Source organism: Acidobacteriota bacterium (genome assembly GCA_028875575.1).
Taxonomy (GTDB): domain Bacteria; phylum Acidobacteriota; class Terriglobia; order Versatilivoradales; family Versatilivoraceae; genus Versatilivorator.
Map to the genome: position 1 here is coordinate 1 of JAPPDF010000039.1, position 51,964 is coordinate 51,964.

Consider the following 51,964-nt stretch of genomic DNA (forward strand, 5'->3'; position numbering starts at 1 on the left):
TATCACTCCCCCCTTGAGGGGGAGTCGGCGAGGCAAACGCGGCGTCCCTTCGACCGTGCCGCAGCCTGCAGCCGAGCCGGAGGGGGGCCAACGCGGCGCCCCGAAAGCCCCGCCCGCAGTCGAACCGGTGGGGGGGACGGAATCGGCGAGATCGCAGGATAGGAGATCCAGCCCGCCGTCGAGTCGGTGGGGAGCCCCAGTCTCCGAGGTTCGTAACAGGCCCCTGTTTCACTCTGTATGATCCGTCCCGTCGTCGGGGACGGGGGGGGCGCTATCCACCAAGGACAAAAAGAAATCCATGAAGGGGCGCGAAGGACGACGAAGGACCACCAAGGGGTTGGAGGAGGCTATAGAGGGATCTGTCACGGCGCGCTACGGGGAGAAGTTTCCCGACCGCGAACCATCCCGGTCACCCCCATGCTATCATCGGGCCGTTGTGAGTCGACGGGGGGCCGTGCGGCCATGGACAAGATTCTGCTGAGAGACATTCGACTGCAGATGAAAGTAGGAACCACCCGGGAAGAACGCGGTCGGGCCCAACCCTGCCGGGCCGACCTGACCCTGTGGAGGTCCCTGGAGAAAGCCCGGGACGGACGGTTGGACCAGACAGTCGACTATAGCGCGGTCTATGCCCAGGTCGAGAAGTTGTGCGAAAGCCGAACCTTTACCCTGCTGGAGGAAGCGGCTCTGCAGATCTGCCGAGAGGTGCTGAAGGACTTCCCGGTCAGGAAGGTCAGGGTTCGAATCGGCAAGACCAGTCCCTTCAGCGAGAAACTGGGTTTCGTCGGAGTCCAGGTGGAGCGGCGCCGGTCCTGGCTGTCCTGAATTCCGACCATTCCGGTTACGGGAGCTTTGCATGAAGGCGGTGATCCTGGCGGGCGGCGAAGGAACCCGGCTCAGGCCGTTGACCCTCCAGGTGCCCAAGCCGGTGGTTCCCATCGCCAACGTCCCTTTTCTGGGATATCAGCTCGACTTGCTGCGCCGCCACGGCGTCAGCGAGGCCATCCTGAGCCTGGGCTATCGGCCCGACAAGATCGAAGCGGAATTGGGAGACGGCAGCCGTTTCGGGATTCGGCTACGCTACGTGGTCGAGCAGTCTCCCCTGGGTACCGGCGGGGCCTTCAAAAACGCGGAGCCATTCCTGGACGGTACCGCTGTCGTTTTTAACGGGGACATTCTCTGCGACTTCGATCTGACGGAGATCCTTCGGTCCCACCGCCGGCGCGCGGCAACGGCCACCTTGACCCTGACCCGAGTCGACAACCCTTCCGCCTACGGATTGGTGGAAACCGGGCAAGATGGCCGAGTGGCGCGCTTCCTGGAGAAGCCCGGCCGCGACCAGGTCACCTGCGACACCATCAATGCCGGGCTCTATGTGCTGGAACCGGAAGTCCTGAAGACGATTCGGGCCGGCGTGAACACCTCCTTCGAAAGGGAGGTGTTTCCAGGTCTGCTGGCCGGCGGACTGCCGGTCTATGCCTATATTTCTCCGGGTTACTGGATTGACATAGGAACCCCACAAAAGTACCTGCAGGCTCACCGGGACATTTTTCAGGGGCGGTTTGTGTCGCCTGTATCCGGTTTCCGGTTCGACCCGGCGGAACCCCCTGAGCCCGAGGATTGCGTTGGCCTCGTGCGGAATTCGGTGGTCGCCGATTCGGTCCGCCTCGGGGACCAATCCCGGGTCCTCGGCTCGGCCATCGATCGAGACTGCCGGGTCGGAGAAGGGGCAGTCGTCGACGGTTCAGTGCTCTGGAAGGGGGTGCAGGTGGGAGAAGGGGCCCAATTGCGGGGGTGCATCCTGGGCAACGGCTGCCGCATCGGCCCCCACGCCGTGGTAGGGGAAGGGGTGGTCCTGGGAGACGATGCCCGCCTCTCGGCCAACAGCCGGCTCCCGTCTCCTTGAGGGAGATCTCCGGGCCGGCAGTCGGCTACCGCTTTTTCTCGGCCGGCTCGGCTTGAGTTGGAGTGACCGGGGTGGGCGCTTCGATGGGTATTTGTTCGACCACCCGAATCCCGTAACCCTCCAGTCCGACGATGCGGCGAGGGTGGTTGGTCAGCAGCCGAATTTGCTTGAGGTCCAGCCGGGAGAGAATCTGGGCGCCCGTGCCGTAGTCCCGCTGGGCTCGACGCCAACTGTAGACATCCGCCTCGGTGGAGGTCATGCCGTGGTAGGCGATGCGATGGCAGCCGTCCTCCTTCTTGAGCTGAAATCCCCTTCCGGTCTGGTGCAGGTAGAGCAGCACGCCGCTGCCGGCCTGGGCAATGGCCTGCATGCAGCGTTCGATCTGGGAACGGCAGTCGCACCGGATCGAATGAAAGACATCCCCCGTCAGGCAGTGGGAGTGAACCCTGACCAGCACCGGTTCCTCCGAACGAATGGTGCCGAACACCAGGGCCACGTGGGTCTCCTGCTCGATCTCGCTCTCGAAGGCCAGCATCCGGAAGGTGCCGAACTCGGTGGGCAGGTCGGCCTCGGCCACCAGCTTCACGAATGACTCGGTCCGCAGCCGGTATTTGATCAGATCGGCCACCGTAATCATCTTCAGCCCGTGTTCCGTGGCAAACCGGTGCAGTTCTCCGACCCGGGACATGCTGCCGTCGTCGTTCATGATCTCGCAGATGACGCCTGCCGGTCTCAAGCCGGCGATGCGTGCCAGGTCGACGGCCGCCTCGGTCTGACCGGCTCGAATCAGCACACCTCCTCGGCGGGCCCGCAGGGGGAACACGTGACCGGGCTTGACCAGGTCGCCGGGCCGGGTTTCGGGGTGGATGGCCGTCAGAATCGTCTGGGAGCGGTCAGCCGCCGAGATTCCCGTGGAGACTTTCCCTCTGGCCTCGATCGAAACGCAAAAGGCGGTGCCGTAGCGGGAGTTGTTCTCGTTCACCATCAGCGGAACCTGCAGCTCGTCCAGGCGTTCTCCCGTCAGGGAGAGACAGATCAGGCCCCGCCCGAACTTGGCCATGAAGTTGATGGCTTCCGGTGTCACCTTCTCGGCGGCGATGGTCAGGTCGCCTTCGTTTTCCCGATCCTCGTCGTCGACCACGATGAGCATCTTCCCCGACCTGATGTCCTCGATGGCCTCTTCAATGGTCGAAAAAAAGCTTTCCAATGGATTCCTCGGCAGGTCCCGGATGGAAGGGTTTTCTCGGGAACCGTCTATCGATACCCCTGGTCCCGGAGGTGCTGAACGGAAAGGCCGTCCTGGCTGCCGTCGTGTGTCCGGTGGCTCAGCGAGGCCTCCACGTACTTGGCCAGAATGTCGCACTCCAGATTCACCCGATCTCCGGGTTTTCGCTGGGATAGGTTGGTGTGTTCCAGCGTGTGGGGGATGATGGCCACTTCAAAGAAGCCTTTCCCCAGACCGGAGACCGTCAGGCTGATGCCGTCGACGGAGATGGACCCTTTCTCCACCACGTAGGCTCTCATCTCCGCGGGAAGCGAGAAGCGGAACAGGGCGAAGGCTTGCTGCTTTTCGATCCTGACCACTTGAGCGACGGCGTCCACGTGGCCCTGGACGAAGTGCCCCCCCAATCGCGCCGTGGGCAACAGGGGCAACTCCAGGTTGATGGAGTCCCCCGAGCGCAGATTGCCCAGGTTGGACCGCTCCAGCGTTTCCCGGGACAGGTCCGCCTGAAACCCCTTGCCGTCCCGGCCGGTCACGGTCAGACAGGCGCCGTTGACGGCCACGCTGTCGCCGGGCCGGAGTTCCGTGCTCAGAGCGGGGGCAAGCGCTTCCAGGCGGGCCGCGTCTCCGAGCCGCCTCAGCGACTTCACGCGACCGACGTCCTGGATGATTCCGGTAAACATCCCACCCCCGGCTCAATGCGGCTACTCCGAGGCGGCGCCCGAGCGCTGCGGGTACGCCTCGATCATGAGGTCGGGACCGATCCGTTCGACTCTGGAGAAGGCCAGCGGGGGCGCCTTGTCCAGCCCCGGGAAGCCGGCGCCTCCGAACATGGCGACTGCCTTTCCGCCCAGGATCCTGGGAGCCAGAAAGCAGACCAGCTTGTCGACGACCCGGCTGCGCAGGGCTTCGAAGTTGATCGTGGCTCCCCCCTCCATCAGGAGACCGACGACCTGGCGCCGCCCCAACTCCTCCAGGACCGGACCAAAGGCGATTCGGCCGCCGGTTCCCGCTGTCGGAATGACCTCGATCCCTGCTTGCTCCAGCTTGTGCCGCCGCTCAGGCTTGGGCCGCCGGCCGCAAAAAACGATTATATCACCCTGGTCCCGGCTGCTTGCCAGGCGGCTGTCGAGCGGGAGCCGCAGTCGAGAGTCGAGGACCACGCGCAGCAGGGGCCGGGTCCGCGGCTGCCCGCTGCGGTCGGTCAGGTAGGGGTCGTCCTGGAGCGCGGTTCCGATGCCGACCAGGATGGCGTCCGCCTCGAGGCGCATGCGGTGCACTCGTTGGCGAGACTCCAGACTGGTGATCCACTGGGGAGGGCCGTCGTCGGCGGCGATTCTGCCGTCCAGTGTGGCTCCAACCTTGGCGGTCACGAACGGTTTTCGGCTGGAAATGTACTTGGCGAAGGCTTCGTTGAGCCTGCGCGCCTCCTCCTCCCGGACCCCGGAAGTCACCTGGAGGCCGGCCGAGGTCAACCATTCAATGCCCTTGCCGGCCACCAGGGGATTGGGGTCTCTCATGCCCACCACCACCCGGGCGATGCCCGAGTCCACGATGGCCCGGCAGCAGGGCCCGGTGCGGCCCTGGTGGCAGCAGGGTTCCAGATTGACGTATAGGGTGGCTCCGCGAGCCTGGTCGCCGGCCTGCTCCAGGGCCCGGACCTCGGCGTGCTTGCGTTGGCCGTATCGATGAACGCCCTGGCCGACGACGCGGCCGTCCCGAACCAGGACCGCACCCACCATGGGATTGGGACTGGCAAGTCCCCTTCCCCGCAGGGCCAGCTCCAAAGCCTGTCCCATGTAGTAGTGGTCACGTTCGGACATGGTGGCGTGTCGCGGTCCGGCCGGCGTCAGCCGGCGCCGGATGAGCGGGTCGGGTTTGCAGCCGGAACGGTCCCGCGGGAATCCCCTGCGGCGGCCCGCGCCGGTGAGCGGTCGATAGACGGCCCCGGGCCGGCCCCTACGCCTCTCCGTCGAATAGGGAGGCGATGAAGTGCTCGGCTGAAAAGGGGACCAGGTCTTCGATCCGCTCGCCCACTCCCACGTAGCGGATGGGGATCCCGAGATCCCGCGCGATGCCGATGACGACGCCTCCCTTGGCTGTCCCGTCGAGCTTGGTCAATACGATCCCGCTGACACCGGTGGAGCGGGTGAACTCCCGGGCCTGCATCACCCCGTTCTGACCGGTGGTGGCATCCACCACCAGCAGAATCTGTTGGGGCGCTCCGGGAACTTCCCGTGCGGCAATCCGCTTCATTTTCTCCAGCTCGGCCATGAGGTTGTTCTTGGTGTGAAGTCGCCCTGCCGTATCCACGATCAGGATGTTCGCCTGCCTGGCCTTGGCGGCACGAATGGCGTCAAAGAGCACCGCGGCCGGATCGGAACCCGACTGCTGGCGGATGACCTGGGCTCCGGCCCGCTTCCCCCATGCTTCCAGTTGCTCCACCGCCGCCGCCCGAAAGGTGTCGGCGGCGCACACCAGCACCCTCCGCCCTTCCCGGACCCAAAGGCCCGCCAGCTTGCCGGCGGTGGTGGTCTTGCCCACGCCGTTGACCCCGACCACCAACAGCACCTGGAGGCCGGAAGAGGCGGGGCCGTCACCTGGGGCGGAACTGGCCTGCAAGATATCGAGGAGCTCCGATCGGATACAGGATTTGAGCTGGCCCGCGTCGTTGATGCGGTTCCGCTCTACCCGGTCCCTGACCCTGTCGAGGACCACTGTGGTGGTATCGATCCCGACATCGGCCCCCACCAGGATTTCCTCGATTTCCTCAAGCAGTTCCGGGTCTATCGCCTTCCGGCCCTGCAGCACCTCTTCCATGCGGGCCACCAGGTTCCTGCGGGTCGACGACACTGCCGCCTTGAACCTGCCCAGAAGACCGTCCCGGGGTTGCCGATCGTCGCGGGCGCCGCCCGGATTGCCCATGCCTGCCTCCACCGAACTCGTTTCTCCGGGCGCTAATCTTAACACAGGGAAAATGGGCGTCAGGAAGGCGGCAGTCAGCCCTGCTGGACTCGGAGGCCGGGAGACTGCGGCGGCCTATCGCTTTTCGCAGGCGACGCTCTTGGGAGGGGTTCGGGAGCAGGCGATGGAGTCGGTCATTCCCGAGGAGAGCTGGGCGCAGGCGGTGTCGAGGGCCGTTCGCAGAGCCTCGGCCTCGGTGGCTCCAACGGCCTTGCGACAGTCGGTCCTCCCTCTGAACTCCATGCAGACCTCGCAACTGTACTGGTCCAGCGCCATGGAGGAATAGACGATATACCCCAGTACGGCCAGCAGGGAGACGGCAATGAGGATCCGGGTGCCTTTAGACATGGAGGCAAGATTATACGTTAGTCGCAGCGCCCTCGGCCACCCCGCGACGGTTGCGAAGGGCGGGTGTTTTCCGCAACGGTCGCAAAAGATTGATCCACGAAGGAACACGAAGGACGACGAAGGGCCACGAAGAAAGACCAAATCGGCACCAGTTTCAGAGACCTCAGGAACCATTGCCGGGCGGTGCCGTCGTTGGCCCCCGAGAAGATCCGGCACAGGGTAACGACGGGCCGGTTTTCTCCAGAAAATCCTGTTTCCGGCCATTTCACGGCCCCGGCAAGCAACGCGGGTTAACGACGAAGAGCAGATCCGTCCCAAGGCATTCAGTCGTTCTTGGTGTGTCTTCGTCGTCCTTCGTGTGACTTTGTGGATCACTCTTTTTTGTCCCTCCGTGGAAAATTCCCCATGAGACAGGACCCTGCTCCCTCTATCAACATCCTTTATCGAAAACATAAATATTATAAATTTAGTTTGCTGCCGCCTTTCTTCTAGAATTTGGCGGGAGCCGTTTCTTCATCAAGGATTGTCCTCGGGCTTCAGCTCATTCCAACCGAGTTTCAGGCAGGACAAGCAAGACTTCTCGGGTCCGAATTTGGTACAATCCTTGGTTCGATGAGTCAAGATGCCCTTTCCGGCTGTCAATCAAGTTTGCTGGCTTCCCCAACTCAAGCACCTTTAGCCAACTGATTTAGCTGGAAGGCAGCACCGCGGGGCCTTTCGAGGATCCGCCGGTGCCGGCTTCGTGGGCGTTGCTGTCGCCATTTGACGGCAGGCTTGACTGAGGTTCAGAAGATTTCCATGCGTCAGGACGGACTGCCGAAAAAACAGGGGTTGTACGACCCTCGCTTTGAGCGGGACAGTTGCGGGGTGGGTTTCGTGGTCAACGTGGATGGGGACCGCAGCCACCTCATTGTCCGCCAGGGATTGGAAGTGCTTTCCAACCTGGCTCATCGTGGGGCCTGCGGTTGCGATCCGGAGACGGGAGATGGGGCCGGAGCCCTCATCCAGATTCCCCATGAATTCCTGCAACGAGACTGCCGGGCTCTTGGGCTGCAGCTCCCTCGGGCGGGGGAATACGGGGTGGGGATGGTCTTCCTGCCGCGAGAGGTGGAGGCCCGTGCCCGGCTGGAGGGGGTCCTGGAGGAAGTGATCGCGGCCGAGGGGCAAGACCTGCTGGGATGGAGGGATGTGCCCGTCGACAGCCAGGCCATCGGCAGCCTGGCTCGAGAATCGGAGCCGGTCATTCGCCAGGTCTTCATCGGCAAAAGCGCCGGCTTGAAGCGGGAAGCCGACTTTGAGCGCAAGCTGTACGTCGTGTGCAAACGGGTGGAGCGGGAGGTGGAGAGACGGGGTCTGGACCACGGCGAGAGTTTCTACATCGCCAGCCTGTCGGCCGCCACCGTGGTCTACAAGGGCCTCCTGACCGCACCCCAGATCCCGGCTTACTATCGGGATCTGGCCGATCCTGCAGTGAAGAGCGCCCTGTGTCTGGTCCACTCGCGCTTCAGCACCAACACCTTCCCTTCCTGGAAACTGGCCCATCCCTACCGCTACCTGGCCCACAACGGAGAGATCAACACGCTTTGCGGCAACCGCAACTGGATGCGGGCCCGTTCCAAGACGCTCTCCTCGGATCTCTTCGGGGAGGACCTTCCCAAGATATTCCCGTTGGTGTCCGATACGGCCAGCGACAGCGCCACCATCGACAACGCCCTGCAGTTCCTGGTCCAAGGCGGCCGTTCGCTGGCCCACTCGGTGGTGATGCTGATCCCCGAGGCCTGGAACAAGGACATTCGCATGGACCCCGACAAGCGGGGTTTCTACGAGTACCATTCCTGTCTGATGGAGCCCTGGGACGGTCCGGCTTCTATTGCCTTTACCGACGGAACCCGCATCGGCGCGGTGCTCGACCGGAACGGTCTGCGTCCTTCCCGTTATGTGGTCACCAAGGAAAACCTGGTGGTGATGGCTTCCGAAGTGGGTGTGCTGGATCTGCCCGAGGAGCGAATCCTCTACAAGGGCCGGCTCCAACCCGGCAGGATGTTTCTGGTCGACACACAGCAGGGCCGCATCATCGACGACTCCGAGCTCAAGCAGGCCCTCACCACCCGAAAGCCCTATCGGCAGTGGGTCGAAGCCAACCGGATCGAGCTTTCCCAGCTGCCGCCCGCACCGGCCGACAAGGATCTGGTGGTCGAAGATCTGCTGACCCAGCAGCAGGCCTTCGGGTATACGGTGGAAGACCTCCGATTGTTGATGGCCCCCATGGCCAGGAACGGCGAAGAAGCGGTCGGGTCCATGGGAACGGATACGCCGCTGGCGGTTCTCTCCAACAAGTCGCCGCTGCTCTACAACTACTTCAAACAACTCTTCGCCCAGGTGACCAACCCGCCCATCGATTCCATCCGGGAAGAGATGGTGATGTCGGTAGAGAGTTATATCGGCAGCGAGCAGAATCTCCTGGACGAAACCCCCCGGCACGCCCGCCTGCTCAAGTTGCAGTGCCCCGTGCTGACCGATCTCGAGCTGGGTCGAATCCGGCACGCCTCGGTCAAGGACTTCAGCGCCACGACCTTGAAGATGCATTTCCCTGAAGGAGCCGGAGGCGGCGGAATGGAGACCGCCCTGGAGGCGCTCTGCCGCCAAGCTTCCCAGGCGGTGAGCCGGGGGCACAACATCATCATTCTCTCCGATCGCGGTGTCGATGCCGAAAGGGTGCCTATCCCGGCCCTGCTGGCGACGTCGGCCGTCCACCACCACCTCATTCGGGAGGGCACCCGGACCAAGGTCGGCATCGTGGTGGAAACCGGCGAGGCTCGGGAGGTCATGCACTTTGCGCTCCTGATCGGTTTCGGGGCCGGGGCGGTGAACCCCTACCTGGCCTTCCGGACCTTGGCCGACATGGTGGCGCAAAAGCTCTTTCGTCCCGAAGTCACCGAAGAGCTTGCCTTCAAGAACTACATCAAGTCCATCAACAAGGCATTGCTCAAGATCATTGCCAAGATGGGGATTTCCACCATCCAGAGTTACCGGGGAGCTCAGATCTTCGAAGCCATCGGGCTGAATTCACGCTTGGTCGAACGCCACTTCACCGGCACCGCCTCTCGTATCGAGGGCATCGGCCTGGAGGTTCTGGGGCGAGAGGGTATCGCCCGGCACCGACAGGGTTTCCCCAAGGCACAGTCCCGGAAACACCTGCTGGACGTGGGCGGACAATATCAGTGGCGGCGCGACGGCGAGTTTCACCTGTTCAACCCGGAGTCGGTGGCCAAGCTGCAGGTGGCCACCCGTCACGGCGACTACCGCCTGTTCAAGCAGTACTCCACCTTGATCAACGACCAGAGCAGAAACATGTGCACGCTCAGGGGCCTGTTCAAGCTCAAGAAGGGCGACCCCGTTCCGCTGGATGAGGTCGAGCCTGCCTCCGAGATCGTGAAGCGGTTCGCTACCGGGGCCATGTCCTTTGGGTCCATCAGCAAGGAGGCCCACGAGAACCTGGCCATCGCCATGAACCGTATCGGGGCCAAGAGCAATACGGGCGAGGGAGGGGAGGACCCGGCCCGCTACATCCGAGATCCCAACGGGGACTGGCGCCGCAGCGCCATCAAGCAGGTGGCTTCGGGGCGCTTCGGAGTGACGGTCGAGTACCTGGTCAACTCGGAGGAGCTTCAGATCAAGATGGCCCAGGGGGCCAAGCCGGGAGAAGGGGGCCAGTTGCCTGGACACAAAGTGGACAAGGTGATCGCCCGGGTGCGCCACTCCACCCCGGGAGTTTCGCTGATATCGCCTCCGCCCCACCACGACATCTACTCCATCGAGGATCTGGCCCAGTTGATTCACGACCTCAAGAACTCCAATCCGCGGGCCAGGATTTCAGTGAAGTTGGTGGCCGAAGTGGGGGTGGGTACGGTGGCGGCGGGGGTTTCCAAGGCTCACTCCGACGTGGTGCTCATCAGCGGGCACGACGGAGGAACGGGCGCTTCTCCGCAGACCTCCATCAAGCATGCTGGCGTTCCCTGGGAGCTGGGCCTGGCGGAAACCCAGCAGACCCTGGTACTCAATGACCTGCGGGGCCGCATCGTGGTTCAGACCGATGGCCAGCTCAAGACGGGCCGGGACGTGGCGGTGGCCACCCTGCTGGGCGCCGAGGAGTTCGGCTGCGCCACGGCTCCGCTGGTGGCTTCCGGGTGCATCATGATGCGCAAGTGCCATCTCAACACCTGCCCGGTAGGCGTTGCCACCCAGGATCCGGTGTTGAGGCGCAAGTTTTCCGGCAAGCCCGAATACGTCATCAACTTCTTCACCTTCGTGGCCGAGGAACTGCGTGAAATCATGGCGGAGATGGGCTTTCGCAGGGTGGAGGACATGGTAGGCCGGTCGGATCGCCTGGACGTGACCGACGCGGTCGAGCACTGGAAGGCGATGGGGCTGGACTTCACCCGCATCTTCTACAGGCCCCAGGTTCCGGAGCGGGTCGCCACCCACAAGGTTCAGGAACAGGACCACGGTCTGGAGAAGGCGCTGGACCATCAGTTGATTGCCGATTGCCGGGAATCGCTGGAGAAAGGAACCCGGATTTCCCTCAGCTATTCCATCAGAAACTCCCAGCGCACGGTGGGCACCATGCTGAGCTCCGCTCTGGCAGAAGTCCACGGCAATTCCGGGCTTCCCGAAGATTCCATTCAGGTGGATTTTCGCGGTTCGGCCGGCCAAAGCTTCGGGGCTTTTCTGGCGGCCGGTGTCACCTTCAGGCTGGAAGGCGACGCCAACGACTACATCGGCAAAGGGTTGTCGGGCGGCAAGTTGGTTGTGTTTCCGCCCAGGGAGGCGACCTTCAAGGCCGAGGACAACATCCTCATCGGAAACGTGGTGCTCTACGGCGCCACCGGGGGCCAGGCCTACTTCCGGGGGGTGGCCGGGGAGCGATTTGCGGTGCGCAACAGTGGCGCTCGGGCGGTCGTGGAAGGAGTGGGGGACCACGGATGCGAGTACATGACCGGCGGGGTGGCCGTGGTGCTGGGCGAGACCGGACGCAACTTTGCCGCCGGCATGAGCGGAGGCATCGCCTTCGTGCTGGACGAGTCGGGACACTTCAGCCGGAACTGCAACCACAGCATGGTGGATCTTGAGCCGGTGGTGGAGCCTGCCGACCTGGAGACCCTCAAGGGGATGATCTCGCGGCACCGGCGTTTCACCGGGAGTGCGGTTGCGGACAGGGTGCTGCGGGATTGGGAGGCGTTGCTACCCAAGTTCGTGAAAGTGATGCCCGTGGACTACCGGAGAGTCCTCCGGGAGTTGGAAAAGGCCCGGGCTGCCCAAGCTGACCGCGAGCAGACCCCGGCCCTGTCGAGTTAGCTCAATCACCGGAAAGACAAATCAGGATACAGCGGTTCCAGATGGTGTTCTGTATTTCTCGGACAGGACACTAGGGTTCAGGGAGGGCCGCAGGGCTCCTTTCAGTGGCTCCGAGGCGGAGAAGCCATGGGAAAAGTGACGGGATTCATGGAAATCGGCCGGAAGATGGCCCCCCGCCGACCCGTGGACGAGCGCCTCAAGGACTGGTTCCAGGTGTACCGGGAACCTGCCGACTCCCTGGTGCAGAGCCAGGGGGCCCGCTGCATGGATTGCGGCATTCCCTTCTGCCACACCGGTTGTCCTCTGGGAAACATCATTCCGGACTGGAACGACCTGGTCTATCGAAACCGCTGGCAGGAAGCCATCCAGGTACTGCACAAGACCAACAACTTCCCCGAGTTTACCGGTTGGGTCTGCCCTGCGCCCTGCGAAGAGGCCTGTGTGCTTGGAATCAACGACAAACCGGTTACCATCAAGCAGATCGAAATCAGCATCATCGAGCATGCCTTCCGTGAAGGCTGGATCAAACCGACGCCTCCCGCCGTTCGTACCGGGAAAAAGGTGGCCGTGGTGGGTTCGGGTCCGGCCGGCCTGGCCTGCGCGGACCAGTTGAACAAGGTGGGCCACCGGGTCACCGTGCTTGAACGCGCCGACCGCATCGGGGGGCTGCTGACCTATGGAATTCCCGATTTCAAGCTGGAAAAGTGGGTGGTGCGGCGTCGCCTCGATCTGATGCGGGAAGAGGGTGTCCTCTTCAGGACCGGGGCCAACGTCGGATTCAACGTGGCGGTGGAGGATCTGAGGCGGGACTTCGACGCTCTGGTTTTGGCGGGCGGGGCCACCAAGGCCCGCGACTTGCCCGTCCCGGGCCGGGAGCTGGACGGCATCCATCTGGCCATGGATTATCTGCCGCAGCAGAACCGGCGGGTGGCTGGAGACCGGAAGATTCCAGGGAAGGGCATCACCGCCAAGGGCAAGCGAGTGACCATCCTGGGCGGCGGAGATACGGGTTCGGACTGCCACGGGACGGCTCTCAGGCAGGGAGCCCGCTCGGTGCGCTCCTGGGAACTCCTGCCCAAACCTCCGCCTGAACGGACTCCCTCCATGCCGTGGCCCTACTGGCCGATGATCCTGAGAACCTCCTCTTCCCACGAAGAGGGCGGCTTTCGGGACTGGAGCATCAACACCAAGCGGTTTAGCGGCTCCAATGGTCGAGTGGAAAAGCTGCATGCGGTTCGCGTCGAATTCGGAGAACCCAACCAAAACGGACGCCGTCCCATGCGGGAAGTGGCGGGAAGCGAGTTTGAGGTGGAGACCGAGCTGGTGTTGCTGGCGCTGGGTTTCCTGGGACCGGAGTCCGACGGCATGCTGAAGCAATTGGGGGTCAAGCTGGATGCTCGCGGCAATGTGGAGGCGGACGGCGACTACATGAGCAGCCAGCCGGGAGTCTTTGCGGCCGGTGACATGCGGCGAGGACAGTCGCTGGTGGTCTGGGCCATCGCCGAGGGCCGCTTGGCCGCTCGCGGTGTGGACCGGTTTCTGATGGGATCGACCGATCTGCCCTGATCGGCCCCCGAGCCGGCCCGCCGGTCGAGCCTGATTCCCGGTCTTCTCCCCAGTCAATCCCGGTCCCGGGCTTGATTACCCCCGTTCCCCCGGCGCCAACCCATTCCCGCCGTCAGCGGGAGAATCCTTGATCGAGGTCACGACTCCTCATGGACGGTAGCGGCAAGATCGAGCGCCTCAGCGTTCCGGCGCTGGACGAAATCCTCGGGGAGCCCTTCAAGGTCCTGAATGATGGCTTCATCCGCTTGATCGACTACATGGGTTCGGATGAGGCCATCGTGCAGGCCGCCCGTGTCTCCTACGGGAAGGGAACCAAGAAGGTCCACCAGGACCGCGGCTTGATTCGATACCTGATGCGGCACCGTCACACGACTCCCTTCGAGATGTGCGAAATCAAGCTGCACGTCCGGGTGCCGATGGACTGCTGGCGCCAGTGGATCCGCCACCGAACGGCCAGTGTCAACGAGTACTCGACCCGCTATTCCGAGGCTATCGATTCGGCTCAACTGACCGGTGACGACCAGTGGCGGGAGCAATCCCGGGGCAACCGCCAGGGCAGCACGGGATTCCTGACCCGCGAAGTCGGCTCGGAGCTTTCCGAAGGAGAATCAATTCTGATTCAGGATAGCCGCCGGCTCTACCGCGAACGCCTGGAGGCCGGCGTCGCCAGAGAGCAGGCTCGCAAGGACCTTCCGCTCTCAACCTATACCGAGGCCTACTGGAAGATCGACCTCCACAACCTGTTGCACTTCCTGGCCCTGAGAATGGATGCCCACGCCCAGTGGGAGATCCGCAGCTACGCCACCGTCATCGGCGAGGAAATTCTCAGCCGCTGGTGCCCCATCACCTGGGAAGCCTTCCAGGACTACCGTTTTCATTCCACCGCCCTTTCCCGACGGGAGCAGCAGATTATCCGCATGCTGGCCGCCGACTGCCCGGAGGAAGCCAAGGAACTGGCTTCTCAATTCGGGCTTCTCAACTATGACGGCCCCCGCCTCAAGCCCAACCGCGAGCGCAAGGAGCTGGAGGAGAAGCTTCAGTCCCTGAACTTCAAGATTCCCTGGTTGGATGGATAGATTGGCGGATATGCGGGCCAGTCGCCCCTTCAATCCAGGAGGGTGTCAATCCTTGTGTCCAGCGCTGCCGCAATGCGGTTCAAGGCCTTCACGGAGCCGGTCTTGAGACCTCGTTCGATTTCGGAGAGATAGCCGTTGGCAAACCCCGTCTTTTCGGCCAGAGCTCTCAGCGTCATGCCGCGAAACGCCCGCCAGGCAGCGACTGGGTTCTCCCCGTCCATGATTCTCAGAAAGACCTCGTGCGGGATGCGGCTCCCATCATCGGCTTCCCTGGCCGCCACCAAATCTTCCAGCTCTTCCTGACGAGCAATCAGGGCGTCGTAGTCCGCCCGACTCAGCGTAACGGTTTCGGTCTCAGACATAGGCTTCCCTCCGATGACGCACTCTCAAGACAACCATGACGGTCAATTCGCCGGCTTGGTCCCACTTGAAGATGATCACTCTTATCTTGTCGCTTCCGGCAAGTCCAGCCGCCGCCCTGGTGTGCGGATCATTGGAGGAAGAAACTGCCGATGGTTGTTAAAGAGGAACCACGAATGGACACGAATACCGAAGGAGCTCCTTTGCTGCGACGGAGTCAGGGGATGAAGCCCACCCGGGAGCGCGGGCGTCCCGCCCGCACAAGACTTGGCACAGCCTGGTTCATCTCCTCCACCTGCCTCGACCGGCAACGGCGCCAGGACTCTGCTTCGGCCGAGCCCATGCCGTACCCGCCGGCAGGGTGGCCGGGCGCCACATCACAGGGAAACTGAGCGGCACGAATCGGGATAGCAAGCGGGCGGGACGCCCGCGCTCCCGGGTGGCGCCTCTTCCAATCGCTCTTGCTCCTCAAGAGGGCGTGCACGGGATTGCATGAACTCAGCCAGTGCCGATGCGGCACAGCCGTCGCGCTTCGTGGCTCTTCGTGGATCACTCTTTTTTTGTTTCAGGCAGGTCGGGAATGCAGGGGTGGACGGCGATGGACTGAAAGCGCCTGAGCCGGACGACACCCGGCTTTCCTCCCTTGGGCCTGGTGACGAACTTTTTCTGCGTATAGTGCACCTCGACCCGGGGTGCGTTGCGGGCCTGGCTGAAATAGGCGGCCAACTGGGCTGCTTCCAGCAGCGAGGGCCCCGAGGGCTCAGAGCGCCTGTCGGGATTTCGCAGCACCACATGGGATCCCGAATATCCCGCCACATGCAGCCAGAAGTCGTGGCCGTGAGCCACTTTGCCCGTCAAGGCGTCGTTTTGCCGGTTCCCCCTGCCCACCAGAATGGTCGACCCCTCCGATGAAACAAACCGGCGAGCCAGCTTCGAAAGTTCCGCCCTTGCCTCTTCCCTGGAAGAGCGGCGCGGTCCGGCCCCGGACGGCGTCGGCGAAGGGATTGGATCCGGACGTGCGGGCGCCGGCTCCGGCTCGGCCGGAGAGGTTGTCCGGTCAAGCTGCTCCTGTTTTTCCTCCAGGGCGGCAAGCTCTGCCCGAACCGCTTCCAGCCGAGTCAGAATCCTGGGAATGGCGCGGCTCGACTTCCGGAAATGCCGCGCATAGCGGGTGGCGTTCTGGAGCGCCGTGAGCCGGGGCTCCAGGGGAATCGTCACCTCGGGTTGATCCGGCTGAAACAGGTCCGGAAGGCGCACGGATGTCCGGCCCGCGGGCAACCCCGGAGCCTGGGCCAGCAGCAGGTCGCTGTATCTCTTGAAACCTTGGCCCCGGCGGTTCTTTTCCAGGTCCGTTTCCAGGTCTTTCAGCAGTCGGGTCAGCTTCCTGCCTCGCCGTCGCAACCGCGAGAGCCGGCCCTGGCGCCCTTGGAACCACTCTTGGCGATCCTGGTAAAGCCGACAGGTCTCGGCCACGGCGGCGTTCATGTTGGGGAATTCCCGATGAGGAAAACCCCCCAGGTGGGTTAGCGGGAAAGGAGTGCAGATCCAGGGTTGGCTGTCCTTGGCGGGTGGGTAAGTTCGAGGAGTAACGGGTCCATGCCGCACCCGCTGAATCATTTCCTGTATACATTCCCACGACCCCTCCGGGTCCGTCTGGCATCGGTGAACGATCTCTCGAAGGAAGAGAGGACTCAGACCTCGGATTCCCTTCCCGGGGCGACCGTCCCGGGCGGTCCTTGGACTCTTCCTTCCGGACCCCCGGCAGGCATCCAGGATCAGGTCGTGGAGCACCTGCCTGTCGAGGCTTTCCAGGCCGGAACCGGCGCCGGACGCCGGACCGGCGGCAGGCTGATGGGGTCTAAAGGCTCGCAGAACGCGGCCCTGGTCGTCTTGCAGGAAGGCGTTGACCCGCAGGGGAATCAGTTCCAGGCGCAGAAGGTGGGTTCTGGCTGAAGAAGGCCACTTTACCTCCTCGATGGCGAGGGTAACCGACCGATCTCCCAGCTCTTTTTCGACGGCGACGATGGCGCCCCCCGTCAGGTGGCTCCGTAACGAAAGAAGCCAGTCGCTCGAGGCAGTCGGCGAGTCTGCCGGTGATTCTTTGGGCCGCAAGTAGAGACAGGGGAGTTGCTGATCCAGAATCACAACCAGGTCGAACGGGGAGGGGCGATGCAGCGAGAAGAGGAATTGGCGGTCATCGATTTGCCTGACCTTGCGAATTCTCTTCTGAGGCAGCAAGTCCCGGAGTTCCTGCACCAGCGCCTGTAGGCAGAAATTATCCATCGGGCGGGAACCCCAATTGCATGAGTGTCCTGTGGAGGTGGGCCAGGGGCAGCCCGACGACGTTGAAGTAGCAGCCGTGGATATGCTGAACGAATCGGGAGGCGTAGCCTTGAATTGCATAGGCTCCGGCTTTTCCCAGGGGCTCGCCGGTGGACACGTATTCCTGGATGTCTCTATCGGAAAGCGCCGCGAAGCGGACCGTAGTCTCGACGTAGCTGGCATGCCGGAGTTGCCGGTGCCGGATGCAGATGCCCGTCAACACCTCATGGGTGCGGTCGCTCAGTTTGCGCAGCATGACGCCCGCCGCCTCCATGGAGTCCGGCTTTCCCAGAACCTCGGAGCCGCAGACCACCACCGTATCGGCTCCGACCACCCAGGCGTCCGGTCGGGTATCGCGGACGGCTTCGGCCTTGGCCCGGGCCAGACGCGTCACCAATCGGGTGGCGGATTCACCCCGCCGCGGTTCCTCCGGCACGCCGCTAGCCCGGACCTCGAAGTCGAACCGGAGCAGCTTTATCAGCTCCTGTCTTCTGGGCGAGGCGGATGCTAGAATCAGGCGTGGGGAGGGAGAGTTGAGTCCGGCGGGCATGTGGCTGGACATCCTTGAAATGCCTCCCGAAAGCGGCCGTCATGGAGAGTCCGGGCCGCCGATCCACCAGCTGGCCCGCCCGGTTTACAAACTTCCGGGCGGTATGATAGAAAAGGTCCATTCCGGGGTTCCGGCCACCCGGTACCGGCCTGCCTGCGAGGAGGATGTTTCCATTGATCGATAGGCGTTTGCGCTATGGCGCCGGCTTTGTTTTGTCCGTGCTGGCGGTCATTGGCCAGGTCCGATCGGCGCCCCAAATCCAGAGTTCCGATTTCGACTTCAGCATCTATTTTACCGGAAACGTTCGGGGGAATCTCGAACCCTGCGGCTGACCGCGCAATCCCGCGGGCGGTCTTGCTCGCCGAGCAAACATCATCAGGGAGAGGACCCGGGAGTTTCCCGCCCGTCCGGCCCTCCAGGTGGAGATCGGCAACTTCATGCAGCGGCTGGGTCCTGATCGGGCGATCAAGAACGAGTGGCTCTGGCAGGGGATGGAGCTGCTGGGAGTCGAGGTTTTCAACATCGGGGGCAACGACGTCGAGGAACTTCAGGCCCTGGGAGTGGAACTCGGCAAAAACGGGCGGTTTATCTCCGCCAACCTGCTTTCCGACCAATCGGGCGATCCGCTGCTCGATCCCTATGTGATCAAGACCATGCCGCCGACGCCCTCCGCCTCCGCTTTCCGGGTCGGCTTCATCGGATTTGCGGTCAGCAAACATTCCTCCGGGAGCGGTGCGAGCTACCGCTGGGGGAATCCATCCGAGAGCGCGGAGAAATGGCTGCCCGAGTTGAGAGAGAAGTGCGACTACGTGATTGCACTGGCCTGCATGCCCCTTGGCGATGCCATCCAGTTGGCTATCGACCACAACGGCATCGATATGATTCTCAACGGATTCGAGCATCAAACGGCGATGCCGCCCATCAAGATCAGCCGGTCGACCATCGTATACGCCGAAGACGAAGCCAAGAGCCTGGGGGAATTGCGCTTTTCGATGAAATCGGGCCGGGCGGCAGTGCAGCCCTTGAATCATCGCTTGACCCGTCGTGTGGCCGACGACCCCGATATGGCAGCCTTTATGGTGAAGGCCAAGGCCGACATCTCGGCCAAACAGACCGCGATGGCTCTAGAAACCGCCCAGGCCGACGGTCACGAGCACCACGGTCACGACCACGGCCATAGCCACAGCCACGGCAGCCACCGGCATCACGCCGATTCCGATTTTGTAACCTCCCAAACCTGCGGGACCTGTCATGTGGAGGCCTTCCAGATTTGGGAAAGCTCGGCCCACGCCCATGCCATCGACATCCTTGTCAGGGAAAGGAAGGAGTTCGATACCCAGTGTGTCATCTGCCACGTGACCGGTTCGGGGCAGCCGGGTGGGTTTGAAGATCTCTATCGCACCGCCCACCTGGCAAACGTTCAGTGTGAGGCCTGCCACGGTCAGGGTCGGAAACACAGCCAGCAGCCGACCGTGGTCAAGATGGAGCCGCTGGGGCCGAATTCCTGTGTGACCTGCCACAATCGGTCCAACAGCCCCGAGTTCGAGTTCGTGTCCTACTGGGAAGCCATCAAGCACTGACAGGCTGTTTAGTGGAGAGTGATTAGTGATCAGTGGTCAGTGATCGGTGTTTAGTGAAGCGCTTCGGGAATGGTCAAGCGCCCATGAGCCGGGTGCATTTTAGATGGACTTCGCGGAGATCGACGAAGGGAATAACGCATCGATTTAAACAACTAGCCACTATCCACTGACCACTATCCACTCCTTCCGAAACCGGGGGCTTTCGGACAAGATGAAACCGCTTGCGAGCTTGCTTCCCGATCTCTTCCGTCAGTACGCGGCCGATGGACACTGGCCGGAGCAGGTGGCGGCGGCTCTCTGGAATGAGATCGTGGGCGAGCACCTGGCCCGTCGTACCCGGCCTGTCGAAGTCAGTCGATCCAGGCTGGTGGTTGCGGTGCCCTCGTCCAGCTGGAAGCGGCAATTGCGCGCCCTCCGGGGGGAGATCGTGAAACGGCTCAACCAGGCGCTCGGCACCGACATTACCCGGGTGGCGTTCCGGATCGACTCCACGGTGGAGCAAGCGCCGCCGACACCGCCCCCAGCACCTCCCAGGAGAATTTCGACTCCCGTCGAGCTGCCCCTTCACGGGATTGCGGACAAGGAGCTTCGAGCCAGGATCCAGGCGGCTGCCGCAGCCTGCCTGGATCGGAGAAAGTGAGGATTCCGACATGAAAATCGATGGCGCACGGGTGGACTACATCGCCAATCTGGCCCAGTTGGCGGTGACCGAAGAGGAAAAGCGGGAACTCATCGGCCAGATGAATTCCATTCTGGATTACGTGGAGCAGTTGAACCGACTGGACACCAGTGGTATCGAGCCTACCGCGCAGGTCGTCCATACCTCGGAGCAGAACTATAGCTGGCGGGCCGACCGGTCCCGGTCGGGATTCTCCCAGGAACAGTCGTTGGGCAATGGTCCCGCAACCGGGTCGGGTCACTTCAAGGTGCCGAAAGTGATCTCGGAGAAGTAATCCGGTTCTTCCTGAACCTCAACCACTCGGACGGAAGGGTTTCATGGATCTCAAGAAGCTGACCGCCAGGAAAATCAAGAGTCTGATCGAGCGCGGCGACGCTTCGGCCGTAGAGATTTGCCGCGCCTTCCAGGACCGCATCCGAGAGCAGGATTCCGAGGTTCGGGCTTTCTTGCACTACGACAACGACTTCGCCCTCGGCCAGGCCGAGCGGATCGATCGTATGAAGCGGGCCGGAGAGCCGCTTCCCGAGCTGGCCGGACTGCCAATGGCCATCAAGGACAATCTCCTGATTCGGGGTCTCCGCTGCACCTGCGGATCTCGGAATCTGGAGAACTTTGTCGCTCCCTACAACGCCACCGTCATTGACCGGCTGCAGTCCGCCGGGGCGGTGTTTCTTGGAAAGGCCAATCTGGACGAATATGCCATGGGCTCGTCCACGGAGAATTCCGCCTTTCAGCCAACCCGGAATCCTCACTCCCGCGACCACGTTCCCGGCGGTTCGAGCGGCGGCTCGGCAGCGGCAGTGGGCGCCCATATGGCGGTAGCGGCGCTGGGCACGGACACCGGAGGCTCCATTCGGCAGCCGGCGTCGTTTTGCGGTGTGGTCGGCATGAAGCCCACCTACAGTCGAGTATCGCGCTATGGGCTGGTGGCATTCGGATCCTCTCTGGATCAGATCGGTCCCCTGGCTCACGGCGTCGAGGACGTGGCCGGTATTCTCAAGGTGATCTCGGGCAAGGACCCGCTCGATGCCACCTCGCTGGCGGTGGATGTGCCCGACTTTGCGGGCGGGCTGGGTCAACCGATTGAAGGCCTGAAAATCGGAATACCCCGTGAGTATCGGCAGAGCGGAGTCTCCGAGCCGGTCCGGACCAGGATTGAAGCAGGCTTGAAGCTGTTTCAGCATCTGGGGTGCCGCCTGATCGAGGTCGATCTGCCCCACACCGACTACGCCATTGCCACCTACTACGTGATTGCCATGGCCGAAGCCAGTTCCAATCTGGCCCGATATGACGGCGTCCGTTATGGTCTGCGGATACCGGGACAGGGCGATCTGTCCAGCATGTACCGGGAGACCAGGGACGCCGGATTCGGAGCCGAGGTCAAGCGCCGGATCATGCTGGGGACGTTCGTGCTGAGCTCCGGCTACTACGACGCCTACTATCTGAAGGCGCAGCAGGTGAGAACTCTGATCAAGCGGGACTTTGAAGCGGCCTTCCAAGAGGTGGACCTCCTGATTTCACCCACCTCTCCCACCCCTCCTTTTCGCCTGGGCGAGAAGACCAACGATCCGCTGGCCATGTACCTTTCGGATATATTCACCATTACTGCCAACCTCGTCGGCATTCCCGGCATTTCGCTGCCCTGCGGCCGCACGCCCGAGGGAATGCCCGTCGGGATTCAGCTTCTGGGAAAACACTTCGACGAGCAGGTGGTTCTGAACGCGGCGCATGCCTTCGAGCAGGCCGGCGGCTTCGATCCCTGACCTCTCCGGCTCCCCTCAGTCGCCCCTGCCCGCCTGCCCTTCGGTTGTTCCATGCAACTGCTCCTGGTCGTAAAACTGGTTGGTTTCGTGCTGGGCGTGGCGCTCCAGGTCTCTCTCTTCGTGCTCATCAAGCGCTACCGGCGAATCGGCAAGCTGGAGCGGGTCCTGCTGGTGCTTGTCGGTTGCCTCTTCCTCTGGAACCTCTGCAACTGCCTTACCCTGGTGTTCGAGAGCCTCGCGCTCACCCCCATGACCACCTTCCTCCTTTCGGTCGGGGTCGATCCGCTGGCCTATGTCGCCCTGGCGCTCCAGCCGTCCCTGTTGCTCCACGTACACCTGATCTTTCAGGCGGACAAGCTTCCCAAGCCGATGATTCCCCGTCATTGGGTCTGGGAGATTGGCGCTTATGCTCCCCTGATCTTTCTGCCCTGGGCGTTTGCCGAGTTTCTGCAGGCCTATCCGGTAAGGATCCTGGCCCCTCTCTCGTACGCCAAACCGTTTGCCGCCTGGTTCGTCCTGGTGCTGATGGTTTGTGTCCTGATCGAGTGGCGTCTGCTGAGAGCCAACGACAGGCCGCGGGAGCGCAGCCTGTATCGAATTTCGATCGCCATCTTCCTGACCGTGGCTGTCCTGGTCTTCCTGGCCTACTGGGTCTTCGACCACGGGTCACCCGAACGAATGGACGCTACCGTCGAGACGGTCCTCCTGTTGTGGTTGAATCTTCCCAGTGGGCTGCTGGGCTACTACATTTTTCGTTATCGATTTTTCGAGGTGGCCATCCAGCGCAGCCTGGGATTCTCCCTGGTCGGAGTTCTCCTGCTGGTGATCTACCTGTTCGTGGTGAGGGGCCTGAGGGACTTCCTGGAGGATCGCTTTGAGCTTCCGGGCGTCCTGGTGGAGGCCGCCATGATCCTGGCGCTCTTCGCCCTGGCCCAGCCGCTGAAGCGTTGGCTGGAGAACTCGGTTCGCCAGCTCTTCTCGCTGGAAATGGCTCGTCTGAGCGGCATGGCCGCCAGGCTGGAGGAAGTCTCCCGGTCTACCGTCGAGATCGATCGACTGGTCCGTTTTACCGAGAACCTGCTGAGATCGGAGCTTGGGCTCCAGCAGGCCAGGCTGGTGCTCTATTCTGAATCCTCTGCGGCTGGAGAGGGGGAAGGGAAGAGGAGAGCCGGTCGGGACACGGCGGAACGTTTCCTCCTGAAGCAGGGGGAACAGACCATCGGAGAACTGCAGGCAGCCTCGGCCTCGGGCCGCCTTTCCACCGAACAGCAGGCGGGAGTGCAGCTGGTGGCTGCCCAGTTCGTTGGCGCCCTGGAGAACTGCAGGTTGGCCAGGGGCAAGATCGAGCTGGAACGGGAGCTGGCCGAGCGCGACAAGTGGGTGTCCCTGGGCCGGATGGCTGCCGCCGTGGCCCACAACGTCAAGAATCCATTGAGCTCGATCAAGACCATCGTTCAGCTAATGCAGGAGGATGGAGAGGTCCAAAGCAAGTACCGGAGCGATCTCGGTCTGATCAACGGCGAAATCGACCGCTTGAGTCACAGCGTCGGCCAGTTGCTGACCTTCTCCCGGCCGACCGTGGCCGGCCGGTCCAGCCTGGACCTGGACCCGGTGCTGGGAAGGATCGGACAGATGTTCCAGGCCGAGTCGGAGCGCCGGCAGGTTCGGCTGATAATGAAACGGAGTGCGCAGCCGTTGCCGGTGCAGGGTAACGAAGAGATCTTCCTGGAGATCTTTCAGAACCTGGTGGTGAATGCCCTGGAGGCTGCTCCCGCCGGCAGCCGAATCACCTTGGGCAGCGCCATCATTGGCGCCGACAGGGACAAGAGGGTCAGGGTCCGGGTGGAGGACGAGGGTCCCGGCATCCCGGCCGGCGACCAATCGGAGATGTTCCGGCCCTTTTACACCACCAAGCCCGGAGGTACCGGTTTGGGCCTTGCCCTGGCCCAGCGCCGGGTTTTGGATCTCGGCGGAGAAATCTCCTGTCACAGCCCTGTTTCCAAGAGGGGAGGCGCCCGCTTCGAGGTGACCCTTCCCTTGATTCCAGCCCTGGAAGAGGAACCGACATGCACAGAATCCTGATCGTGGATGATGAGCCGGCGGCCCGCTATGGCATTCGCCGCGCTCTGGAGGGTCCGGAGATTCAGGTCTTCGAGGCCGGCAGCGCCGAGGAGGCCCGGCGGCTGATCCGGTTGCATCGGCCCGGTGTCATGCTGGCCGACATCAACATGCCTCACGAGGACGGGATCGCGCTGCTCCACAGCCTGGAGCAGGACACGCATCCCCCGCTCACCATCATGGTGACCGCCTACGGAGCGGCCAGGGTCGCGGTCGAGGCCATGAAGGCGGGGGCTTACGACTACATCGTCAAACCGTTCGAGATCGACGAGCTCAGGCTGGCGGTGCAGCGGGCCCTGGAGCGGATCGCCCTGGAGGAGGAGAACCGGGAACTCAAAAAGCAAGTGCTGAGCGACGGACACTTTGGAGGGCTGATCGGCAAGAGTCCCGCCATGCTGAGAGTCTTCGAGATCGCGGAAAAGCTGGCCGCCACCGATGTCACCGTATTGATTCAGGGGGAGAGCGGCACCGGCAAGGAGGTGCTGGCTCGCGAGATCCATGCACGCAGTCCCAGAGCGGCGGGGCCCTTTGTGGCCGTGAACTGTGCGGCCCTGCCTGAATCCCTGATCGAAAGCGAGCTCTTCGGGTACGAGAAGGGCGCTTTTACGGGAGCTTCCCGGGAACGTGCCGGCAGGTTCGAGCAAGCCCATCGGGGAACCCTCTTTCTGGATGAGATCGGGGACATGAACCCGGTGACCCAGGCCAAGGTCCTTCGCGCCCTGGAAGCACGAACGGTCGAACGCCTGGGCGGCAACCGGGCCATCCCGGTCGATGTCCGGATTCTCAGCGCCACTCACAAGGATATTGCCGCGGAAGTGGCGGCCGACCGGTTTCGCGAGGACCTGTTCTTTCGTTTGAAGGTCGTCATCGTGGAGATTCCACCGTTGCGGCTGCGATCCCAGGACCTTCCCCTGCTCATTCAGTCCTTTCTGGAGATCTATGCCTCCCGCCACCGGAGACCCGGCATTTCCCTGGCGACCGACGCCCTGGATCGGCTGCACCGATATTCCTGGCCGGGAAACGTTCGCGAACTGCGCAACGTCATCGAGGGCTGTGTCGTCCTGGGGCGGTCCTCGACCATTCAGGTGCATGATCTCCCTCCCGAAATCCGTGAGCTGCCGTCCCGGTCCGATATGGGTCCGGAGGGGCGGTCCATGCTCGGAGAAGCGGATCCGGGTCGACCTTCCGGCAGTTGGCTGTCGCTGCCCTACAGGGAAGCCAGGAAACAGTTTGAATCCAACTACATTGCCACCCGCCTGAGAGCCAACGGAGGCAACGTGAGCCGAACGGCCGCCCAGATCGGGCTTCACCGGCAGAGCTTGCACCAGAAACTGAGGGAACTTGGAATTGAAAGCAGGCAGCTCGGGAAATCTGCCGGCGGGTGATTCACCTGCCTTGCGCGGGAGCGGTCGTCCGGCACCCGTGCATTTTTCGAAGGCGGCCCTGATTTACAACCCCGCGGCCCGGCGGTTGAGGTACCGGCGGTTCCGCAGGCTTCGGGCGGTCCTGGAGCGCCTTCGCTCATTCGGACTGACGGTGGAGGTCCATGAGACGGTTGGCTCCAACCATGCCACCGGTCTGGCCCGATCGGCCGTGCAGAGGGGTTGCGACCTGGTCGTGGCATGCGGGGGAGACGGCACCGTCAACGAAGTCGTCGTCGGCATGGCGGGGTCCCGGGTTCCCCTGATGGTGATCCCTGCCGGCACGGCCAATGTCCTGGCGCAAGAAATCGGTTTGCCCCTGGATTGGGTCGAAGCGGCCGGATTGCTCCGGACCGGTCGGATCCGGCGAATTGCCCTGGGCCGGGTCGGTAGCCGGCCCTTCGTTCTGATGGCCGGTATCGGAGTGGACGCCGCCGTTGTGGGTTCGGTGCATGGAGGACTGAAAGCACTGCTGGGACAGGGGGCCTTCTGGATTGCGAGCTTGCGGCAGCTCCTGAGCTACCCTTTTACCCCATTCGAGGTGCAGGCGGAGGGAGAATCCAGCCAGGCCACCTTTGCGGTGATCGCCAGAGCGAGGAATTATGGCGGAGGGTTTCAGATTGCCGGCCAGGCAGACCTCTTTTCGGAAGACTTCCAGGTGTGTCTCTTTCAGAACGGGAGCCGATGGCGTTTTCCCCGCTATTTCTGGAACGTGGTTCGCCGGAGGCACCCTCGTCTTCCGGACGTGCTCCAGTTCCGCACCCGCTCCGTCCTGGTCAAGGGCAGCCCGCAAACAGGAGTCCAGATCGACGGTGAGCTGATTGGCTGCTTGCCGCAGTCGGTAACCCTTCAGCCCGATGCCCTTTCCCTGCTCGTTCCGGGACCCGGGAAGTTGTCCAGCGGGGAGGGGAAGGTCATTCCGTAGGAGACAGGGGACTCTGCCAAAGGGTCCTGCCGATGAAGAAGGGCCCCAGGGATTCAATGTACTGGGAGGTCTGGCGGGTCTTCCGCATGGTCTGCACGATGTGGGAGAGAGGATGGAGATCCCGGCCGACCAGGCCGATCACGAAGTCGTTGTCGTTCTTGTCCAGCCCGTGACAGGCCAGGCGAACGTCGTGAGCCAGATCAGCCTCTCCATAAGCCCGTCCGATGGTGGCGTGCTCTCGCAGGATGGCGCTCTGCTGGGCCGGCTCCAGCCCGGCAAAGGCGCCGGAGCGCCTGAGAGGATACCAGATGGCCCAGGGCCAGTCCGGATTGAGCACGGTTCTGCGAGCCTTGTGCAGCAACCAGTGCTCCAGGTCGGGTTCGAATCCCGAAGCATAGGTTCTCCCCAGCATGGTCAGCTCGGGTTTGGGCGCCAGCCCTTCCAACGGCGGAGAGTTCAAGAGATCCCGCCATCCCGTCACGAAATAGGCGGGGTCCTCGCTCATGCCCAGCACGGCAATGCCCTTGGGATCGTTCAGGTCCTGATAGAGGACCAGGTTGCGGGCGCTTTGCTCCAGGGTTCGAATGACCGGCTCGGGACGGGTGCAGTTGCCGAAGACCTGCAGTTGCAGGAACAGGCGGCGATCCAGGCTTTGCCCCCGGGCTCCCCGCTCCTGGACGTCGATCTTCGGACCGGCCGAATGGTTCATGTCCAACTGCGCTCCAATCGCACCAACAGGGGTCAGTCGTCTTCCGCCTTTTCCAGGGCCTCCCGCAGGCGGGCCAATTCCTGCTGCAACCGGAGTTGGCGTCGGCCGATACTGAAGACATATCCGAAGAGGATGAGCCACATGATCCCGTAAGCCGCCAGCAGGTAGTGATTCATCGGACCTCCCTCAGGTGGCGCTGGGCGGTTCGCCGGAGACTTTCGACCGATTCCCGGCATCGTTCCAGGTCGCACCCCATTTTCCAGAGGCAAAAGAAGAGCAGAGCAAGTGCCAGCAAGGTCACCGACAGAGCCAACCACATGTCCGGATGCAGGCCGGAATCCTCGCCGCCGGCGATCACCGGCTGGGGGTGCTGGGTCCGCCACCAGCGGTTGGCCATGTAGACAACCAGGGCGTTCACGGCGCCGAAAATGCTGACGACGGCGCTCAATCGGGCTCGTTGCTCGGGCGAGTCCACCAGGCGGCGCAGCATCAGGTAGCCCATGTAGATCAGCCACAGAACGAAGGTGGTGGTGAGCCGGGCGTCCCAGGTCCACCAGATCCCCCACACCGGCTTGGCCCAGATGGGCCCGCTGACGAGGTTGAGGGTCAGGAAGACCGCGCCCACCTCGGCCGCCGAGGCTGCCCGAACGTCCCACTGTCGGTCACGTTTTCGCAGGAATCGGAGGCTGCAGAAGCACACCAGGTAGATGGCCAGGAAGCCCACCCAGGCGGAAGCAACGTGGAAGTAGAAGATCTTCTGCACGATCCCCATGGTGAGCTCCACCGGCGCCAGCACAAAGATGGCGTAGAGAGCCGCCATCATGGCCAACAGGGCCAGCAATCCAAGTCCTTTGTGCAAGCCGACCATGGGGGTCCTTCCGCTCCGGCGCCGGAGCCTACCGAACAATCGGGACATATTACCCAAATATGGACCTCAGCACCAAGAATCTCATTTCTCCAGGACGTAGTCGAAGGTCATCAGGGGGAGGGTCACGAAGATAATGTCGTAGGCCGTCAGCACCTGCATCCAGAAAAACATCACCCGCTCCTCCGGGGGTTGGGCGAAATTGGCGGCGGTTGCCAGGACCACGCTCAGGATCACGGGCAGCACCAGGGGTACCAGCAGCACCGGGAGCATGACCTCGCTCATACGGGTGTTGGCGGAAACGGCGGCCAGCAGGGTGCCCACCGAGGCGAAGCCGAGAGTCCCCAGGAAGGTTATGGCCGCCATCCAGCCGATCCTGGGCCAGATGCCGTAGTTGAAGAGGAAGGAGAACAGGCAGAGGATGATCGCCTCCGCCAGCAGCAGGAAGATCAGGTTGGCCAGCATCTTTCCCAGGTAGATGCTGCTCCATTTCACCGGGGACAACATCAGTCCCTCCAGGGCGTCGTTCTCCTTTTCGCCGGCGAAGGACCGGTTCATTCCCAGGAGTCCCGCGAAAATGAAGGTCATCCACAGCAGCCCCGGCCCGAACTTCCTGATTTCCTCGGAATCGGGCTCGAAGGCGAAGTTGAACATCAGGATGACCAGAAGCCCGAACAGCAGCATGGAGGTCAGGACATCCTTGGTCCTGTATTCGGTCAGGAGGTCCTTCATCAAGATGGCTGCCGTCTGGCTCCAGAACTTCACCCTTGCGCCTCACTGTAACGGCTATTCCTGAAACGCGTTCAAATCCGGTTGCAACCGATCTGCTGTCTCAAACGCCTCGTTCTCAGTTCCTTGGCCCCACCGAGCTGTCAGGAGCTCCTTTCAGGAACTGCCGGTAGCGGCTGCGAGCCGCCCTGGAGTCGCCGGTCCATTCGGTCACAATGCGGCCACGGTCCAGAAGGATCCAGCGGGTGACGCCCTCCGGACCCTGCTCCAGGTTGTGGGTAGCCATGACGATGGTTCTCCCGGCTGCCGCCCATTGCCGCAGCCGCTTCGAAAGGAGCTCGGCTGCTTCGAGGTCAAGCCCGGTGAAGGGTTCATCCAGCAGCACCAGCTCGGGGCCGTGCAGCGTAGCCCGGGCAATGGCCAAGCGCTGCTGCATCCCGCGGGAGAAGCCGCGTACGGGACGATCGGCGCTCAGGTCCAACCCTGCATCGCTCAGGGCGGCGGCGACCCGTTCGCCGGCTCCCTCGATCCCGTGCAGCCGGGCATGCAGCCGCAGGTTCTCTCTGGCGCTCAAGCCGGGATAGAGAAGGGTCTGGTGAGCCACCAGGCCGATCCGCTCCCTGCCGCGCTCGGGATCCCGGGCGACATCCACGCCGCAAATCCGCACCCGGCCCCGGTGGGGCTTCACCAGTCGAGCCATGACCCGCAGCAGCGTGGACTTCCCGGCGCCGTTGCGACCCAGCAACACCACGAATTCACCTTGGTGGACGCGCAGCGAAACATTCGCCAGAGCCGGGTTGAGCCCGAACCATTTTTCGGCGTTCTCGACGACTACGGCGGCATCGGCAGTCATCGGCTCACTCCGGAACTTGATTGAAACAAACGCCGCAACTCAGGAAGCTGCAGTTTGTGGAACCAGTGTAAAGCCAAGAGACTTAGCGGAATCTGTAAGTCCCGCGAGGCGGCGTTGCCGGACTGATTCGAATTACTCCTGTTGCAACCGGTTTGAGCCGCCCGGTCGCACGATGCGGAGCTGAGACTTGCCCCCACCGCATCAGCCTTCGCTTGGCTGGCTGAGGCCGCATCTAGGAGGCGCGGCGTCGCCCCCCACCGCATCAGCCTTCGCCATTCGGCTCGGCTTCTGCGACTCCCCCTCGAGGGGGGAGTGATACCCGCGTTACATAGCGGGAATGTTGCTTACCCATTAGACCACAAACAAGGTTTACATCCTGCCCAGGAATCGGGCGAGACGTCTCGTGCTGGCCTCAAGGATCACTCCCCCCTGGAGGGGGAGTCGGTGAGACAAGGGCTTCGCCCGCAGTCGAACCGGTGGGGGGGACGGAATCGGCGAGATCGCCGGATAGGAGATCCGGCCCGCAGTCGAGCCGGTGGGGGGGCGGACTCCGAGGTTCGTAAGAGGCCCCTGTTTCACTCTCGTATGATCCGCACGGCAGGGCGGGGTCTGGATTCGTATTCAAGGTGCGCCATGTTGCTGTCAGGAGCGCTTCTTTTTGCGCTTTCGCAGCTGCTGGTGAAGTCGTTCCCGGGATTGCTGTCCCAGCGCGTAGAAGATGATGGCCAGGGACAGTGCGGCCAGGGTTCCCAGGATGAGAGTTCGCTGTTCATAGATGCGGTTCGGCATTCGGACCACCCGGAGCTGGGAATCCTCCCCGTGGTCGTGGCCGTCATGGGGGGAGTGTTCGGGGGCCTCGCCCACGATCCTGAGGTTGAGAAACTCCCCCTCGGGGATTTGGGTGATGTGAAAGGTTGCGGACTCGGTCCGGGAGTCTGTGCCCGTGGAAACCACTCCCGTGCCGGTGACTTCAAGGGTGGAGGGCTTCACGAACAGTTGAGAGTGGTCGGTCCCGTTGAGCAGTCGAAACTTCAGTTGTCTGTCGTCGCTGGGAAACCTGACATTATAGGCGACCCAGATTTCATTGATTCCCGGCTTCATGGGGTAGTTGATCCGGTAGCCGCCTCCGTCCCGGATGAGGGGCCGCTGAGGCAGAGGAATTCTCCCCAGGCCCAGCACCGACACCTTCAGATCCAGCGGGGAGTCCGGTGTGTCGAACTCGAAGGTCGACAGGGAATTCGCCAGCGTTCGCCTGGGTTGGGAGTTGTTGGTGAGGAGATATTGGTGCTCGATCCGCAACTCGTTGCCGTGAGCCAGGGCGACCATGAAAGGCATGGATACGCCGACTTCGGCGAGCTGGGAGGCCGTTTCGTAGATGGTCAGGAGTTGAGGGTCCTCCATCTCGGCCGTGGAAGACAGCGACTGATTGTAGTTGACACCCCGGTAGATGGTGCGCAGCAGGATATGCGGGCTCGAAGGGGCCAACTCGACCTGCTCGAAGGTGAATCGACCTCCTTGAGCAGTGAAGGTTTCCTTGGTGGCATTCGTTCCCTCTCCCAGCGTGAGAAGCTCCACCTTCTGGTTGACCGCCGGCCGTCCGGTGGTCCCGTTGATCACCTGCCCGGAGACGGAGGACTGGGCCCAGGCTGCTTGCAAGCAAAGGCTGGATGCCCAGAGAACGGCTGGGAGCAGTCCAAGGCCGCGGAAGACCGGGCGGGGACCTTCCTTGCGTCTCCGGAGGGGGCATTGGCCGGGCACGGTGGCTATCATGAAAGTCGCTCAGCCCCTTTTCGCTGAGCCCCCGAAAATTCTCTGCCCTGGGAAGGCTGGAGGGAGGGGCGATGTGTCGATTGGAACCCCGACGGATGGGGAGGATGGGAAGGTTTTCTGTTCAAGGCTTCCTGGATTTGCCGGGGCGCTTGCCGCTCTTGAGCACCGCCACCACCTGAGGACTACCCGTGCGGTCGAGCGGCTCGGGTTGGATCGCTTCGATCTGGCTCACCACCCCGTAGGCTTCTGTCAGGTAGTCCTGATGGAGTCGCTGGTAGTCCTCGTCGGAGAGTTTCCCCATCTTGTACTCGAAGTCCAGGTCCTTGATGTTCTCGTAGATGGTCTCCTTCCTTCTCAGCAGGCGCTTCAGGCCTGTGGAGCGGCTGTCGACGTCCACCAGGAAGGGACTGCCGGCGGTGGAAAGCAGCGGGCGAAAGACGTAAAAGGCCGCGGCCAGGGAGATCAGTATGCATGTCAGAGCCAGCCAGACCATGGGAACTTAACCTCGAATCTCAAAGGATGCCCTCTGCTTGGGTGATGGCGCCACTCCGGAACAGGGGGTCAGTCGAAATCCTTCAACTCCTTCTCCATCCGGTTTCGATACGCTTCCGGAATGGCCTCCGGGACGGCCGGAGTCGACGCCGGGAGCGGCCGGCGCCGGGTCCATACCCTGACGACCCGATAGAGCACGAGCAGCCCTGCCAGAAGAGCCACCACCGGCAGGGTCCAGGCTACCAGGTCGAAGCCCTCGCCTGTGGGCGCCGATAGAATAACGCCACCGTACTTGGCCACGAAGTCGTCGACGATCTGCTCTTCCGTCATCCCCGCCTGCAGCTTCTGGTCGATCTCGCTTCTCAGCGGGTTGGCGGAACCACAATGCAGCATGCCACAGCCCGAGAGCTGGTGGTTGCAGCTGCATTGACAGACAAAGTTTTCGGAGACCTTCTTGACTTCGGGCGAAAAGATCTGAGCGGAGGCCGGTGGGGGAAGCAGGATTGCCAGAAGCAGAATCAGGGCCGAAAACCGGTAGCGGACCCAGGCAAAGCCGTGGGACCGGAATGGAACCGCAAGCGGTTTGTACTGCGTCCCAGGGCCTGTCCTAGACTTTGGCATAAGACCTGGCCTCGACTTTCAGCGGAACTTTCTGAGCCGCCCGCTCATGCTGGTTGGGGATCAGGCAGATCACCGTCCCCAGGATAAAGACGGCTCCTCCGATCCAGATCCAGGCGACCAGCGGCTTGATGTAGGCCTGAATGATGAAACTGGACCCATCCTGGTCGGGGCCGGCAAAGACGACGTAAAGGTCCTCCTTGAGCGTCCGGTGGAGGGCCACCTCGGAAGTGGGCTGCTTGCTGGTCTTGTAGAGGCGCTGTTCCGGCTTGATCTCGGAGAGGGCCCGACCCTCCTTCCAGACCTGCAAACGGGCCAGGGCGGAGGAGTAGTTGGGGTTGTCGGCGTTCTCGACCTCCTTCATCTCCAGCGTGTAGGAGCCGATTTCCAGCTTGTCCCCCGGAACCATGGCTTGTTGCTGTTCCTGGTCAAAGCCCGCCCCGGCAAATCCCACGAACAGGAAGACCATGGCCACGTGCACGATATAGCCGCCATGCCTGCGGGTGTTGCGGAAGGTCAGGATCCAGAGCGACTGCCAGTAGGCCTGACCCTGCCGGCGCCTTGCGCGGGCGCCCCGATGGAACTCGGCCAGAATGGTCACCAATACGAAGACGCAGAGAACGAGGCAGACGGTCGCATAGAAATGGCGCATCCCGAAAGCGACAAACACCGCTCCCGCCCCCAGCCCGGCCGCCAGCGGAATGGTGAAGTTCTTCCTCAGGCTGCGCAGGGAGGTTTTTCTCCAGGCCAGCAAGGGTCCGACACCGGTCAGGAAGAGCAGGAACAGCCCGATGGGGATGTTGACCTGGTTGAAGAAAGGAGCCCCTACCGTTCTCTTCTCGTTGGTGACCCATTCCGACAGGATCGGAAAGATGGTTCCCCACAACACGGCAAAGGTGGTCGCCAACAGAACCAGGTTGTTGAACAGGAAGCTGCTTTCCCTGGAAACCACCGAGTCCAGTCGGTTCTCGCTCTTGAGCTCTTCCAGTCGGGTGAAGAGAAAGTAGAGCGACAGGGCGGTCATCAGGATCAGAAAGGAAGAGAAGTAGGGACCGATCGGAGACTGGGCGAAAGAGTGGACCGAGGAAACGATTCCGCTGCGAGTCAGAAAAGTGCCGAGAATGCACAGCAGAAAGGTGGCCAGGATCAGGACCATGTTCCATACCTTCATCATCCCCTTGCGTTCCTGCATGATGACCGAGTGCAGGAAGGCCGTCCCGGTCAGCCAGGGCATCAGGGAGGCGTTTTCCACCGGGTCCCACCCCCAGTATCCGCCCCAGCCCAACACCACGTAAGCCCACATGGCGCCCAAGAGGATTCCCGTTCCCAGGAACAGCCAGGGGACCATCATCCATCGCCTGGTCGTACGGATCCAATCCTCGTCCAGTTCCCGAGTGATCAGGGCGGCAATGGCGAAAGCGAAGGGGATGGTGAATCCGACGTAGCCCACGTAGAGGATGGGCGGGTGGATCACCATGGCCCAGTATTGCAGCAGGGGATTGAGTCCCTGACCGTCGGGGGGAGTCCAGGGCACCGGCGCTTGCCCGGCCTGCGACACGCCGATGGCGTCGAAGGGGTTGGCGACGAAGTTGTTGACCAGCAGAAAGAAGGTGGTCACCATGGCGACCACTCCAACCACCCAGGGCATCAGGACGGGATTTCTCTTGCGATGGACCAGGACGGTCACCATGGAGAAGAGGGTCAGAATCCAGCACCAGAAGAGAAGCGAACCTTCCTGTCCTCCCCACAGCGCCCCCACCTTGTAGTACCAGGGCATGGCCTGGTTGCTGGAGGAGGCGACATACTGGAGTTGGAAGTTGCTGGTGACGAGCTGGTACCAGAGGCTCATCACGGCGACGGTCACCAGGACAGTGACGGCGACGGCGGCTCTCTCTCCGGTGGCGGCCAGACGTCGGTGCCCGAACTTCCCTGCCAGCAGCGACGCAACCAGCGCATAACAGGACAGGCCGAAGGCCAGCAGCATGGTGAACTGTCCGACATCGGTCAAAAAGACTTGCATGGAGTGATTTCTATAGGGGTTCGGTGCTGAATTGACCTGAGGATAGACGCCGGAAGGAACAACTCTCGGCGTTTCACTGCCCGGTCCTTGCCGGCAGGGTCACTGGTTTTGACCGGCGGCCTGCTTGAGGGCTTCCTGGCTGTAGGTGGCCTCGTACTTGGAGGCGCACTTGGCCTGAACCACCGTCGACTGAAACTCTCCGCCGGGCATGAGCTTGCCTTCCGCCATGGCCTCCGCGTCGTCCTTGAAGGTGTCCGGCAGCAGATCCTTCCCTACGTAGCGGATATTCAGGCTATGTCCCTCTTGTTCCAGGGTGAACCGCACTCCTTCATCCGCCTTCAGGATGCTCCCGGGAACGACGTTGCCGGCTACCCGGATCCGGCGGCCGTAGGCTTCGTCCCCCATGGCCTGCAATTCGCCGACGGTCTTGTAGTAGGCCACGCTTTCGTCGAAGCTGCTGAACCCCAGCCAAGCAACCGCCAGTACGATAACCAGAGAGCCGGCCAGGAACTTGATTTTTCCCTTGTCCATGCTTTCTTCCTTCCCGCCGCCAACGATTCAAGTCCAGTGAGAGCAGGCGAAAACCCGACGACAATATTGTACCCGCCGGCCGGGTTTTTAAGCAAGTTTAAGGCAGGGACCGTTTTCTCAGTGGTTCCGGCGGGAGCAGGCCATGGCAGGCAGAACCTATAGGCATGCAAAAGCCGGGAGTCAACCAATATGGACGTGCTGTACCACGACTTTCAGGCCCGAGGTTCTGGAAAGTCTTCCGTCGGCGGTCAAGAGGGGAATATCCAGTGTGCGGGCGGCTGCGAGATAGAAGGCATCGTAGGCGCTGACGCTGCGGTGATACTGCCAAGCCAGACGAGCCAAGTACCGGTGCGAAATTCGGTCCACCGGCCAGTGGGCCAAGTCATCGATAGCCAGCGATGCCCGCGACTCCTCGAGGTGACCCTTCAGCACCGCGCGGCGCAACACCGACAAGACCTCTGCGTCCATCAACTCGGGCGCTGACAGGGATGCATTCTCGATCATGTCTGCTACGGCCCGTCCGAGGGAGGTCCTCAGGAGGTACTCGACCGCAACTGAGGCATCGACAACGTACCCGGTCACCCGATCTCCAGGTCTCGGTGTGAACGTTCCTCCAGAAGCAACGCTGCCGCCGGTACTCCGAGGCGGGTCTTGGGGCGCTGAGCCAGGTGCTTGCGCCACTCCCACCTCGCCAACTCGCGTTCGAGCGCGGCCAGTACCGACGCGCTCAGGGTGCAGTGGTTCTCTCTCGCGTGGCGGCGCAGGCGCTCGTGAAGATCTTCCGGGATGTTCTTTACTTGAAGGTTGGCCATGTCATGATCTTAGCATGACGCTGGCATGAACGCAAGACCGCCGACTTACTCCTTAATCATGGTTCTCAACAGCTCACCCAGACGTCATCTCCTTCGATCTTGACCGGGTAGCATCCCACCTGGGCCCGCGGGTTGGTCAGGCAGGCGCCGGTGGCCACGTCGAATCGCCAGGAATGCCAGGGGCAGCTCACGACGTTGCCGTCCAGCGAGCCCTCGCCCAGCGGTCCGCCCCGGTGGACACAGGTGTCGTCGATCGCATGCAGATCGCCATCCACGTTGAACACCGCGATTCTCTTTCCGTCGACCTCAACCGTTCGGCCCTGCCCTGCCGCAATCTCATCGGCTCCGGCCACCCGAATGTAGTCGGCCATGGTTTCCTCCTTGTGGATCAGGATTTTGCCGGTCGGCGGTCGCTGATGAACCGGCAAACACAGTTTTGCTGTCAGCGGTCAAAGGGAGGCAAAGGATCACGCCAGTTTCAGCTTCGGCTGGGCTGGTCCAGAAGTCTGGCCCGGTAGCCTCCGATCCGCTTGAAGTAGGCCATCAGAACGAGATACCCCCCGAGCATGATGAGGGGCAGGACGGCCACTGTCATGAGGGCATCCTTCTTGGCGCCGGATTGGACCTCTGCGATCAGGCGGAGGTCGTCCGCGCCTACGGCTTGAAGCTTTTCCTGGTCCAGGGGCCGGTATCTGCCGAACACGCTCACCTTCTCCCGGCTCACCACCTGGGCGTGCAGAGCAGGATTCTGCGCGTGCAGCTCGCGTTCGATCACCCGGTCCTGAACGTGGCCGAGAAAGGCGGCGCCGACCACTCCAACGCTGAGCGTTCCCACGGCTGCGATGGCGTTCAGGGTCAGGGCGCCTCCTCGGGGAAACTGCTCGGAAACGACGCCCAGCATGGTGGGCCAGAAGAAGGTCTTGCCGAAACCGTAAAGGGTCGCCGCCAGCAGAATGGCGATTCCGGTCGATTTTGACAAGGCTACCAGGCCGACCGCCGCCACCAGGCTGCTGACGGCCAACAGTCCCAGAGGAGAAAGCCTGTGCACGAACGGACCCGCGAAAAAGCGGAGGATCATCATGATGAGGGAGGTGTAGACCAGCACCCACCCCGGATGGATTCCGAGTTGGCTCATTTCGGGAGCCATGAGGGAAGTGATCCAGCTATCGGTGCCCAACTCGGTGGTGGCCAGCGGAATCATCAGCAGGAGAAGGAAGAAGAACATCATCCTGCCCCAGGAACGCACGTAGAGGGTGTAGCCACCTACCAGAACGCCACCCAACACCAGTTGAACCGTCAGTGGCCAGGAAAAAACGCGGCCAACCTCGCTCACGATCAGAGCCACCACAATCAGGATGCCCAGGATGCCTGCTTCCTGGAGCATGGCCTTGTAGGAGACGCCGGCCTGCACCCTTTCCTGCACGGGGAATCTGCAGCCGGGCAACATCAGTCCATAGACTGCCGTCGGCAGCAGGATCAAGGCCACTTTCCAATGCCAGTCCACGCCGCCCATCATGAGGGCCAGTATGCCGCCCAGAACCAGTCCTCCCGGCCAGCCTGCATGCAGGATATTGAGCCACTTGGTCTTGTCGCGGGGATACATGGTGGCCACCACGGGATTGACCACCGCCTCAACCGTCCCATTGCCCAGCGCCACGATGAAGGTCCCGATATAGAGACCCCAGTAACCCTGGGCCAGGATGGTGATCACGGCCGAGGCCAGATGGCAGACAAGGGCGAAGGCCATGGCCTTGCCGTAACCGATGCGGTCCACCACCAGACTGAACAGGACGATGCTCAAGGCAAAAGGCCAAAGCCCCACACCGAAGATCTCGCCTTTCTGGGTCTCGCTCAGGTTGAACTGGACTCCCCATTCGTTGATGACCTGGGTACGCACGATGAAGCCGAAGGCGGTGGCCACCAGGGCAATAAAGCTGGCCCAGAAGAGCCTCTTGGCATTGGAGTCGAGCCGTTGCTGCTCGTCCCCTGGTGAGGTGGGATTGTCCATGGATCGGGGCGGGCCTGCCGTGATGTCGGTGCTGTCGAAACAGGCGCAGCTTAGCTCAGGCCCGGGTCGCTGTCAATCCGATTGCCCGCGGTCGATTACCCCCGGTCAACTATGGTTTGATTTCTCGGCTTTATCTGGGAAAGAATGCTGCCAGCCATGAAACGCGCAGAACTGAACCGGCAGATCGATCGGCTCAAAGAGGATTTTTGCGGCCACCTGCAAGTGGAGACCACGCTTGGGTCCATGACCGGGCTCATCAGGGGCGTGGTGGAGGATGCCTACCGTGAAGCTCGAACCGCCCTGCCGCCCGGCCGCAACGGGATCGCATTGCTCTCTGCCGGGGGATTCAGCCGAAACCAGCTTCATCCCTATTCGGACATCGACATCCTGGTGCTATTTGCCGGCCGCCTCCGGGAAGAGGACGAAACCTTCCTCAAGAGGCTGTTTCATCCGCTTTGGGATCTGGGGTTACACATTGGCCACCAGATCCTGGAGCTGAACCGCTATCGCTTCGATCCGGAGAACCTGGAGCTGGCTACCGCCCTGCTGGAAACGCGCCTGGTGGCCGGCGACTCCCGCCTCTATCAACAGTTCCTGCAACGGGACGTGAGACGGCTCCTCAAGCGCCAGCGAAAGCAGTTCCTGCGTATTCTGGTGGACAGCTACGAAGAGCGGCAGAAACGTTTCAGCTCGACCATCTACCAGTTGGAGCCCGACGTCAAGGAAGCCCCGGGCGGCCTGAGAGATCTTCAGGTGGCCGGCTGGCTGAGTCGACTCCTCTACGGAGTCGAGTCGGGGCAGGGCCTGATCGAGCTGGGCCTCCTGAACCAGGGCCAGTGGGACGAGCTCAGAGCGGCGCAACGGTTCCTGATGCAGTTGAGGACCTACCTTCACGTTCTGGCCGGACGCAACCGGAACGTCCTGTCTCACGAGTCGCAGGAAGAAATGGTCAAGGTGCTGGGCTACTCTGCCGACACCCCCTGGATGGCGGTGGAGAACCTCATGAAGGACTACTTCCTGAAGGCCAAGGTCATTCACGCCTTTTGCGAATCCATGGTTCGGAGAGCCTTCCCCCCGGTGAGGCGCCACAGGCGTTCCCTGAAAAAGACCTGGACCACCACCGTTGTCAGGAAAGGCGCTCTGGCGTTTCCCCGGGAAGCTGTGATTCCGGAGAACCCTCTCAACGTTCTGAAACTGTTCTCCCGTTCGGTGAGGTACCAGGTTCCGGTCAGCGAAGAGGCGCTGGACCAGATCCGGAGAAATCTGCCGCTGATCGGTGAAAGGCTTCGGGCCTCGGCGGAAGTCAGGGATCACTTCCTGAGGTTGCTGCGCCAGCGCCACGGGGTTTACGACGCTCTGTTCCTGATGCACGAGATCGGACTGTTGGGGCAGATCTTTCCGGAGTTCGATCGGATACGCTGCCACGTCACCCAGGACTTCTTTCACAAGTACACCGTGGATGAGCATTCCCTTCTGACCGTCAGGAACCTGGAAGAACTTTATCGCGGGCGAACGGAGAGAAGCCTTCGCTTCGGCGAGATTCTCAAAGGCCTCCGACGTCCCGATCTGCTGCTCTTCTCCCTGCTGTTTCACGACGTCGGAAAAGCCGAGCCGGGCAACCATTGCGAGAAGAGCCTGGCGGCCGTCGACCGGATTGCCGAGCGGATTCAACTGCCCCTGGCAGATCTCGAAACGGTCCGATTCCTGGTCAGCGGCCACCTGGAGATGTCCAACACCTTTCAGCGGAGAGATGTGACCGATGAGTCCGTAATCAAGCGATTTGCCGAGTTTGTGGGCAGCCAGGACAATCTCCGCCTGCTCTGCCTGGTGACCTACGCCGACATCACCGCCGTCAGTCCCGAGGCTCTGACCCCATGGAAGGAAGACGTGCTATGGCAGCTCTACGTGGAAACCAATGCTCAGTTGACCCGGGACTTCGCCGATGAGCGCTGGCACCTGAACGAGGATTCCGGCTTGATGGACAAAGTTTCCGACCTGGTGGGGGAAGGCCCCGACAACTCCCGGCTGCAGGACTTTCTGGATGGGTTTCCGCGGCGTTATCTGCGCTTCACTCCCACGGAACACATCGCCGAGCACTATCGATTGTCCGAGGGAATCCGTTCCCCTACCGACATCGTCAGCCGGCTGACCCGGCATCGGTCGACCTACCGGCTAACCTTCATGGCCTTGGACCGCCCCAACCTGTTCGCCAAAGTAACCGGGGTCCTGGCCTGCTATGGCATGAATATCGTTCGGGGGCAGGCCTTCGCCAACAGCCACGGCCTGATCCTGGATTTGATCGAGTTCGAGGACCGGCTGCACACGTTCAAAATGAACCGTAGCGAGATGGATGCCTTTCAGAACACCCTGCGTGAGGTAGTGCTGGGGCGCCAGGATCTGGCGGTGTTGCTCAAGAAAAGGGAAAGTAGTATTCTTTTTCGGTCCAAGAGTTGGAGTCCGATTCATACCTTTGTGGGTTTCGATGACCATGCCTCGGACAAGTACACATTGATGGAAATCGTGACCCGCGATCGGTTTGGGCTCCTGTATACTATTGCCACCAACTTGGCGAGGAACGACTGCAACATCGACGTCGCCCTCATATCCACCGAAGGACACAAAGCCATTGACGTCTTTTACTTGACGCAGGCGGGAGGGAAGTTGACCTCTCTGCCTCAGCAGGCGCTGGAACATTCGTTGCATCGGGCTCTGGATGGGGCCTGATCCGGATTCGGCTCGACTCGGAGGGTTAGAGCCATGAGCCCGTCAACGAAATGCCGGCATCCAAGTCGTGGTTCCCTCAAGCTGGATCTGGTGTAGTTGTTTGATTCGAAATTCGCTTTGCTGGTTACCGCTACGAGGAAGGGGAAATCCATGAAGCTCGTGAAATGCATCATTCGGCCGAACAAAGTAGAGGAAGTCCGGGAAGCTCTGTCCCAGGTCAATGTTTCCGGAATGACCGTATCGGAAGTACGCGGTCATGGTCGCCAGAAAGGCCATAAGGCCATTTATCGGGGCCGGGAATACAGCGTGACCCTTTTGCCCAAGATGATGATCGATTTGGTGCTGCCGGATGATCAGGTCGACGAGGTATTGAAAGTCGTCATTGAGGCCGCCAGAACCGGAGAGATCGGAGACGGCCGGATTTTCGTCCTTCCGGTAGATGAGGGATACAACATACGGACCGGAGAAAAGGACGTCAATTGACCCCATCATCCCGGTTCGACGGGAGTTCGGGGAAACGCTGACCCAAGGGTCCGCCCCTTCCCGGCCAGCGACGGGGTGCACGCCCGGACTTCCGCTCGGCAATGCTGCTTTCCCCGCTTCCCCCAACGCCAGGCCGGGGGATGAGTAGCGCCCTTCCGCAACGCACTGCCCTTCCAACAACCGCCAGCCACCTACCGCGCGGGCTAGTGTCCTGTTTCAGAAATAAAGTTACCATCTCCGATGGAGGTTCCACGGAGATACGGTCGGATTGAGAAATTCCATGCGTTTCAGAGAAACAGGCACCATTTTGCTTCCCCTCCCGGGAACCTCCAACGGCCCTACGGGTTCGGGCGGAACGGCGCCGTCTTCGTCGTCGCTCCTCCTCACAATGAAGGGGCATTGCATCGTCGTCGCTCCTAGAATCCGGCGCCGTTGCGCCCCGAAATATGGCAACTCTATTTCTGAAACAGAACACTAGTCCCCACCCAGCTTGGCCACGATTTCCCGGTAGTGGCGCCGGACGCGGCGGGTGGTTGCCAGGTAGTGGTCGGTGAAGGCTTCCGGGGATTGGCAGTAAGGAGTCTTGGGTTCCCCCAAAAGGAGAATCAGCTTGCGCAAGTGCTTTGGGTCTCGAGAGATCGTGGAGACGCCATCGGTGGCTGCAATTCGCAGTCTGTTCTCGAGCCGGCGCAGGAACCGGTAACCCTCCGACAGGTCGTGAAGCGCATCCTCGCCCAGTAGTCCCCGTCTTTCCATGCGAGCCATGGCCGTGAGCGTACGGGGGTTGCGGAGCTCGGGATACTCTCCTCCATACTTGAGCTGCAACAACTGGGTGGCGAATTCCACATCCTGCAAACCTCCGGCCCCGGCTTTCAAATGGAATCGGCCTTGCTGGGCCTCTCTGCCCAGCTCGACTTCCATGCGACCTCGTAGGTGAGCGATCTGAGAGACCTCCTCCGGTCTCAACTCCGGCTGATAGACGAACCCGTCAATCATGGCGCCGATCTGTCGTCGAATGCGGCGCCCACCCAAGATGAAGCGGTGGCGGGACAGCGCCAGGCGCTCCCAGGCTTCCGCCCGTGTGGCCAGGTATTCACGGTAGCGGGTTGCAGGAGTGACCAGATCCCCCTTGCTCCCCATGGGCCGCAGCCGCGTGTCTATGTGGTATATGGTTCCCTCGCCCTGCGACACCGAAAGGATCTCGTCGAGGCGCTCGACCAGGCGGACGCAGCGGCGCTGGCTCTCCCAACTGGCCGCGGCATCCGCGTCCGCATAGAAGTAGACCAGGTCCAGGTCGGAGTGGTAGCTGAGGTCGGCGCCGCCCATCTTTCCCATGGCCAGTACGGCCACCTGCTCGCGCGCCCAGCCGGTGAAGCCCGGGCCGAAACGGTCTTCCAGGCTTTCACAGGCCAGATCGAAGGCGGCCAGAAGGCAGCACTCGGCCAGGCCCGCCATCTGCTTCCCGACCTGGTCCCGGCTCAACTCGCCCAAGGCGTCCTTCATCCCGATTCGGAACATCTCGGTTTGCTGATAGCGTCTCAGACACCTGCGCTTTTCCCAGTCATTGCCGGCTTCCCGGAGCAGCGAGGCCAACTCGGTCGAGAAGCGTGCGAGTGTCTTCTGCCGTTTCAACCCCTCGGGGCGGACCAGGGTGTCGAAGAATTCGGGCCGTCTGCAGAGGAAGTCCGAAAGAAATCGGCTGGAGGCAAGCAGTCTCAGGAGCCGGGCCAGAACACCCGGAGACTCGTTCAGCAAGCCGTAGAGCGAATCCCGATCGCCCAGGGCGTCGGCGAAACTTTCGAATGCGGACAGGCCGGCGTCGGGGTCGGGGCTGGACTGCAGTTCGCTCAGCAGTCTCGGCATCAGGTTGGCCAGCAGGTTGCGCATCCGGGAGGGGGCATGAGCGAAGGAGGGGGCATCCCGCAACAGGGTGATCTGGTGGTAGGCGGTTCTCAGGTCTGAAAATCCCCGGGCGGCAAGCATCCGGTGGGCTTCCTGCTCCGCAAGTCCCGGATGGAGCACCAGCGCCGCCTCACGGATCTCGACGCCGGCAGCACCCCCTCGTCGCCAGGCCACCAGGTCTTCAAACATGCCGTGCACCAGCGCCGTGTGCCGGGCGTAGGTTTGCCGGAACCTGTCCACGGTTTCCGCGTCAGTGGAGCCGGCAATCCCCATGCGCCGGGCGCACTTGTAGAGGTCCTCTTCCTTCTCAGGCAATTCGTGCGTCTGGAAATGAAAGACCATCTGAAGCTTGTGCTCCAGGTCGCGCAGAAACTCGTAGGCTTCTCGCAAACCGCGATGTTCCCGGGTATTGAGGAACCGGGCCCGGTGCAGCGCCTCCAGGGCCTGCACCGTCTGCGCCTGCTGCAGGTGCGGATGGCGACCCCCGTAGATGAGCTGGAGCGCCTGGACGAAGAATTCGACTTCGCGAATGCCTCCCTCCCCCAGCTTGACGTGCCGCTCCTGCTTTCCCGTTGAACCCAACTTGGCGTTGATGCGGTTCTTGATCTCCTGAAGCTCCTCCAGAGAGGCAAAATCCAGGAATTTGCGGTAGGTAAAAGGTCGAAAGGTTTCGCAGAAGATCCGTCCCAGTTCCCTGCATCCGCCCACCGGGCGCGCCTTGATCAATGCCAGTCGTTCGAAGGTTTCCCCCCAACTGCCATAGTAGTTCCGATAGTCGTTCAGCGACGTGGCAACGTTTCCGGTGCTGCCTTCGGGCCGCAGCCGCAAGTCCACCCGATAGAAGGCTCCTTCAACGGTCGACTCCGACAGGGCTTGGGTGATCATGCGAGCCAGCTTGGTAAAGAATTCGCGGTTTGAGATGGTTTTGGCAGGACTGTTCGAGAGCGGAGCTTTCGAGCAGGCCTCCCCACCCCCGGTTTGGCCCTCCTCCCCGTCGTAGCAGTAGATCAAATCGATATCGGAGCTGTAGTTGAGCTCCTCCCCTCCCAGCTTGCCCATTCCCAGCACCGTAAAGCGGGCCTCCCTCATTCCGCCCCGGCCGTCGGGCGTTTGGGGAATTCCGTGCCGGCTCACCAGGCGGGCCCGGCAAATCTCGTATACGCAGTCAATGACGGACTCGGCCAGCCGAGACAGCTCCGTGGTAGTTCCGCCCACGTCGATGACCCTCAAAATATCGCGGGCGCTGATGCGCAACATCTCCCGGCGCTTGAAGCGGGCCAGAGCCCTCAATGGATCCTCGTCAGCCCAGCCCGGGGAGATGGCCTGGCGGGCTTCATTGCGATAGGAGGCCAGGGATTTGGGCCAGGGCGCGCCCAGCTCGTTCAGCAGCCAGTAGAAGGTCTCCGGGTCGCGAATGAGAATTTCGGAGGCGTAGCTGGAACAGCCGCAGATCAGGAGCACCGCCTCCAGGGCCTCGGCGGTGTCGCCCAGGAAGCCCAGGAAGTTCACCGGGTGGCTGACCACCCCCAGCAGGCGTTCGAAGTGGTTGAGAGCTCCGTCGGGGTCGGGTGTTTCCCGAACCACCTCCAGCAACTTGCCCAGCATGCGTGCCAGGGCCAGCCGGGTAGTCACGTCCTCCGCCATCAACTGCAGGTTGCGGTCGGCGGCTGCCGGGTCCGAGAATCCGAATCGGCCGAGGAATTCCGTCACCTCTTCCGTGGAAAGTTCGGGCGCCAGCAGCAGGTCTTCGGGCTTCATGGGTCTGGTGGGTTCGGTCCCGGAGAAACGATTGCGATATTAACCTGCATTCCTCTCCAACGGTAGGAGAAGTCGGTTCTCGGAAAGAGTAATCCACGAAGGGGCTCGAAGCCTCTTACGAACCTCGGAGACTGCCCCCCCTCCGGCTCGACTGCAGGCTGAATCTCCTAACTGGCGATCTCGCTAATTCCGTCCCCCCCACCGGTTCGACTGCGGGCGGGGCCCTTGTCTCACCGACTCCCCCTCAAGGGGGGAGTGATTCTTGAGGCCAGCACAAGGCTTATTGCCCGATTCCTCGGCGGGATGTAAATCATGTTCGCGGTCTAATGTATAAACGATGTTTGCGGTTTGTAACGCGAGAATCACTCCCCCCTGGAGGGGGAGTCGCAGAAGCCGAGCCGCAGGCGAAGGCTGATGCGGAGGGGGGCATACGCGACGCCGTAAAGCTACGGCTTCCTGAGACGCAGCGTTTATTTCAAACAAGAACTGCCGAGCCTGCCAATCCCGCGGCCGAGGTGACGGACCAGCGCCTGCTGTGGTAGTATTCGAGCGGTTTTGCGGTGAGCGGCAGCCGGCCAAATGATGATTAGTCTAATGGGACCGATTGAAAAAGAAGAACTTATGAGCTCCGATCAGATCGAGCGCACCATCCGCCGGCTGGCGCGGGAGATCCTCGACCACAACCGGGGTCAGCATGGATTGGCGCTGGTTGGCATTCGCCGCCGCGGGGTGCCGCTGGCGGAGCGTCTGGCCGGGGCTCTGTGGGAAATACAGGCTGTCAAGGTTTCGGTCGGTCATCTCGACATCAATCTCTATCGAGACGACCTTTCCTCGGTAGCCACCCAGCCGATCGTACAGAGCAGCGAAATCGATTTCCCGTTGGACCGGAAGATCGTGGTGCTGGTGGACGATGTCCTGTTCACCGGGCGCACCGTGCGGGCCGCCATGGACGCCCTGGTGGATTACGGCCGGCCCAAGGCCATTCAGCTCTGTGTCCTGATCGATCGGGGACATCGGGAGTTGCCCATCCAGGCCCATTTTGTGGGCAAGACGGTCGAGACCGACGCGGTGGAGATGGTGGAGGTCCGGCTCAAGGAGATCGATCGTCGCGAGGGAGTTCTGCTGGTTGAACCTGCTTCATGAGTCCTGAAGCCATTGCCTCAAAGTCCGGCGCGTCCACCCCACCCACCTCCCGGGGAGGCCCGGTGTCATTCAATGCCAAACACCTGCTGGGCATTGAGCCGCTGTCGGTGGATCAGATTCAATTGATCCTGGAGACGGCCAAGTCTCTTCGAGAAATCTCAACCCGTCCCATCAAGAAAGTACCCACGCTTCGCGGCAAGACCGTTATCAATCTTTTCTTCGAGGCCTCTACCCGGACGCGCACCTCCTTCGAGATCGCAGCCAAGCGACTCAGTGCCGACGCCATCAATATCTCGACTTCCTCCAGCAGCATTGTAAAAGGAGAGACCTTGGTGGATACGGCCAGAAACCTGGAGGCCATGGCCCCGGACGTCATCGTGATTCGACACTCTTCGGCCGGAGCCCCCCATCAACTGGCTGGAAGCTGTACGGCCTGCATCGTCAACGCGGGTGACGGGGCCCATGAGCATCCCACTCAGGCGCTACTGGACGCGCTCACCATTCTGGACCACAAGCCCGCCTTGAAGGGACTGAGGGTCGCCATCATCGGAGACATCGCCCACAGCCGTGTGGCTCGGTCCAATTGTCTGTTGCTGGGGAAGATGGGTGCCGGGGTGACGGTCTGCGGACCGCCGACCCTGCTCCCGGTAGGCTTCGAACGGATGGGCAGCGAAGACGGATCGCTGACCGTGACCGATCGAATGGACGAAGCCCTGGAGGGGGCCGACGTGGTGATGATGCTGCGCATTCAAATGGAGCGCCAGCGAGAGGCCTTCTTCCCCTCGGTGCGGGAATACTTCCGCTACTACGGGCTTACCGCCAAGCGCATGAGGTCGGCCAAGCCCGACGCCATCATCATGCATCCCGGTCCCATCAATCGTGGCGTGGAAATCGCGTCGGAGGTGGCCGACGGACCCTATTCGGTGATCCTGGGACAAGTGGCCAGCGGTGTGGCCATTCGAATGGCCGTGCTCTACCTGGTCATCGGAGGAAGGGAACAACCTCTGCGGGACCCCGAGGGGTGAGTGTTGGCGGCCGCAATCACTGGAGGAGTCAGGAATGTCATCCTTGCTGGTTAAAGGCGGAAGAGTGATCGACCCGGCGCAGGAGCTGGACCAGGTCAGCGATGTCCTGCTGGAGGACGGCAGGGTCAGCCGTATCGCCCCGGGCCTGCAGGCCCCGGGGATTCCAATCCTGGACGCCTCCGGGCTGGTCGTGTCCCCGGGTTTGATCGATATCCACGTGCACCTCAGAGAACCCGGCAGGGAGGACGAAGAGACCATCCAATCCGGTTCCGAGGCGGCAGCGGTCGGCGGCTTTACCTCCATCTGCTGCATGCCCAACACCAATCCGGTCAATGACAATCCCGCGGTCACCAGCTTCATCCTCAAGGAGGCTGAGCGTCTGGCCTTGACTCGGGTGTTTCCGATAGGCGCCATCAGCGTGGGCAGCGCCGGGGAGCGTCTGGCGGAAATCGGAGAAATGGTCAACGCGGGAGCCATCGGCATCAGTGACGACGGCAAAGGCGTGATGGACGGACAACTCATGCGTCGGGCGCTGGAGTATTCGCTGCCCTTCAAGATCCCCGTCATCGAACACTGCGAAGATCTCAACCTCTCGGCCCACGGCTGCATGAACGAGGGGTACCAGTCCACGGTCCTGGGCCTGAAGGGCATGAGTCGCACGGCCGAAGACGCCATGGCGGCTCGGGACATCATGCTGGCCGAATTGACCGGCGCGCACATCCACATCGCCCATCTTTCCACCCGTGGCGCAGCCGATCTGGTGAGGCAGGGAAAAAGCAAGGGAATTCATGTCACCTGCGAAGTCTGCCCCCACCACTTCACCCTCAGCGATGCGGCCTGCAGCGGCTACGACACCAACACCAAGATGAGTCCTCCCCTGCGAACCGAGGACGACATCGAGGCGTTGCTGGAAGCCATCGTCGACGGCACGGTGGATTGCATCGTCACCGACCACGCTCCACACAATCCCAACGAAAAGATGCTGGAATTCGACCAGGCACCCTTTGGAATCATCGGTCTCGAGACCGCCCTGGGCCTGGTCCTGACCCGCCTCTACCATCCCGGTCTCATCAGTCTCCGCCGTGTGGTGGAGCTCATGAGCACCCAACCCGCCCAACTGATCAACCAGCCGCTCGGCCATCTGAAATCAGGAAGCGCGGCCGACCTGACCCTGTTCGACCCGGACGCCGAATGGGTCTACGATCTCGGACAGACCAGGTCCAAAAGCCGCAATTCTCCCTTCCACGGAACGGCCCTCAAAGGGCGCGTGGCCGCCACCATCGTGGCGGGGAAGATCGTTTATCGGTGTCCGGAGTATTTCGAGGGTTGAGCTACCGGCTCTTCTGGAACTTCTCAAGGCATTCCGAGGAGCAGAAGTATTTGGTTTCTCCGCGGAAGGAGCGGCGCAAGGCGGAGTCGGTGTCGACGTAGGTGCCGCAGACGGGGTCCTTCTCCATGGTCCCCTGCTTGACGGTCGAACCGCGGGACCGGGAGGGGCCGGGATTCTCGAAGTTGGAGTGCCCCCGCATGGGCGCCAGGAACGCCCGCAGCACGCCCCGGACAAACATCAAGGCCGCCAGGAGAATGGCGAAGTAGAAGATCCATTTCATGGCAGATGCACACCCCCTGGAGAAATGCGAGCCTGACCCGCATGCCCTGAGTCTACCACCGATACCAAGGGCGTCAAGCGGCCGGCAGGGTCGCCCTGGGGCTTTCCTGACGGGCTGCCTTCGGTCCACCGGCAGGCGTCGCGGGACGGTCGGGAGGGTTGTTTCAAAAGAGCTGGTGGGACTTCAAGTCCAGCCGTTGAGACTGATGCATGAGCACCGCGTTCATCAACTCGATCGCCAGGCGCGACTCCAGTGTGATCCCGGCGCGGATGCCCACGCAAGGGTCATGGCGTCCCATCTTGAGCTTGAACTCGATCTCTTCCAGGTTTTTGCGGACAGACTGCTGGGGAAGCAGAATGGAGGAGGTTGGCTTGAACCCCACCCGGCAGATCAAGGGACTGCCGGTAGTCACTCCACCCAGCAATCCGCCGTGGTGGTTGCCCTGATAGCCTGAACGGCGGATGGGGTCGTTGTTTTGGCTGCCCCGACGCCCGACGGCTGCCGAGCCCGCACCGATCTCGCACGACTGAACGGCGTGCAATCCCCCCAAAGAACCCATCAGGCGCAGCTTCAGGCTCTGATAGAGTGGTTCCCCGACCAGCGGAGGCGGATTGACCGCCACCACCTCGATCGATGCTCCCAGGGAATCTCCCTTCTTGCGGGTTTCCCGGATGGCTTCGGCGGCGCTCCGGGCGAAGGCCGTGTCCAGCGCGTGGATCTCGGAATCCTCCAGGGACTTCTCCAGGCTTTCCAGGGTGTCCGCGGGACAGTTCCGCGAGCCGGGCTCCCGCAGGTCTTCGAGCCGATCGGCCAGGGTCAACGAGCTTTTCAACGGCCCCACCTGGCAGATGGATGACAGGATCACCGTGCGGAAATGTTCCCGAAGAAAGATCCGGGCGATGGAGCCGGCGATCACGTCGGAGATGGTGGACCGGTAGCTGGAGCGCCCCCCTCCTCTCGGGTCCGCGTAGCCTCGGGACTGGTGATGCTTGACCAGGTCGGTGTGTCCGGGGCGAACCTCCCCTTTAGGACCTGCAAACTGCTCATAGTCCTGCGGCCGCTTGGATGAGGAGAGCACCAGGGCCGCCACCGGTTCGCCGCTGCAGTAGCCCTCCTCGTAAGAGGGGACCGTAAGGGACTGGTCCGCGTCGCCGACCCGGATGGGGGCGCCGGCCGTCAAGCGGTCGGTATCCGCCTGGTACAACCCCGACAAAAGAATCAACCGGTCCTGCTCGCGGCGGGGGGTTCCATGCTTGCTGCTCCCCGGACGCCGCCGGTCCAGGTACCGCTGGATTCTCCCGCGGGAAATCCCGAGCCCGGGCGGGCAACCGAAGACGATGGTCGTGATGGCCGGACCGTGGGATTCTCCGGCGCCGGCAACCGCGTACAACGGACCACCCAGTATCTCCATCATAAACTCCTGGCAAGGCGTGGGATGCGCAAACTGACAAATGCCATATTATCACAAGTTTAGACGGATTCTTCCACCGGGTCGCCCGATTGCCCGTCAAAACGGACCGATCCTATGCACGGAGTTGGTCCGGTTGTCAGGGCTTGCAGGCACAAATGCCGGCCGTTGAAATTTCAAGGTCGGCCCCATATAGTGTCGCCGGCGACCGGGCAGGGAGGTGAGCCAAAAGCACTCGCATGACCAGGAAACAAACATTCTCCAAGGTAAAGGTGGGTCTTCTGCAGATGGCGAGCTGCCCCCAACCTCGAGACAATCTGGAGAAGGTTCGGGAGGGCATTGGCCGGGCGGCCGACCAGGGAGTTCAGATTCTTTGCCTGCAGGAGCTGTTCCGGTCACAGTACTTCTGCCAAACGGAAGACGACATCTTCTTCGATCTCGCCGAGCCGATTCCGGGCCCCACCACCGAGGTATTGTCCGGGCTGGCCCGACGACATCGAATGGCGATGGTGGTTCCACTGTTCGAAAGAAGGACGGCCGGTGTCTACCACAACACCGCCGTCGTCCTGGATGCGGACGGGGCCTTGCTGGGGAGCTATCGCAAGATGCACATTCCCGACGACCCGCTCTATTACGAGAAATTCTACTTTACGCCGGGGGATCGGGGTTACCCGACCTTCGAGACCCGCTACGGCAGCATCGGCGTGCTGGTGTGCTGGGATCAGTGGTATCCGGAGGCGGCCCGCCTGATCGCCCTGGGCGGGGCCCAGATCCTCTTCTTTCCCACCGCCATCGGATGGCACCCCTCGGAGAAACAGCAATACGGAGCCGCCCAGCAGGAGGCCTGGAAGACCATTCAGCGTTCCCATGCCATTGCCAACGGAATCTTCGTGGCATCGGTCAACCGCGTCGGTTACGAGCGCTCCCCGGAGGGTGAGGGCCTGGAGTTCTGGGGAGGTTCATTCCTGTGCGACCCGTTCGGTGTGGTGTTGACGGAAGCTTCCCGCAAGGAAGAGCTGGTGGTGGCGGAATGCGACTGGTCCCGGATTGAAGCGGTCCGGCGCCAATGGCCCTTCTTGCGAGACAGGCGCATCGACAGTTACGCGCCGATTGTCAATCGACTCCTCGACCATTCGCCGCCGGGTTGAACCGGGGAAAGCAATCCGGCGAAAAGAGCGGGCCGGGCGTGTTTGGGCTCGGCTACTGCCGGTGTGCCAAGTGTGTGAAAGAGGGACTACCCTCGGAAGGGAAAGGGATCGATGTCATTTTCTCAATGGACCACGGGCCGCAAGCCGAAGAAGGCTGTCCTCGCATGGTTGGCCATCGTTTTCGGCCTCAGCCTTGGGGCCGCCGCGGTAGCAGCCCAGGAGTCTCCAGCAACCCGGGAGACCTCCAGGAGCTGTTTGTGGCAAGCTTCTTCCGAGAAGGGCACCCTGTTTCTACTGGGCACCGTGCATTTGCTGAAACCCGGGACCCATATCGTCTCTCCGGCGGCGGAAGCAGCCTTTGAGCAAGCCCAAACGATCCTGCTGGAATTGGACCTGGACGAAGCCGAGTCGCCGGCAAGCCAGCAATTGTTCGCTCGGAAGGCATTGCTCCAGGGAGAGACGCTCAAGGCCAGAGTCTCCTCGGAGACCTTGGCCCTGGCCAAAGAGAAAACCGAGGCGATGGGACTGGCCTTTGATCGGCTTCGCAACCTCAAGCCCTGGTCTCTCAGTCTGAGCCTTACCCTCTTCAAATTGCAGACTCTGGGATTCGACCCCAAGCACGGCGTCGACCGCTATTACTTCGACCAGGGCAAGCAGGCGGGAAAGAAGATGGGTGCCTTGGAAACGATGGAGTACCAGTTGGACCTGTTCGATGGAATGTCCGACAGGTTGCAGGAGGAATTCCTTGTGCAGACGTTGGGCGAACTGGATCGCCTGGGGGAAGAAACGGAACAACTGGTGCAAGCCTGGTCCGGCGGGGAAGTCGAGGTTCTGGAAGAGTTGATGCAGAAGAGCTTCGAGGACTATCCCAACCTGTATCAGAGGCTGGTTGTCGATCGAAACAAGAACTGGGTGCTCCGGATCGAGCCCCTGCTGGATCGGCCGGGAACCACCCTGGTGGTGGTCGGAGCGCTCCACCTGGTAGGCGCGGATAGCGTTGTGGAACTCCTGAAAAAGCAGGGATACACCGTGAAACAGCTGTGAATCGGGATCGCCCGATCCCGTGAATCTGATGGGCCTGATTTCGACACCCGACGGGTACCCGCATATTTCACCAGGGGGCGTGATGATGGCGCAGGCATTTTTCCCTCAGCGCGTGCTCGGGAGCGAAGAGCGTAGCGGTCACTACGGTCGAGCGAGC

Annotated in this window: 45 protein-coding genes; 20 read left to right on the forward strand and 25 right to left on the reverse strand. The window is 62.1% G+C overall.

Features of this window, described 5'->3' with window-relative positions:
* The first annotated feature begins 462 nt into the window (after nt 1-462).
* Nucleotides 463-825, forward strand: coding sequence for a dihydroneopterin aldolase (locus tag OXI69_05515; GenBank protein ID MDE2665587.1), 363 nt, complete (start codon nt 463-465; stop codon nt 823-825).
* Between the two features lie 31 nt (nt 826-856).
* Complete coding sequence (locus tag OXI69_05520) at nt 857-1,906, forward strand: NDP-sugar synthase (GenBank protein ID MDE2665588.1); 1,050 nt, start codon at nt 857-859, stop codon at nt 1,904-1,906.
* A 25-nt stretch (nt 1,907-1,931) separates the two neighbouring features.
* On the opposite strand, the gene ribB is transcribed toward OXI69_05520, so the two are convergent.
* From ribB to OXI69_05545, 5 genes are all read right to left on the reverse strand, one after another.
* Nucleotides 1,932-3,056, reverse strand: coding sequence for a 3,4-dihydroxy-2-butanone-4-phosphate synthase (gene ribB, locus OXI69_05525; GenBank protein ID MDE2665589.1), 1,125 nt, complete (start codon nt 3,054-3,056; stop codon nt 1,932-1,934).
* A 104-nt stretch (nt 3,057-3,160) separates the two neighbouring features.
* Nucleotides 3,161-3,811 (reverse strand): riboflavin synthase, encoded by a 651-nt coding sequence (locus tag OXI69_05530; GenBank protein MDE2665590.1) that lies wholly within the window; start codon nt 3,809-3,811, stop codon nt 3,161-3,163.
* Between the two features lie 21 nt (nt 3,812-3,832).
* A complete protein-coding gene (ribD, locus tag OXI69_05535; protein MDE2665591.1) occupies nt 3,833-4,951 on the reverse strand; it encodes a bifunctional diaminohydroxyphosphoribosylaminopyrimidine deaminase/5-amino-6-(5-phosphoribosylamino)uracil reductase RibD in 1,119 nt (372 codons plus the stop codon).
* Between the two features lie 136 nt (nt 4,952-5,087).
* Nucleotides 5,088-6,053 (reverse strand): signal recognition particle-docking protein FtsY, encoded by a 966-nt coding sequence (gene ftsY, locus OXI69_05540; protein MDE2665592.1) that lies wholly within the window; start codon nt 6,051-6,053, stop codon nt 5,088-5,090.
* A 114-nt stretch (nt 6,054-6,167) separates the two neighbouring features.
* Entirely contained in the window at nt 6,168-6,440 is a 273-nt protein-coding gene (locus tag OXI69_05545; protein ID MDE2665593.1) for a hypothetical protein, read from the reverse strand.
* Between the two features lie 798 nt (nt 6,441-7,238).
* Between OXI69_05545 and gltB the strand changes: the two genes are divergently transcribed.
* From gltB to thyX, 3 genes are all read left to right on the forward strand, one after another.
* Nucleotides 7,239-11,795: a glutamate synthase large subunit gene (gene gltB / locus OXI69_05550; protein ID MDE2665594.1), complete on the forward strand. Its 4,557-nt coding sequence runs from the start codon at nt 7,239-7,241 to the stop codon at nt 11,793-11,795.
* A gap of 126 nt (nt 11,796-11,921) precedes the next feature.
* The gene (locus OXI69_05555) at nt 11,922-13,361 is read left to right on the forward strand and encodes a glutamate synthase subunit beta (protein MDE2665595.1); all 1,440 of its coding nucleotides are present in this window, start codon (nt 11,922-11,924) and stop codon (nt 13,359-13,361) included.
* Between the two features lie 149 nt (nt 13,362-13,510).
* Complete coding sequence (gene thyX, locus OXI69_05560) at nt 13,511-14,437, forward strand: FAD-dependent thymidylate synthase (protein ID MDE2665596.1); 927 nt, start codon at nt 13,511-13,513, stop codon at nt 14,435-14,437.
* A 29-nt stretch (nt 14,438-14,466) separates the two neighbouring features.
* On the opposite strand, the gene OXI69_05565 is transcribed toward thyX, so the two are convergent.
* The 3 genes from OXI69_05565 to OXI69_05575 form a co-directional block, all read right to left on the reverse strand.
* Entirely contained in the window at nt 14,467-14,799 is a 333-nt protein-coding gene (locus tag OXI69_05565; GenBank protein MDE2665597.1) for a helix-turn-helix transcriptional regulator, read from the reverse strand.
* A 547-nt stretch (nt 14,800-15,346) separates the two neighbouring features.
* Nucleotides 15,347-17,080, reverse strand: a complete 1,734-nt coding sequence (locus OXI69_05570) for an NFACT RNA binding domain-containing protein (protein MDE2665598.1) — start codon at nt 17,078-17,080, stop codon at nt 15,347-15,349.
* Nucleotides 17,073-17,681 carry a Maf family protein gene (locus OXI69_05575; protein ID MDE2665599.1) on the reverse strand — a complete coding sequence of 203 codons (609 nt, stop codon included), beginning with the start codon at nt 17,679-17,681 and terminating at the stop codon, nt 17,073-17,075. Before OXI69_05575 ends, OXI69_05570 begins: the two co-directional genes overlap by 8 nt.
* Nucleotides 17,682-17,842: 161 nt before the next feature.
* Here OXI69_05575 and OXI69_05580 point away from each other — a divergent pair, with 161 nt between their 5' ends.
* From OXI69_05580 to OXI69_05615, 8 genes are all read left to right on the forward strand, one after another.
* The gene (locus OXI69_05580) at nt 17,843-18,001 is read left to right on the forward strand and encodes a hypothetical protein (protein MDE2665600.1); all 159 of its coding nucleotides are present in this window, start codon (nt 17,843-17,845) and stop codon (nt 17,999-18,001) included.
* A gap of 105 nt (nt 18,002-18,106) precedes the next feature.
* Nucleotides 18,107-19,249: a multiheme c-type cytochrome gene (locus tag OXI69_05585; GenBank protein ID MDE2665601.1), complete on the forward strand. Its 1,143-nt coding sequence runs from the start codon at nt 18,107-18,109 to the stop codon at nt 19,247-19,249.
* Between the two features lie 211 nt (nt 19,250-19,460).
* On the forward strand, nt 19,461-19,889 hold the full coding sequence (locus OXI69_05590) for a DUF721 domain-containing protein (protein MDE2665602.1): 429 nt from the start codon (nt 19,461-19,463) through the stop codon (nt 19,887-19,889).
* 10 nt (nt 19,890-19,899) lie between these two features.
* Complete coding sequence (gene gatC / locus OXI69_05595) at nt 19,900-20,202, forward strand: Asp-tRNA(Asn)/Glu-tRNA(Gln) amidotransferase subunit GatC (protein MDE2665603.1); 303 nt, start codon at nt 19,900-19,902, stop codon at nt 20,200-20,202.
* Nucleotides 20,203-20,245: 43 nt separating this feature from the next.
* Complete coding sequence (gene gatA, locus OXI69_05600; protein MDE2665604.1) at nt 20,246-21,691, forward strand: Asp-tRNA(Asn)/Glu-tRNA(Gln) amidotransferase subunit GatA; 1,446 nt, start codon at nt 20,246-20,248, stop codon at nt 21,689-21,691.
* Between the two features lie 51 nt (nt 21,692-21,742).
* Nucleotides 21,743-23,773 carry an ATP-binding protein gene (locus OXI69_05605; protein MDE2665605.1) on the forward strand — a complete coding sequence of 677 codons (2,031 nt, stop codon included), beginning with the start codon at nt 21,743-21,745 and terminating at the stop codon, nt 23,771-23,773.
* A complete protein-coding gene (locus tag OXI69_05610) occupies nt 23,758-25,194 on the forward strand; it encodes a sigma-54 dependent transcriptional regulator (GenBank protein MDE2665606.1) in 1,437 nt (478 codons plus the stop codon). The genes OXI69_05605 and OXI69_05610 overlap by 16 nt, the downstream gene beginning before the upstream one ends.
* A gap of 37 nt (nt 25,195-25,231) precedes the next feature.
* Nucleotides 25,232-26,155 carry a diacylglycerol kinase family lipid kinase gene (locus OXI69_05615; GenBank protein ID MDE2665607.1) on the forward strand — a complete coding sequence of 308 codons (924 nt, stop codon included), beginning with the start codon at nt 25,232-25,234 and terminating at the stop codon, nt 26,153-26,155.
* On the opposite strand, the gene OXI69_05620 is transcribed toward OXI69_05615, so the two are convergent.
* The 14 genes from OXI69_05620 to OXI69_05685 form a co-directional block, all read right to left on the reverse strand.
* Nucleotides 26,145-26,864, reverse strand: a complete 720-nt coding sequence (locus OXI69_05620) for a chlorite dismutase family protein (GenBank protein ID MDE2665608.1) — start codon at nt 26,862-26,864, stop codon at nt 26,145-26,147. The genes OXI69_05615 and OXI69_05620 overlap by 11 nt on opposite strands.
* 32 nt (nt 26,865-26,896) lie before the next feature.
* Entirely contained in the window at nt 26,897-27,040 is a 144-nt protein-coding gene (locus OXI69_05625; GenBank protein ID MDE2665609.1) for a CcmD family protein, read from the reverse strand.
* Nucleotides 27,037-27,732, reverse strand: a complete 696-nt coding sequence (gene ccsA / locus OXI69_05630) for a cytochrome c biogenesis protein CcsA (protein MDE2665610.1) — start codon at nt 27,730-27,732, stop codon at nt 27,037-27,039. The genes OXI69_05625 and ccsA overlap by 4 nt, the downstream gene beginning before the upstream one ends.
* An 81-nt stretch (nt 27,733-27,813) precedes the next feature.
* Complete coding sequence (locus OXI69_05635; protein MDE2665611.1) at nt 27,814-28,494, reverse strand: heme exporter protein CcmB; 681 nt, start codon at nt 28,492-28,494, stop codon at nt 27,814-27,816.
* 82 nt (nt 28,495-28,576) lie between these two features.
* The gene (gene ccmA / locus OXI69_05640; GenBank protein ID MDE2665612.1) at nt 28,577-29,311 is read right to left on the reverse strand and encodes a heme ABC exporter ATP-binding protein CcmA; all 735 of its coding nucleotides are present in this window, start codon (nt 29,309-29,311) and stop codon (nt 28,577-28,579) included.
* A 642-nt stretch (nt 29,312-29,953) separates the two neighbouring features.
* Nucleotides 29,954-30,967 (reverse strand): hypothetical protein, encoded by a 1,014-nt coding sequence (locus tag OXI69_05645; protein ID MDE2665613.1) that lies wholly within the window; start codon nt 30,965-30,967, stop codon nt 29,954-29,956.
* Between the two features lie 235 nt (nt 30,968-31,202).
* Nucleotides 31,203-31,574, reverse strand: a complete 372-nt coding sequence (locus tag OXI69_05650; GenBank protein ID MDE2665614.1) for a hypothetical protein — start codon at nt 31,572-31,574, stop codon at nt 31,203-31,205.
* A gap of 68 nt (nt 31,575-31,642) precedes the next feature.
* The gene (locus OXI69_05655) at nt 31,643-32,194 is read right to left on the reverse strand and encodes a cytochrome c-type biogenesis protein CcmH (protein ID MDE2665615.1); all 552 of its coding nucleotides are present in this window, start codon (nt 32,192-32,194) and stop codon (nt 31,643-31,645) included.
* Nucleotides 32,181-34,211: a heme lyase CcmF/NrfE family subunit gene (locus OXI69_05660; GenBank protein ID MDE2665616.1), complete on the reverse strand. Its 2,031-nt coding sequence runs from the start codon at nt 34,209-34,211 to the stop codon at nt 32,181-32,183. Before OXI69_05660 ends, OXI69_05655 begins: the two co-directional genes overlap by 14 nt.
* A gap of 99 nt (nt 34,212-34,310) precedes the next feature.
* The gene (locus OXI69_05665; protein ID MDE2665617.1) at nt 34,311-34,742 is read right to left on the reverse strand and encodes a cytochrome c maturation protein CcmE; all 432 of its coding nucleotides are present in this window, start codon (nt 34,740-34,742) and stop codon (nt 34,311-34,313) included.
* A gap of 180 nt (nt 34,743-34,922) precedes the next feature.
* On the reverse strand, nt 34,923-35,324 hold the full coding sequence (locus OXI69_05670) for a type II toxin-antitoxin system VapC family toxin (protein MDE2665618.1): 402 nt from the start codon (nt 35,322-35,324) through the stop codon (nt 34,923-34,925).
* Nucleotides 35,321-35,554, reverse strand: a complete 234-nt coding sequence (locus tag OXI69_05675; GenBank protein MDE2665619.1) for a toxin-antitoxin system HicB family antitoxin — start codon at nt 35,552-35,554, stop codon at nt 35,321-35,323. Before OXI69_05675 ends, OXI69_05670 begins: the two co-directional genes overlap by 4 nt.
* A 65-nt stretch (nt 35,555-35,619) precedes the next feature.
* On the reverse strand, nt 35,620-35,925 hold the full coding sequence (locus OXI69_05680; protein ID MDE2665620.1) for a non-heme iron oxygenase ferredoxin subunit: 306 nt from the start codon (nt 35,923-35,925) through the stop codon (nt 35,620-35,622).
* 107 nt (nt 35,926-36,032) lie between these two features.
* On the reverse strand, nt 36,033-37,562 hold the full coding sequence (locus OXI69_05685; GenBank protein MDE2665621.1) for an MFS transporter: 1,530 nt from the start codon (nt 37,560-37,562) through the stop codon (nt 36,033-36,035).
* A gap of 156 nt (nt 37,563-37,718) precedes the next feature.
* Here OXI69_05685 and glnD point away from each other — a divergent pair, with 156 nt between their 5' ends.
* Both glnD and OXI69_05695 read left to right on the forward strand, forming a co-directional pair.
* On the forward strand, nt 37,719-40,286 hold the full coding sequence (gene glnD / locus OXI69_05690) for a [protein-PII] uridylyltransferase (protein MDE2665622.1): 2,568 nt from the start codon (nt 37,719-37,721) through the stop codon (nt 40,284-40,286).
* Between the two features lie 150 nt (nt 40,287-40,436).
* Nucleotides 40,437-40,769 (forward strand): P-II family nitrogen regulator, encoded by a 333-nt coding sequence (locus OXI69_05695; protein MDE2665623.1) that lies wholly within the window; start codon nt 40,437-40,439, stop codon nt 40,767-40,769.
* A 474-nt stretch (nt 40,770-41,243) separates the two neighbouring features.
* Here OXI69_05695 and glnE read toward each other — a convergent pair whose 3' ends face one another.
* On the reverse strand, nt 41,244-44,429 hold the full coding sequence (glnE, locus tag OXI69_05700) for a bifunctional [glutamate--ammonia ligase]-adenylyl-L-tyrosine phosphorylase/[glutamate--ammonia-ligase] adenylyltransferase (GenBank protein ID MDE2665624.1): 3,186 nt from the start codon (nt 44,427-44,429) through the stop codon (nt 41,244-41,246).
* 594 nt (nt 44,430-45,023) lie between these two features.
* Here glnE and pyrR point away from each other — a divergent pair.
* The 3 genes from pyrR (at nt 45,024) to OXI69_05715 (ending at nt 47,927) form a co-directional block, all read left to right on the forward strand.
* Entirely contained in the window at nt 45,024-45,572 is a 549-nt protein-coding gene (gene pyrR, locus OXI69_05705) for a bifunctional pyr operon transcriptional regulator/uracil phosphoribosyltransferase PyrR (protein ID MDE2665625.1), read from the forward strand.
* A 62-nt stretch (nt 45,573-45,634) separates the two neighbouring features.
* On the forward strand, nt 45,635-46,597 hold the full coding sequence (locus OXI69_05710; GenBank protein ID MDE2665626.1) for an aspartate carbamoyltransferase catalytic subunit: 963 nt from the start codon (nt 45,635-45,637) through the stop codon (nt 46,595-46,597).
* Nucleotides 46,598-46,631: 34 nt separating this feature from the next.
* Nucleotides 46,632-47,927 carry a dihydroorotase gene (locus OXI69_05715; protein MDE2665627.1) on the forward strand — a complete coding sequence of 432 codons (1,296 nt, stop codon included), beginning with the start codon at nt 46,632-46,634 and terminating at the stop codon, nt 47,925-47,927.
* Between the two features lies 1 nt (nt 47,928).
* On the opposite strand, the gene OXI69_05720 is transcribed toward OXI69_05715, so the two are convergent.
* Both OXI69_05720 and OXI69_05725 read right to left on the reverse strand, forming a co-directional pair.
* The gene (locus OXI69_05720) at nt 47,929-48,207 is read right to left on the reverse strand and encodes a YHS domain-containing protein (GenBank protein MDE2665628.1); all 279 of its coding nucleotides are present in this window, start codon (nt 48,205-48,207) and stop codon (nt 47,929-47,931) included.
* A gap of 163 nt (nt 48,208-48,370) precedes the next feature.
* Nucleotides 48,371-49,618, reverse strand: a complete 1,248-nt coding sequence (locus OXI69_05725) for a chorismate synthase (protein MDE2665629.1) — start codon at nt 49,616-49,618, stop codon at nt 48,371-48,373.
* 236 nt (nt 49,619-49,854) lie between these two features.
* Between OXI69_05725 and OXI69_05730 the strand changes: the two genes are divergently transcribed.
* A complete protein-coding gene (locus tag OXI69_05730; protein MDE2665630.1) occupies nt 49,855-50,763 on the forward strand; it encodes a carbon-nitrogen hydrolase in 909 nt (302 codons plus the stop codon).
* 111 nt (nt 50,764-50,874) lie between these two features.
* Nucleotides 50,875-51,807: a TraB/GumN family protein gene (locus tag OXI69_05735; GenBank protein MDE2665631.1), complete on the forward strand. Its 933-nt coding sequence runs from the start codon at nt 50,875-50,877 to the stop codon at nt 51,805-51,807.
* Nucleotides 51,808-51,964 lie beyond the last annotated feature (157 nt).

Coding starts and splice junctions, on each gene's coding strand:
- OXI69_05660 (MDE2665616.1), bottom strand. CDS start 34,211: ATGCAAGTCTTTTTGACCGATGTCGGACAGTTCACCATGCTGCTGGCC.
- gatC (MDE2665603.1), top strand. CDS start 19,900: ATGAAAATCGATGGCGCACGGGTGGACTACATCGCCAATCTGGCCCAG.
- thyX (MDE2665596.1), top strand. CDS start 13,511: ATGGACGGTAGCGGCAAGATCGAGCGCCTCAGCGTTCCGGCGCTGGAC.
- OXI69_05620 (MDE2665608.1), bottom strand. CDS start 26,864: ATGAACCATTCGGCCGGTCCGAAGATCGACGTCCAGGAGCGGGGAGCC.
- OXI69_05565 (MDE2665597.1), bottom strand. CDS start 14,799: ATGTCTGAGACCGAAACCGTTACGCTGAGTCGGGCGGACTACGACGCC.
- OXI69_05735 (MDE2665631.1), top strand. CDS start 50,875: ATGTCATTTTCTCAATGGACCACGGGCCGCAAGCCGAAGAAGGCTGTC.
- glnE (MDE2665624.1), bottom strand. CDS start 44,429: ATGAAGCCCGAAGACCTGCTGCTGGCGCCCGAACTTTCCACGGAAGAG.
- gatA (MDE2665604.1), top strand. CDS start 20,246: ATGGATCTCAAGAAGCTGACCGCCAGGAAAATCAAGAGTCTGATCGAG.
- OXI69_05605 (MDE2665605.1), top strand. CDS start 21,743: ATGCAACTGCTCCTGGTCGTAAAACTGGTTGGTTTCGTGCTGGGCGTG.
- OXI69_05665 (MDE2665617.1), bottom strand. CDS start 34,742: ATGGACAAGGGAAAAATCAAGTTCCTGGCCGGCTCTCTGGTTATCGTA.
- OXI69_05545 (MDE2665593.1), bottom strand. CDS start 6,440: ATGTCTAAAGGCACCCGGATCCTCATTGCCGTCTCCCTGCTGGCCGTA.
- ftsY (MDE2665592.1), bottom strand. CDS start 6,053: ATGGGCAATCCGGGCGGCGCCCGCGACGATCGGCAACCCCGGGACGGT.
- glnD (MDE2665622.1), top strand. CDS start 37,719: ATGAAACGCGCAGAACTGAACCGGCAGATCGATCGGCTCAAAGAGGAT.
- OXI69_05570 (MDE2665598.1), bottom strand. CDS start 17,080: ATGGATAATTTCTGCCTACAGGCGCTGGTGCAGGAACTCCGGGACTTG.
- OXI69_05680 (MDE2665620.1), bottom strand. CDS start 35,925: ATGGCCGACTACATTCGGGTGGCCGGAGCCGATGAGATTGCGGCAGGG.
- OXI69_05725 (MDE2665629.1), bottom strand. CDS start 49,618: ATGGAGATACTGGGTGGTCCGTTGTACGCGGTTGCCGGCGCCGGAGAA.
- OXI69_05720 (MDE2665628.1), bottom strand. CDS start 48,207: ATGAAATGGATCTTCTACTTCGCCATTCTCCTGGCGGCCTTGATGTTT.
- gltB (MDE2665594.1), top strand. CDS start 7,239: ATGCGTCAGGACGGACTGCCGAAAAAACAGGGGTTGTACGACCCTCGC.
- OXI69_05650 (MDE2665614.1), bottom strand. CDS start 31,574: ATGGTCTGGCTGGCTCTGACATGCATACTGATCTCCCTGGCCGCGGCC.
- OXI69_05520 (MDE2665588.1), top strand. CDS start 857: ATGAAGGCGGTGATCCTGGCGGGCGGCGAAGGAACCCGGCTCAGGCCG.
- OXI69_05730 (MDE2665630.1), top strand. CDS start 49,855: ATGACCAGGAAACAAACATTCTCCAAGGTAAAGGTGGGTCTTCTGCAG.
- OXI69_05575 (MDE2665599.1), bottom strand. CDS start 17,681: ATGTCCAGCCACATGCCCGCCGGACTCAACTCTCCCTCCCCACGCCTG.
- OXI69_05515 (MDE2665587.1), top strand. CDS start 463: ATGGACAAGATTCTGCTGAGAGACATTCGACTGCAGATGAAAGTAGGA.
- ribD (MDE2665591.1), bottom strand. CDS start 4,951: ATGTCCGAACGTGACCACTACTACATGGGACAGGCTTTGGAGCTGGCC.
- ccsA (MDE2665610.1), bottom strand. CDS start 27,732: ATGGTCGGCTTGCACAAAGGACTTGGATTGCTGGCCCTGTTGGCCATG.
- OXI69_05610 (MDE2665606.1), top strand. CDS start 23,758: ATGCACAGAATCCTGATCGTGGATGATGAGCCGGCGGCCCGCTATGGC.
- OXI69_05585 (MDE2665601.1), top strand. CDS start 18,107: ATGCAGCGGCTGGGTCCTGATCGGGCGATCAAGAACGAGTGGCTCTGG.
- OXI69_05625 (MDE2665609.1), bottom strand. CDS start 27,040: ATGAATCACTACCTGCTGGCGGCTTACGGGATCATGTGGCTCATCCTC.
- ccmA (MDE2665612.1), bottom strand. CDS start 29,311: ATGACTGCCGATGCCGCCGTAGTCGTCGAGAACGCCGAAAAATGGTTC.
- OXI69_05655 (MDE2665615.1), bottom strand. CDS start 32,194: ATGCCAAAGTCTAGGACAGGCCCTGGGACGCAGTACAAACCGCTTGCG.
- OXI69_05530 (MDE2665590.1), bottom strand. CDS start 3,811: ATGTTTACCGGAATCATCCAGGACGTCGGTCGCGTGAAGTCGCTGAGG.
- OXI69_05695 (MDE2665623.1), top strand. CDS start 40,437: ATGAAGCTCGTGAAATGCATCATTCGGCCGAACAAAGTAGAGGAAGTC.
- OXI69_05675 (MDE2665619.1), bottom strand. CDS start 35,554: ATGGCCAACCTTCAAGTAAAGAACATCCCGGAAGATCTTCACGAGCGC.
- OXI69_05715 (MDE2665627.1), top strand. CDS start 46,632: ATGTCATCCTTGCTGGTTAAAGGCGGAAGAGTGATCGACCCGGCGCAG.
- OXI69_05590 (MDE2665602.1), top strand. CDS start 19,461: ATGAAACCGCTTGCGAGCTTGCTTCCCGATCTCTTCCGTCAGTACGCG.
- ribB (MDE2665589.1), bottom strand. CDS start 3,056: ATGCTCATCGTGGTCGACGACGAGGATCGGGAAAACGAAGGCGACCTG.
- pyrR (MDE2665625.1), top strand. CDS start 45,024: ATGGGACCGATTGAAAAAGAAGAACTTATGAGCTCCGATCAGATCGAG.
- OXI69_05555 (MDE2665595.1), top strand. CDS start 11,922: ATGGGAAAAGTGACGGGATTCATGGAAATCGGCCGGAAGATGGCCCCC.
- OXI69_05685 (MDE2665621.1), bottom strand. CDS start 37,562: ATGGACAATCCCACCTCACCAGGGGACGAGCAGCAACGGCTCGACTCC.